We start from the raw sequence: 57,671 nt of genomic DNA, 5'->3' as shown, positions 1-57,671 counted from the left end.
AGCACTAAAACAAATGCCGAAAGTAATTTTAAAAGAGCTCAGATCGCTTTTGAAATTCCTCTTTCCTTAAAAATGGACAAATACAATCATCCAAGACTCTGGTCGGTTTTTGTTAATGGAAGTTATGCCAGAATGGAAAATAAGAATTACGAAATTCAATCTCTTCCAATAGAATTTCAGGCAGGATTTCCTAACGAACTTCTAAATACACAAATTGGGGTTAAGCATTTGCGTTCCATTTCTCCTTCCTGGTCTTTATTGATTCTGGCTTCTGTTGGTGTTTATACCGATATGGTCGAGATTAATAAAGATGATGTCCTGATACAAGGTGGTGTTCTTTTTATTAAACAATTTAATCCTAATCTGGCTTTAGGTATAGGACCGGTTTTAACCAATAGTTTTGGTGTTCCTATGGTACTTCCGGGAATTTATTTTAATTGGGAATCGAAAGGAGCTTTGCATTTCAGGATTGCTTTTCCGGAAGGTGCAGAAGTAGGATATAGAATGTCTGATACTTTCGATTTAAAAGCCGTCGTAGAATTAAGCGGAATGACGGCAGAAACCAAAATTGGAAATAAATCTTCACTATTAGGATATCAGCAAATTATTGCAGGCTTAAGACCTCAACTAAAATTTGGTGAACACTGGACTTTAGAACCCACTGCGGGAACTACTCTGGTTCGCAACTTCTCTACTACAAATAGAAAAATCAAAGATATTTTTAAGGAAAAAGATATTGCAGATCCTAAATTTACAACAACATTTTATGGAGCAATAGCTCTAAAATGGAAATTCTAGCGCTATCTGCTTAATAAGTTTTTATAGACTACCTCTTTCAATAATGCTTCGCGGCGTGTTCTTGAAATAGGTAGTTCTTGTCCTTTTATAAACAATCGTCCGCCGGAAACAGAATCTATATGGGTAATATTGATCAAAAACGATTTATGAATTCTAAAAAAAATCTCTTTGGGTAATGTTTCTTCTAATGAAATCATGGTTTGGTGAATGACGATAACTTTATCCTTAAAATGAAGTTTAGCATAATTCTGCATTCCTTCGATATACAAAATATCTACCCAGGAAATTTTCTGAAATCCTTCTTCCTGACGCACATATAAAAACGGATCTAAATGATTTTGTTTTGGAGACTGCATCATTTCATACCATTGTTTTGCCTTTAATGAAGCCTGATAGAAACGCTGAAATGTAATAGGCTTTAATAAATAATCGACCACTTGTAAACGATATCCGTCTAAAGCATGTTCAGAATAAGCTGTAGTTAAAATAACCAAAGGCGGATTATCCAAAGATTCTAAAAATTCTAATCCGGAGAGATATGGCATATTGATATCCAGAAATAATAAATCAACCTGCTTTTCCTGAATATAAGCGGTCGCTTCTAATGCCGAAGCACAAGTCCCTATAACTTCCAGAAAATCAATTTTAGAAACAAAGTCTACTATTCCGCTTCTTGCTATAGGTTCGTCGTCGATAACGAGGCATTTCATATTCATATTTTTTTGTTTCAGGTTTTCTTTGTTTCAGGTTTAATTTTTATTTTTTTGTTTCCCGCAGATTTTGCAGATTAAGCAGATTTATTCTTTATTCTTTATTCTTTATTCTTTATTCTTTATTCTTTATTCTTTATTCTTGCATCTTTCCTCTTTTACAAAAATCATTTTAAATCTAAAGCTACAGTAACCGTAAAATTAGAATTGGTTTTATTGACATTGAATTGATGTTTTTCAGGATATTGAATCGCTAATCTTTTCTTCACGTTTTCAAGTCCTAATCCCTGGCTTTTAGATGGGATTTTATATTGTTCGGTATACGAATTTTCGATTCTGAAATTTAATTGATGATTTGTTTGCTCGCAGGACAAATGAACATATCCTTTTTCGTTTGGAAGTCGGGAAACATGTTTAAAGGCATTTTCGATCAAAGGAACCAAAAGTAACGGAACGATCTGAAGCTGTCCGTCTTCTATATTCCATTTACTTTTTACTTCAAGTTCATTTCCCCAACGGGTTTCTTCAACAGCAATTAAATCTTTTAGATATTTGATCTCAAGATGCAACGGCACATATTCCTTATTGCATTCATACAATTGATAACGTAAAATATCTGAAAACTGAACCAATAAAACCGAAGCTAATTGAACATTACTCTGCATTAGAATATGAATATGGTTCAGGACATTAAACATCAAATGCGGATTAATCTGATCCTGCAAAATCTTGATTTGAGCTTCAAGATGTACTTGTTGTAACTGCGCATGATTTCTTTCGATGACATTATGTTCCTGATAAAATCGAAGTCCGCAAGCAGTACCGCAAATTAAAATTGCTGATGGAATATTACCGTAAAATCGTGTCCACAAAAAATGAAGAGAATCTACATCTTCTGCTTCAGGATATGCTTTTCTTCTCAAAACCGAATCTGAAAAAACAATATAAATCAATGACAGACAAAATGCCAAAAGCAATACAACAATAACGCTTTGTAAAGCAAACCAGTTCATTTTATTTTGCTTTAGCGCTTTGGGTAGTATAACATCACTTAAAATATGAGCTAAAACGGCAGAACAAAACAAAACTAAAACAGCCTGAATCGTGGCTGCCAAAAAATCGTAATCCTCGATCATCTGCGCCCAGATTGTCATACCTAATAAGCTCCAAAAAAAGACTAAAAATATCCAATGCCTATTTTTATAATTTGTAACCATCTTAATAATTTATAAGAAAATTTATATTCAAAATTAACCCTATATTTTTTAAACAAACAGCAAAGAACCAAAAAGATTCTTTGCTGTGTATAGGATTGCGTGATAAAATGTAGGCTTACAAGAAAAAATAACCAACACCCACATTGAATGAATTGGGTTTTGAACTGAAATTTTTGTTCACATTATTTAATCCGCCCTGATAGGTAAAATCTACAGTAAATTTCCAGACCTCAACTCCTGCCCCAACCTGATATCCAATATTAGATTTATCAAATTTTGTATACGAATCTTTTAATTGATTTAATGATGAAAAGTTTTCATCGAAAACATAAGAATAAACTCCACCAGCAAAAACTCTAACATTTAAAGCGGTAAGATCAACTACTTTATATCCAATAACCAAAGGTACTTCGATACTTCTCCATTTTGCATTTTTCGATCCGGTTCCTGAAGTTTTATCAATTTTAGATGACTTCTCGCTATACAGAATTTCATTTTGAATATAGAATCTTTTAAAATCAAATCGAGCCATTGCACCACCAAAATAACCTACAGCATATTTTGAACTAAAGCCATCTGAAACCGGCAATTCAGAAAAATTAGATCCTCCTTTTATACCAATATGAATAGGAAGCGGGGATTGTGCATTCATTTTAGCAACTAATCCTAATAAGAAAATTGTAGTAAACAATAATAATTTGTTCATGTTCATGATAATAGTTTTTATTAATTTGATGCAAAGGAGCACAAACCTAAAACGCTATTAAAATTAGTTTGATGAACTACATTGTTGTTTTGACCAATGGAACTATTTTATGCTAACCTGTGGATAAAAAATTTAACCGCAAAGAACGCTAAGAATGCGCAAAGTTCACAAAGCTTTGTAAAAACCAGCTTTGCGAACTTTGCGTTTTTATAAAATATTAAAAATAAATTCTTTACATGCTTTGCATTAAAATCAAAACACAAAGCTAAATTTTCTTCAATCTATACTCTTTCCTCTTTATTCTTTCCTCTTTATTCTTACCTCTCTCCTCTCCAAATACTTCTCATCCGTCAAAGTTCTCATAAAAGCAATAAGCTGTTTTTTCTCTATATCAGATAGGTTTAATTTGTCTTCCGGCAAAGTTTGGTTTGGGAGATCGAATCCCAGGCCCAATCCTCCGCCTTCATTATAGAAATCAACAACTTCTTCAAGCGTTTTATAAACTCCATTATGCATGTAAGGCGCTGTAAGTTCAATGTTTCTAATAGTTGGTGTTTTAAATGAATATTTATGAATTGCAGCTTGCGTAATCACAAATTTGCCCAAATCTCCATCAAGTTTTTTATTTTTATTGGGAACACCTAAAATCTCACTTTCAGAGCGGTTAAAATTTGGCGGAACAGTTCCGTTTGTTAAGGGGATAAAATGACAAGTCGCGCATTTAGCTTTTCCGGCAAATAAATTAAAACCGGCTTTTTCATCTGGCGTAAACGTTACTTTATTTTGCATGTATTGATCGAACTTAGAATCGTATTGACTCAAAGAACGAATGTAAGATGCCAAAGCATTTTTAATCTCAAATTCATTTATTTCTCCTTTTGGGAAAGCTTTTTTGAACTCCTTTACGTATTTCTTATTTTTTTTAATTGTCAAAGCTGACTTCTCCAGAGATCCGTGCATTTCGTTTTCATTACGAATAACTGCAATTGCCTGATCTTCGAGATAGCTTACTCTTGAATCTGCAAAAAATACGCGTTGAAAAGCAATATTCGTAAGTGTTGGTGTATTGCGTTGAATCATCAATTTTCCATCTAATGCAACTGCTCTTTCTACACCATCTGTAAAGGCTTTTTCCGCATGATGACAGGAAGCACACGAACGCGTATTGTTTCCTGACAAAACAGGATCATTGAATAACTTTTTGCCCAGAGCAATTTTCTCCGGTGTTGTTTTATAATCCGGAAAACCGGAGAATGCTTCAGCATCAAAAGCAGCGGCATCGAATAAAGTTTGTGCAGTTACTTTCAAACCTCTTTGCTCTTTCATTAACGGAATTCCTAATTCGGATTGTGTTTTAAAAATTCCTTTACTTAACGGATTTAAAATTTCTTTGATAAAATATGCTCTGTCAAAAGCATTAAAATTAGTATTAGTTTTTAAATACTTCTTTCCATTTTCTAAAATTTGAAGTACTTGTTTAGAATTTGAAATTGATTTATTCTCTAAATAAATACTATAATATTTCTGGATAGTTTCTAAAGCTACTGAAGCTTCAGGAAGTGAATTCAAAACCACAGGCGAATCAAATCCGGTGATTCCTAAAGTTATAATTCTGTAAACCTCTAATCGCATGGCATCAAAAACGTGCGCATCGGTCAATTCAGTCGAATTAGAAACTTTTTCTAACCGAATTAAATTGGCTGATAAAATACCCAATTCCTGGAGTAGTTCTTTTTTACTTTTCTTATCATATTTTGGAAAAACCAATTCTTCAATAACCTGAAATCCTTCGGGAGGAACGGTCACTTTATCATTTTCTTCAAACTCCGGTATTGCAGGTCCGTTTATAGACTTAGAAACTTCAGGCAAATAATATTCACTTATCATTTCGACCTTTTTATAGCTTTGATGCGCTTCCAGAAATTGTCTCTGAATTTGAGTTTCGGTAGAATCTACTTGTACCGAATATTTAAGCTTGGCAACTTTTTCAATCAATAAAGTAATATCAGATTGAAACAACTCATTTACTTCCTGATGTTTGCTTTTTTTCTGACAAGCAGCAAATGCCATCAAGAACAACAAACAATATATTTTTTTCATGATCTCATAACAATTAAAAGAAGAATATTCAGAAAAACAGAAACCACTACCTCAAAAGAAATAGTGGAGAACTGTTTTGTAATGACTTAAAAATTTATCTCGCTAAGCCTTTAATGACTACGATTTGACTTGCCTGATTTTCTACAGGACGTTTTGTTCCTCCGTCAACGGCTTTGTATTTTTCAGCTGTCCAGGAATGCGGTTGTATACTTAGCATAAAAGTATCTGGAATACCCAATTGATCAGAAACATCAATTAAGGCACCATATTCCCAAACTCCTTTTTTGTTTGGATCAAGATCTTTTGTAGCTACATTATATTTCGCAGCATCAGGTTGAGTACGACGGTGATCTAATTCTACTACAACTTTCAAATCTTTTGTAGCAATATTGTATTGATAGATGTAAGCATCGTGAGTTTCATCTCCATATCCGTTAGCATCTTCCTGAACATAAACATAGTTTTTAGTTACACAAATATTATCCGGATTCTGAAATTTACCTGCAATTCCTGAACGATTATCACCATCAAGAATAACTTCAAGAGTTCCTTTTAATGGGTCAGCCGCATCAAGATTTAATCTGTAAACTCTACCGTATTTAGTTCTTGAACCATCGGCATTAGTTGTCGTAATATCTTGTCCCGTTACATTAAAATACAATTCGCGATCTGCTTTATCACCACCTTTACGGTAATCTAAATCTTCTACACGACCAAATTTAATCGCTTTCAAAGTATTTACAGCTGCATTAATTTGAGCTCCAGTAAGTGTTGTATGATTATCAATTTTTACAAAAGAAACAGGATACGTTTTACTAACTTCCATATCTTTTTCTCTTTGGTTATCATCGTTTCTTTTTAGCATATACAAAGATCCTCCGGTTAAATCACCCACTGTATTTGATACATACATAAAAACCTGACCACCGTAAGTTCCGGAATCATCATCACCAATAACAACAACTGTTTTTCCTTTGTAAGCTGAAGTACGAAGTGGCAAAGCATTCTCAGCGCTTAAACGACCAAAACCTGCCAATTCTTTAGATACAGAAGCAGTTCCTGCGCTTCCGTAAGGATCTAATGCATGCGTACGCGATTCTTCTCCGGATTCTCCACACGTTAAATAAACCGGTCCAAAACCATGTTCTTCTTGTGTAGCCATAGTTGCACCACACAATCTCCAGGTTCCACCGTTAGAGTTCAACAAATATTCTCCTTTAGTAGGTTTAAAAGTTTTGTCTAGTGTAATTCTCGAAACCGCAAAATTGTCTTCGTTATTTACTAAAAAAGTAAAAGTTCCGTCACTGTTTTTCAATAAACCTGAACCATCAGCTGAACCTCCAAAAATAAATTTAGGACTGTCCGGAAAAACATCATCTGAACTAAAAAGAGAATAAATTTTTAAATTTTCAAAACCTGCTTGTGCCTTCAATAAACTTGGCGTTACAGATTGATCTTTTAACACAACGCTTGTTGGTTCAGTTTCGTCTTTAGAATCGTTATTACAGGATGTAAGTAACGAACCTAAAATAAATAGAGGTAAAATAATTCGTTTCATTTAGCTAAAAATTGGTTTCTATTTTTTTTTACAAAGTAAATACCTACTCTTTAAGTTAAAATGTCTTTGATATTAATAAAAAAACAAGACTTTTACCACAATTGAATTATTTATCTCTAAAAATTAACATTAAATTAGTAATACAAAATACTCATAAACTTACAGTAACATAAAAGCAAAAAAATGAGCCTTATTTCTAAGACTCTTTTTTTAATCGATTTTTAAATTTCGAAGTACAGATAAAACTCCTTACAAAACTTTATGTAGTAAAAATTGTTTTTTGTGTTTTTAGAGAAAATCTATGATATCCTGTTTAATTCTTTTCTAAGGTTTTCTTATAATCTTCAAAATTGGCTTTTATTTTATCGTCTAGTTCCGGCTCTTTAATATCTGTGTATTGTTTCATCTCTTCCCAAATAATTTTGGCGACAATATAACGTGCCATTTCTTTATCATCAGCAGGAACAATATACCATGGTGCATGTTCTGTAGAAGTCTTGTTTATTGCCTCTTCATAATATTCCTGATATTCATCCCAATATTCGCGTTCTTTTAAATCTCCGGGCGAAAATTTCCAATTGTGTTTTCCTTCTTCGAGTCGGCGTAACAAACGTTGGCGTTGTTCTTCTTTACTCAAATGCAGATAAAACTTCATGACAATTGTTCCGTTTTCTGCAATATGACTTTCAAAATTATTAATTTGCTCGATTCTCTTTTTCCAGAATTTTGGCTTAATATCTTCAACAGAATTAATTCCCGGTAAATTCTCTGCCAAAATAAATTCAGGATGTACACGCGTTACCAAAACATTCTCGTAATGTGTACGATTAAAAATTGCAAACTTTCCTTTTTCCGGCAACGCGATATAATGTCTCCACAAATAGTCATGCTCTAATTCAGCCGAATTTGGTGTTTTAAAACTGTGCACCACTACTCCACGCGGATTAAATTCTTTAAAAACTTCCCTGATTAAACTATCCTTTCCCGATGTATCCATTCCCTGAAGGCAAATTAAAACCGAATATTTATTATGTGCATACATCACATCCTGTAAATCGCTGAGTTTTGCTTGTACTTTATCCAGTTTTTCTTCTTTCTCGTCGTCGTCAGCTTTTACTTTTAACAAAGTCGGAATCTTTGATAACTTTATTTTATCTGTAACTTTAAAATCCTTCGGGTCTATCGATTTCATATATCTTTCATTTTTATTACTATAAATATACTAATTTTACGAATTCCGATAACTATCGGAACTGCTATTCATTATAATACTTTTTCATTGCCATCAAGGCTGGGTTTTAGTATTCAAAACAACATTCATGGAAAAATTCACATTAGAAGTATTATTTCAAATCATAGGCATTGGTTCCGCATCAGGATTATTTTATAATAACGATGCTCTTTATATTATTGGCGACAACAGCGGATATCTATACGAATACAACATGCAAAATCAACAATTAAACCAACATGCTTTAATTGATAATCCGTCACAGAATATCCCTAAAAATCTAAAACCAGATTTTGAATCCATAACAAATCACAACGATACACTTTATGTTTTTGGTTCCGGTTCTACTGAAAACCGAAACAAAATGATTGAGTTTGATCTTAAGAATAAAACGATTTTACAAAAAAACAATCTGGTCGATTTATATGGTTTAATGCAAAGTTTTGGCGAAATAAAACCGGAAGATTTTAATCTCGAAGGCGCTATTTTCGATGGAGAAAACTGGTACCTATTCAATCGCGGAAATGGAATCTCAAATAAAAACACCATTTTTACCATTCATGCAAAAAGTCTGGGCGAAGAATTTGCCTTAGTTGCAACAAACTATAAATTACCAAAAATTAAAGGCGTTCGTTCCAGTTTTACCGATGCTGTTTTGGTCGAAGACAAAATCTATTTCCTCTCAACTGCAGAAGATACCAAATCAACTTATGACGACGGGGAAATCTTAGGAAGTTTTATTGGCCGAATCGATCTTAAAACCATGAAAATAGATTTTACGCAAAAAATAACCTCAACTAATAAGTTCGAAGGTTTAACTTTCTATAAAAAAGAGAACAATAAAATCGAGTTTTTGCTTTGTGAAGATAATGATACGGAGTTACTTGAAACTAAGATTTTTAAATTGAGTTTGCCGGTTAAATAACGTTTTAAACACGTTTTATGTCATTACGAGGAACGAAGCAATCACTAAAAAAGCAAATTTGCTAGTCAAAAAAATACTGGATGAGATTACTTCGTTCCTCACAATGACTCCCAAATAGCGTAGAGACGCACAGCAGTGCGTCTCCCGCAAAGAATATCCGCCATAAATACACACCAGACCAAGACGCACTGCTGTGCGTCTCTACAGAAAACCTCTGAACCTTTGCCGCTTTGAACCTTTAAAAAAAAACTTTTTTTAATAACCGTCCCAACCTTTTTATCTTTTCATCTCTCTTTAGTATAAAGACAACAATTGTGATAAACGAAACGCTAATTTCTAACTGCAAAAAAATGAACCGCGATGCTCAGCGTCAGGTTTATGAGCATATGGCTCCAAAATTGTATCGCCTTTGCAAACGATACCTCAAAAAGGAAGAAGAAATAGAAGAAGCTGTGGCTGACGCTTTCTATACCATATTTACAAAACTGGAACAACTTAAGGAAGTTTTAGCTTTTGAGGCGTGGGCACGAAGAATAACGGTTAACCATTGTTTGGCAACTATCAGGAAAAATACCAATTTCAATATGTATCTTGATGATGTCAAATTGCTTTCACAACCTTTTACAGAAGAAATTAATTCATTAGAAGAAGAAGATTTACTCAATTTACTAAACCATATTCCAGACGGCTGTAAAACTGTTTTTAACCTTTTTGTTATTGAAGGTTTTGCACACAAAGAAATAGCCGCGATGCTTAACATTTCTGAAGGCACATCAAAATCACAATTGAATGCCGCTAAAACAAAGCTAAAGGAATTAGTAAATAAATTGTATTACCAAAAAGCAAAATAGTCATGGACAATCAAGATAAAATATTCGATAAATTTAAAGAAGCCGCACATAATGCGGAATCGAAGAGCTTTCCGGGAATGGAGAAAGTCTGGTCTCGCGTAGAAGATAAACTGGATAAAAAAGAAGATAAAAAAACAATTTCGTTATGGAAGAAAATTGCCATCGCAGCTTCTCTTTTATTATTAATATCTCTAAGTTCGCAGTTTATAAAATCAGATCAAAAAACAATTCAAAATCCAAAAGTTGTTGTTAATGAAACCAATAAAGAAGTAATTCAGCAATCTGCAACTGAAAAAGATAATGCAGTTGTTTCAGCAGACTCACCACTTGTACCAAAAGCCGAAGCCGTTAAGATCCTGGAAAAACAAACCCTGCAAAAACAAGCTGTAGCAATACAGGAAGTACAAGGTTCTGTGTCATATGAATCTATATCAAATCAGGCTGATGCTGCACCAGTTGTTGCACCAGTCGTTGCTGCCAATGCACCAATACAATCTGATGATTCTAACGAAGAAGAAAATTCTGTTTTAAAAGACAAAGCAGTTCAAAGTTTAGGATATTCCAGATCTGCAGAGAGAGAATCGGCTAAAATGGCTTATGCTGACAGACCAAATCAAATGGTTAAAAAAAGTGCGCCACTAATTGTTATGAACGGAAATGCAATATCTCATAGCAACGACGAGAAAAGAGATAAAATGATGCAAAATGAACTTTCTAATTTAGAACCTGAAAATGTAGATTCGCTGGTAGTTCTGGATGCCCCGCTATATATTATCGACGGAATCTATTATTCTGAGAATGACTTGTTTGGTAAAAACCCAACAAGTCCTTATGCACCATTGAATAAACAGGAAATTAAAACCATTACAGTTCTTCAGGACTTAGAAGCCACATCAAAATATGGTGAAAAAGGTAAAAAGGGAGTTGTAATAATTACTACTAAAACCGGGAAACCAGCTGCTAAAAACTAGCTAAAAAACAAAATCTTAATTTAAAAATTACTATCATGAAAAACGTAAGACTTATTTCATTAGCCCTTTCTATGCTTATATGTTTCGTATCAATGGCACAGGAAAAAACAATTACCGGAACAGTTACAGACAAGTCAAATCTGGCTCTTCCGGGTGTTACCATTATGGTTCAAAAATCAAAAAAAGCAACACAAACAGATTTTGACGGAAAGTATTCTATTCAGGCACAAACCGGAGATGTTTTGATTTTCAGCTACATTGGTATGAATACTCAAAATGTTACAGTCAAACAATCCAATATAATCAATGTAATATTGCAGGAAAACAGCAATCAATTGCAAGAAGTTGTCGTGGTAGGTTACGGAACATCAGAACAGGAACACAATAGCTATTATCGACCTGTAGAAAAAAGAAGAACATCGAAACCAGCCAGGGAACCGAAAGGCAAAATGGTCAGTTTACCGGTTTCTTCAAACTATGTGCAGGCTGCTCCAAGTCAAAATATGATAATTAGAGGTACTCAATCTATTTCTTCTAAAAATGAACCTTTATATATTGTTGACGGAATTCCGGTGAAGGCAAAACAATTCGCTAAAATTAATCCAAATGATGTTCAGGACGTAAAAGTTTTAAAAGATATTGATGCAACTTCTATTTACGGAAGCAGAGCCTCAAACGGAGTGGTAATTATTGATACAAAAAATGGGATTTATAAAAATCTTACAGAGAATGAACTTAATGAAAAACTGAAAATTGCCAATAATGTTCAGCCTGTAGAACCAAGTCAGGAAGATTATAACACTTTTGTAGAAAATGCTTTCGAAAGCCCTAAAACAGCACCTCTTTCTACATTTTCTATAGATGTAGATAATGCTTCTTATACAAATGTGAGACGTTTTATAAATAACGGACAAGCGGTTCCTAAAGATGCTGTTCGCGTAGAAGAAATGGTAAACTTTTTTAAATATAATTATCCGCAGCCTAAAAATTCAGATCCGTTTTCTATCAATACAGAACTAAGTGATTCACCGTGGAATTCTAAAAACAAAGTCCTTAAAATTGGTTTACAGGGCAAAAACATTCCAACAGAGAATTTACCTGCTTCAAATCTGGTATTTTTAATTGATGTTTCAGGTTCAATGAGTGACATTAATAAATTGCCATTACTGAAACAATCCTTGAGAATTTTGGTAAATGAGTTGAGACAAAAAGACAAAGTAGCGATTGTAGTATATGCCGGTGCTGCAGGTTTGGTTCTTTCTCCAACGGCTGGAGATGAGAAAAAAACAATTACTGATGCTCTTGAAAAATTAAATGCCGGAGGAAGTACAGCCGGAGGAGCAGGAATTGAACTGGCTTATAAAATTGCTACTGAAAATTTTATCAAAAACGGAAATAACAGAGTAATTCTGGCTACTGATGGAGATTTTAATGTAGGAAGTACTTCAAACTCTGATATGGAAAAACTAATTGAAGAGAAAAGAAAAACGGGAGTTTTCCTGACTTGTTTAGGATATGGAATGGGAAATTACAAAGACAGTAAAATGGAAACATTAGCTGATAAAGGAAACGGAAATTATGCTTACATAGATAATATTCAGGAAGCAAACCGTTTTTTAGGAAAAGAGTTTAAAGGTTCTATGTTTGCAATTGCCAAAGATGTAAAAATCCAGATCGAATTTAATCCTAAACAAATTCAGGCATATCGATTAATAGGATATGAAAACAGAAAACTACGTCCTGAAGATTTTAAAAATGATGCAATAGATGCCGGCGAATTAGGAAGTAATCATACCGTTACAGCTTTGTATGAAATTATTCCTGCAGGAGTTAAAAGCAATTATTTAAACGAACAACCGGATGATTTAAAATATACAAAAGTAAAAGAAAGCAGTAATAACTATAATGATGAACTTGCCACTATAAAATTCCGCTATAAAAAACCGGATGGAGATAAAAGTATCGAAATGGTACAGGTAATCGAAAATAAAGCTGTTGTTATAGAAAAAGCTTCTGATGATTTTAAATTTAGCACTGCTGTAGCCTGGTTTGGATTAAAATTAAGAGATTCAAAACTAATTTCGAACAAATCTTCTGAGGATATTTTAAAATTGGCCAGACAAGGACTTTCAAATGATGTTGAAGGCTACAAAGCTGAATTTATTCGCCTGATTGAAGCTGCGAAATTCGATTATTAACGAAGATTTTTTTACATTTGATTTCCTTTTGAAAAATCCTTCAAAAAATATCAGGTAAAAATATTTACAAATTAATCGCAAACTAAATTTAATGAACCCAATACTAAATCAGAATTTGTTTCTTGTAAAAGAACATATCGGAATGTTTAAAGCCGCTAATAACTACGATATTTATAATCCGGAAAGCAATGAAATCATCATGAATTGCAGAGAAAATAATTTGGGCTTTTTTACTAAAATGTTCCGTTTTACAGATTATAAAAGAATGACTCCTTTTGATATTGAAATTACAACAGCTTCCGGCGAAAAAATTATCTCGGTAAAACGCGGAATTGCATGGTTACGTTCGACTGTTGAAGTCTTTGATGAGAAAGATCGTTTAGTGGGAACATTTAAGCAAAAAATATTCTCTATTGGAGGAAAGTTTGAAATCCTGGATAAAAATGAAAAAACTGCAGCAACGCTTCAGGGAAAATGGACTGGTTGGGATTTTAAATTCAGCCATGAAAACAAACAATTGGCCAAGGTAAGTAAAAAATGGGCAGGAATAGGGAAAGAGTTTTTTACAAGTGCTGATAATTATGTACTCCAAATAGAAGAAACTGTTGCACCAGACAGCCCGTTAAGACAATTAATTCTTTCAGCGGTAATGTGTATTGATATGGTTTTGAAAGAATAAATAAGTTGTTAAACTTAGATTAAGAAAATAGCTGAAAGCATCGTTTTAGGAAGCAAAAACTGTATTTTTGTGTAACTAAAATGATGCTTTTTGCATTTCTAAAAAATAAATCATGACAGACTTAAAAAATAAAAATGCCCTAATCACGGGAGCAGGAAAAGGAATTGGAAAAGCGATTGCAATTGCTTTAGCAAAAGAGGGAGTAAACGTAATTTTGGTTTCAAGAACTCAGGCTGATGTCGATCAATTAGCTGCCGAAACTACCGCTTTGGGCGTAAAATCTTTAGCTTTATCTGCTGATGTTTCAGATATTAATTCTATCAATAGCGCTGCAGAAAAAGCTTTAGCTGAATTTAAAACTATAGATATTTTAATTAATAGTGCCGGAATTGCTTCTTTTGGAAAATTCTTAGAGTTAGAACCGGATGCCTGGGAAAGAATCATCCAGGTAAACTTAATGGGAACTTATTATACCACGCGTGCCATTATCCCAAATATGATCGAAAGACAAACTGGTGATATTATCAATATTTCGTCTACGGCTGGATTAAACGGAAATGCTCTAACAAGTGCTTACAGTGCATCAAAATTTGCTGTTCTTGGACTTACAGATTCTTTGATGCAGGAAATGAGAAAACACAATATTCGCGTTACTGCTTTAACACCAAGTACCGTAGCAACAGATATGGCAAAAGATTTAAACCTTACTGACGGTAATCCTGATAAAGTAATGCAATCTGAAGATATTGCCGAATTAATAATTGCACAGCTAAAATTAAGCCGTCGCGTTTTTATAAAAAACAGCAGTATTTGGTCTACAAATCCTTAAAATAAAATTCCAATATTTTTATCCCGAAGCTTCGGGACCAATCTCAAACAAACTTTTTCAAAGCTTAAAACTTTGACAAAGTTCATAACAGCCTTAAAAACTAATCACATGGAACAATATTTAAGACAATTAATTGCAATAGAATTTACAGATAAAAAAGAACTTTTTACCGGTTTCCTTATTGATTATTCTGACGACTGGATTTTGCTGCGAAATAATCCCGAAGATTTTATATTGGATGGTTTTGTAATTCTGAAAAATAAAAATATCGAAGCTGTACACAGAGATCAGGATCTTGAATTTACTGAAAAAGTAATTCGCTTGAAAGGCTTAAAAACAAATGCAGAAGATATTATTCCAATTAGAGATTTAAGCTCGATCCTGACGTATGTAAATAACAAATACGGTATTTTTCAGATTTCTAAGAAATCAGCAAAATCAGCTTATTTAGGAAAACTAATTGAATTAAACGACGAAGAATTAACGATTGATTTCTTAGATATAAAAGGTCAGTTTGGAGGAGAATTGAGTTTTAATCCACAAAAAATAAGAGTTATTGAATTTGATACGGATTATATTAATTCTTTGAAATTAGTGATTCCTGAAGATCCGAAGTAAATATTTTGAAACAATTACGTTTATAACCTTTGTCAAAGTTTTGAACTTTGACAAAGGTATAAAACCAGAAAGCCCTTTTTTAATAAAAAGGGCTTTCTGGTTTTATATTGTTAGTGTGGTTGCTTCGTTCCTCGCAATGACAAACTAAGCGATCAATCTTTGCAGAGTTACTTGCGAAGATTTCTCGTTCCTCGAAATGACAAACTAGACGGAAATATTATTATCAAAATGTTTGCCCTAGCCCCGATAGAAGTGGAAATCCTTTTGTGGCGATCCCGAGGCTTCGGGAGCCACAAAAGATTGAAACGTCCCGAGGCTTCGGGAGCGGGATTAGCTCCTGAAAAAAAATATATTTAAGCCTCAGCCAATTTATTTATAAACTCTAAACGAACGCTTCCGTCTTCGTCGATTTTTGTTAGATTAATTTCTTGTAATGTATTTACTAATTCAGGATTCCAGGGTGTTTTTACTTTTACGTAATTTTCTGTAAAACCGTGAATGTATCCTTCTTTATTTTCACTTTCGAATAAAACTGTTTTGTTAGATCCTATTTGACTTTCGTAAAAAGCACGACGTTTTTTAACCGATAATCCGCGTAACATTTTGCTTCGTTTTGCCCTAACATTTGCAGGAACAACTCCAGCCATATTTGCAGCTTCTGTATTATCTCTTTCAGAATAGGTGAATACGTGTAAATATGAAATATCCATTTCATTCAGGAAATGGTAGGTTTCTAAAAAATGCTCATCGGTTTCACCGGGAAAACCAACAATAACATCAACACCAATACAAGCATGCGGCATTACTTCACGAATTTTATTTACGCGTTCTGTATATACTTCACGTAAGTAACGGCGTTTCATTAATTTTAAAATATCATTACTGCCTGACTGTAACGGAATATGAAAATGAGGAACAAAAGTTCTGCTTTTAGAAACAAATTCGATTGTTTCATTTTTCAATAAATTAGGTTCGATTGATGAAATTCTCAAACGCTCAATTCCGTCTACTTTGTCCAATGCCTGAACCAAATCAAGAAAAGTATGTTCGTGTTTTTTATTTCCAAATTCCCCTTTTCCGTAATCACCAATATTTACTCCTGTTAAAACAATTTCCTTAATATTTTGAGATGAAATTTCTTTGGCATTTTGTAAAACATTCTCTAATGCATCACTTCTCGAAATTCCTCTTGCTAACGGAATGGTGCAATACGTACATTTATAATCACAACCATCCTGAACTTTCAGGAAAGCACGGGTACGATCTCCAATAGAATAACTTCCAACATAGAAATCAGCTTCAGAAATTTCACAGGAATGAACTTCACCCATATCATTTTTGCTCAAATCATGAATATAATCAGTGATTTTAAACTTCTCAGTTGCTCCCAGAACCAAATCAACACCATCAACAGCGGCTAATTCCTCCGGTTTTAATTGCGCATAACATCCTACTGCAGCGACAAAAGCTTTGTCATTAAGTTTCATTGCTTTTTTTACAACCTGCTTAAATTGCTTATCGGCATTATCTGTAACTGAACAGGTATTAATGACATAAATGTCTGCTATTTCTTCAAAGTCAACACGATCAAAGCCTTCATCGTTAAAGTTTCTGGCGATTGTAGAAGTTTCTGAAAAATTCAATTTGCAACCAAGCGTATAAAAAGCAACTTTTTTTCTATTTTCCATGGGAATAAACTACGTTTTAAGTAGTAAGATATTATATTTACATCTCTTTTGAAGAGTTTGCAAATTTACATACAATATTCTTTAAAATAAAATCAATAATATACTATATATCAATATTTTGAGACAAAGTTATATTTCAATACATCATAAAAACAATAAAACAAACGAAATAAGCGCTGAATAAAATTTATGCATTAAAAATAAATTTATGTTTTCGATAAGAATAAAATGACAAAATCATCGATTAAGTGCAAATAATATCGATTAAATACATTTTTAAGCGTATTAAATTGAAATTTTCTTACATTTAACTTTGTTTAAATTATTTTTTAGAAGTAATTTCACTTTATCAAAAAGCAGTTAAATAAAATTATATTATTTAAACAATAATTAAGTCATAACAATTTTGATTTTCCATCGTTATGTTGTTGTTTTGTTATTATAAAAAATGGGAATGCCGAAAACCAGAAAGAGTAGGCAACAATTAAAAATTAAAACTCCATATGAAAGCATTTTTACCCACAATCTGCTTGATGTTCTTAACCATTTTTAGCTCTCAGGCGCAAACTGCTGCTCCAGCTCCTGCGAATCCATTTCCATCTATTAGTACATTGACAAACTGGGCGAGTTTAAACTCTCAATCACAGTTTGATATTGCAATTCGTGCGGTTGGATTTAAATTTGAAGTAAAAGAACCAGGTGAAGGCTCAACTGCTTACACTTATATTCGTAAAGTAACCGTAAATGAAGTAAACTATACTGATAGGATTGTTTATAGAATTACCAGTAACAATTCAGCAAGTATTATTTCATTAGTAACTGCTTCTACTGATTTGGTAAGCCTATACACGCCTCAATTAGCAACTTTTAAAAATAACAATTGTAAAACTGAAATGTCGAAAGATAAAAACACGACTTGCAGCTGTTACGAAAGTGCAAATTTTGCAATCGATCTTTGCGACGAGCGTGTTAAATTGACAATGGGTGACGGAAATAAATATTTTGTTTCTGTAGCTAAAAAATAATATTTAATATTTTTTATAAAGTATTAAAAACTACGAGCTGTTTTCCAAATCTTTGCAGATCTTAAATAATAAGGCTACAAAGATTTGGAACGCATTTCTTAGGAGTTTTTATATGTTTGGATTTTTTAATTCATACCAAACTTCTAATTCTTCTTCGTATTCAAAAGAATTTATGTAACGCAAACCCAGCTTTTCAAGAATTCTTCTGGAATTTTCATTTCCTGCATCTGCATAAGCGTAAACCGCATCTATTTTCATTATGTTAAAAGCATAGTCTATAAAAGCTTTTCCAGCTTCAGTAGCATATCCTTTTCCCCAATGTTTTTCGATGAAACGATATCCAATTTCATAAAAATCTTTATGATTATTGATTTCATTGGTAATGAATTTTATACCGGACCAACCCAAAAACTCATTCGTTTCTTTTAGAATTACAGCCCAGCGGCCAATTCCTAAATCTTTGTATTGCTTCTGAATATTTTTTATTTGACCCAGACTTTCCTGAATACCTTTTACGGGTTTATTTCCCAGAAAAAGATGCACATTAGGATTAGAATCCAATTCGAACATTCCGTCAACATCTGACAAAAGTAATTCCCGTAAAATAAGGCGATCAGTTTCTATTGGTTCTTTCATCCCAAATAAGTTTAATTCAAAATATAACGTTGCACAACCTCTGCAACTCCATCATCATTATTTGAAGCTACAATTATATTTGCTCTGTCACGCAATTCAGGCGTTACATTATCAACCCAAACTCCAAGTCCCGCATATTCGATCATTGTGAGGTCATTTCCTGCATTGCCTACAGCAATAATTTCACTTTGATGAATATTTAGCTTTTCAGCCAATATTTTAATACTTGCTGCTTTATCAATACCGTTTTGAGCTGCCTCTAAGAAAAAAGGCTTAGACATTGCAATACTCAAATGAGGCATTGCTGCTTTTAAATCCTTCTCTACTTCTTTTAAATAAGAAGGCTCTGCCAATAAAATACATTTTACGGCAGGTTTAGTAACTGCTGCTTTAAAATCAGACACTTTATTGTGTGGCAATCCGGTGATTTCTTTTTCGATTTCTATATACTCAGAATCTGTTTCGCTTATAATTTCACCATCAAGATAAGTAATAATATGCGTTTTCATTTTTATACTATAATCGTATAAATCATGAATTTGTTCCGGTGTTAAACATTGTTCAAATAAAACAAGATCATCTTTTACTGTACTGATTACAGCACCGTTAAACGAAATAATATAAGAATCATTTAAATCTAATTGTAAGTCTTTTGCATAAGCTATCATTGCAGATGTTGGTCTTCCTGAAGCCAGGACTACATAAACTCCTTTTGCCTGAGCTTCAAGAAGTACTTTTTTGTTAAGCGCTGAAATTTTATGATCGTCTGTCAACAAGGTATCATCCATGTCGAGCACTAGCATTTTATATTGCATATTTTTTGAGTTTTCAGTCGCAGTCACAATTTACAGTGCTATAACTGTTTACTGTAACTGAATACTGAGACTATTTACTTTCTTTAGATACTCATTCTGAATTCTTCAATAACCGGATTTGCCTTTGCAAAATCTGTTTCCTGAATGAATACTTCAACTGCTAAATCAGATTGTCCAAAACCTCCCAAACGAGCTGATTGAATATTATCTTTTTTTACTGTTTCTACTCCGGCTTGCTCTAATCTTTCCTGCAAGGCAAGCGCTAAAACTTCACTTCCTGAATACACTTTCATTAATCCCATTATATTCTGTTTTTGTAATTATTTTAATTCTTTATTGTAATATTATTTGCAGCTGTTTTTGGAAATCATTATTTTCATTCATTCCAATATGTTCCTGATCGTTTAATGGGTAAAAATGCCCATTACTTTTTAAAAGGTGGCTTAACCTAACCGAATTTTCATAAGGTATCAATTGATCCTGCATTCCATGAAAAATATAAATTGGCACTTTAATCTTTGGTAAATATTCATATGTTTCGAGACTAAACTTCTTCAAAAAATCAGGAAAAAACCGAACTTTACTACTCGATAATTCTGTAAAACTATAATACGGTGATTGTAAAATTAAAGCCTTCGGATTATTTTGTGACGCCAAAATAGTTGCGAGCCCGGAACCAATTGAATAACCGGTGATAATAATTTTATTTTCGGGATATCTTTTAGCTAATGTTTTATACGCTATCGAAACGTCCTTATTTAATTGATCTTCATTCTCTATTTCTCCTTCGCTTTTACCAAAACTTCTATAATCCAAAATAAAAATATCATATCCTAAATTGGTATAGATTTTAGCAATTTTTCCCCAAGTTTCTAACGTTCCTGCATTGCCATGAAGATAGAAAATCAAACCTTTAGAGTTTTCTGCCTTGAATAACAATCCATTTAATTTTACACCATCAAAAGACTTGATGTTTAATTCTTCAAATTTATGCTGATAATCAAACTGATAATCTTTTGGTAATCTGGCACTCTGAAAAACCATTCCAACCTGATTGAAATACACATAGAAAACAATAACTACATAAATAACAGCAAAAAATGCAAGAAGCACAATTGTCAAAAATTTAAGCGTTTTCAGCATTTCCATAGATTACTTTGTTAGTTTTCAGTCGCAGTCTCAGTTTTCAGACTGTGACTGCGACTGCGACTGAAAACTGCGACTTTATTCCTCTTCCTGAATATCGTCTTCTTCTTCATCAAGTTCTTCTTCACCTTCTTCATCCATATCAAACAAATAAGGCTCTAACATCATTTTATCAGCCAAAATTTCGATACGTTCAGTTAATTGTTCAGCAAAAATAATACGTTGCGTTTTTGTAATACTGTTCGAAATACGCATGATTTTAGTTTCGTGACGTAATTTCAACATAGGATCTGCATCGTCGATGATAAACATTTTTAAGCGGTTTACATTATATCCTGCAGTTGTAAACATATCACTAAGTTTATTTGGCGTACCAATTAAAACATCTATTCCGGTAGAAATATAATTTTTATCATAATCTGTATCGCCTTTGTCGTGAACACCATAAACTTCAAGATTAGAATATTTTCCGTATTTCTCAAAAAGTTCAACCATCTCCAATACTTTTGCTTTATCCTCTACAAAAATCAAAGCACGAGGCGATTCTTCTGTATGACCTGCCAACTGCTGAATTACATTTATTACAATTGTAGTCGATTTTCCACTTCCGGCTGGAGAAAGGATAATACAATCAGCACCGCTTTTTATAGTCGAAAAAGTTTCCTGCTGTAAAACATTCGCTTCCGTTAAACCATTTTCGATTAAAGCGTCTTGTAATTTTTCGTTTATTTTTTTTAGTTTCATTTTTTTATGCTTTAGGCTTTAAGCTTTAGGCTATAAGCTAAAATATTATTATTTTTTAAAAGCCTAAAGCTTATAGCTTAAAGCCTATTGCGCGAAGCAACTTATTTGCTTGCAAACATTTTTACATCGGTTTCAGAAATTTCATTACCTCCCAAAATAATCAATCTTTCGACTACATTTCGAAGTTCACGAATATTTCCTGTCCAATCATATTCCTGTAATAATTTTATGGCTTGCGCCGAAAATACTTTAACCACATTTCCTTGTTCTGAAGCAATTTTTGCTGCAAAATGTCTTATCAAAGCCGGAATATCGTCACGTCTTTCGTTTAATGGCGGAACTTTTATTAAAATCACTGCCAAACGATGGTATAAATCTTCACGGAAACGACCTTCGGCAATTTCGGTTTTTAAATCTTTATTTGTTGCAGCCACAACACGCACATCGACTTTTATATCTTTTTCAGCACCAACCCTTGTTATCATGCTTTCCTGCAAGGCACGCAATACCTTGGCTTGTGCAGAAAGACTCATATCTCCAATTTCATCTAAGAAAATAGTTCCTTTATCAGCAGCTTCAAACTTTCCTGCACGATCTTTTACTGCTGATGTGAACGCTCCTTTTACATGGCCAAACAATTCACTTTCGATCAATTCACTTGGTATTGCAGCACAGTTTACTTCAATCAAAGGATAATTTGCACGCTCGCTTTTTTCATGTAATTGATGCGCCACTAATTCTTTTCCGGTTCCGTTTGGTCCCGTAATCAAAACTCTGGCTTCAGTTTGAGCTACTTTATCAATCATAACTTTAATATGATTAATAGCTTCGCTCTCCCCTATCATTTCGTAATTTTTGCTTACTTTTTTCTTTAGGATTTTATTCTCAACCACAAGTTGCTTTTTATCTAAAGCATTACGTACAGTATTTAATAAACGGTTTAAGTCCGGTGGTTTTGAGATATAATCAAAGGCTCCCAAACGCATGGTATGAATCGCCGTTTCCATATCGCCATGTCCTGAAATCATAACCATCGGAATTTCAGGTTTTATTTTTTTAGCTTCTTCAAGAACCTCAACACCGTCCATTTTTGGCATTTTGATATCACACAAAACCAAATCATAGTCGTTGTTTTTTATTTTTTCAAGCCCCGCAACTCCATCTTCTGCTTCTTCTACCTGATAGGTATCATTCTCTTCTGATAAGATTTTCACCAAAACTCTTCTGATCGATGCTTCGTCTTCTATAATTAGTATTTTACTCATTTCTTTTCTAAGGTTCAAAGTTGCAAAGGTACAAAGTTACAAAGTTTAGAATCTTTGTCACTTTGCACCTTTTAACCTATATTATTATATTCTTTTTAAGGCTCTTATCTAATTCGTAAAGCATTATTCAAAAGCTGCATAAGTTCTGATCTTCAAAAGCCTTTGAAACTTTGTACCTCTGAATCTTTGTAACTATAAAAGCTAATATTTAAGCCATCTATACAATTCTTTCCAGGTTGGTTTTTTGCCGTACATTAAAATACCTATTCGGTAAATTTTGGCAGCGAACCAGACAACAAGAAAAAACGTAGCAAACAATAATGATACCGAAATCGCAATTTGCCACCAAGGCACTCCAAACGGAAGTCTCATTAACATTACAATTGGCGAGGTTAACGGAATCATCGAAAAAATAACAGCTATTGTTCCGTGAGGATCATTGACTACAGTAAAAAATCCGATGTAAACGCTTAAAATAAGTGGCATCAAAATAGGCAAAAGAAACTGTTGAGAATCGGTTTGATTGTCAACCGCAGCTCCAATTGCGGCATAAAATGAACTATATAAAAAGTAACCTCCTACGAAATAAATTACAAATCCAATTAAGATACTTGCGATTGGCAAATTCCATAATTCGCTAATGTACATTTGGGCACTTCCGGACATTTCATTTTGTGCCGACTGCATTAATTCAGGTGAAATCCTGGCTGTTGGACCAACATTTACACCAAAAAATGCCGAAGCAGCAAACATTAATCCTAAACCAATAATCGCCCAAATCATAAATTGTAACAATCCTGCAAGAGATGTCCCGATGATTTTACCAATCATCAACTGAAACGGTTTTACAGATGAAATAATGATTTCTATAATACGATTTGTTTTTTCTTCGATCACGCTTCGCATTACCATATTGCCATAAATGATAATAAACATCATAATCAAATAGCCAAATGCACCTCCAATCCCAATTTTTATTTCATTTAATCCTTTTAGGCTTTCTTCGCCGGAAGCTTTTATCAAATGCATATTAACCGCTGATTGTGCTTTTTGAATGGCCAACGTATTGAGTTTTGCTGTTTCCAGATTTATCTTTGTAATTTTCTCGGCAATAACATCCTGTGTTTTTTCGATAAAAGAAATACTTGGACTATTATTCGAAATAAACTCAATTTTACTTTCTAACTCTTTTAAGTTATTTGTTTTTGGAATGATAATTAAACCATCAAAATTTTCATTTGTAATACTGTCTTTTAATGCTTTTACATCAATTTCAGACAAATTCAAATATTTAAAAGCTGCTTCTTTTTTATTTTGCTTTACAAAATCATTAGCAAATAAACCTGTTTCGTCATGAATGGCAATTCGCTTGGTTTCTGCTTTCATCGAACTCAAATAACCAATAAATCCTGCTATTGCAACAAACAATAGTGGACTTAAAAAAGTCATGACAACAAAAGATTTATTGCGAACTTTTGCAATAAACTCTCTTTTTATAATTAATGAAATTATGCTCATTTATTTTTAGATTTTTAGACTTTCTTAGACTTCTTAGATTATATTTTTTGACTCTTAAATTCAGTCTAAAATCTAAGTAGTATAAAGATCTATTCGGTTACAGTTTGAATAAAAATATCGTTTACACTAGGTATCTTCTCTACAAAATGAGTTACTTGCCCACGTTGCGTTAGAATATTCAGTAATTCATTTGGAGTTGAATTTCCAATTTGAATATCTAATTTTAAATCATCATTTAAGGATTTAAAATTTGCCGGCGAAACCGTAAATTTTTGTGTGATATCATACATTAAACCTTCAACATTACTGGTCAGAATTCCAACCTCAAAACTATTGGTTCTAAACTGACGTTTTACATCGCTCAGTTTTCCTTCTATCAATTTATTCGATTTATGAATTAAAGCAATATGATCACAAAGTTCTTCGACACTTTCCATTCTGTGTGTCGAAAATATAATTGTTGCTCCCTGTTCTTTCAATGCTAAAATTTCATCTTTAATGACATTCGCATTTACAGGATCAAATCCGGAAAAGGGTTCGTCAAAAATCAACAATTTTGGTTTGTGCAATACACAAACGACAAACTGAATTTTTTGCGCCATTCCTTTAGAAAGTTCCTGTATTTTTTTGTTCCACCAACCTTGAATTCCTAAACGGTCAAACCAATATTCTAACTGAATTTTTGCTTCGGCTTTAGAAAGTCCTTTCATTTGCGCCAGATACAAACATTGCTCTCCTACTTTCATAGAAGTATATAATCCTCTCTCTTCAGGAAGATAGCCAATAGTCTGCACATGTTTAGGCTGCAATTTTTCACCATCCAGAATTATTTCGCCACTATCCGGCAAAGTAATTTGATTTATGATTCGTATAAGAGAAGTTTTTCCAGCTCCATTTGGACCTAATAACCCGTAAATACTACCTTTTGGCACATTTAATGAAACTTCGTTAAGCGCTACATAATCACCGTATTGTTTTACGACTTTATGTACTTCGAGTAAGTTGCTCATGCTATATTTTAGATTTTCTGCTTCATTTTGATCATTATGATCATGAGGGTGTAAAAGTAAATAATTCGAAGCGAATCTTGGTATAATTACGCAAAAAACCCATTCTAAATTTACATTAGAATGGGTTTTGAATTTATTTGTACTTTTTTATAAAAAGGCTAAGCTTATGAAAACATATCTTTTACTTTCTCAAAAAATGATTTTTCTGATTTTTCAGGGCTTGGAACAAAATGTTCATCGTTTAGAGCATTTTCAAAAAATTGTTTTTGCTCTTTATTAAGTGTCTTTGGAGTCCAAACATTTACATGAACCAGTAAATCTCCGCTTCCGTAACCATTTATACTTGGAATACCTTTTCCTTTTAATCTTAAGATTTTTCCGGATTGAATTCCTTCTTCCAATTTAATACGAACCTTTCCGTTGATTGCTTCAATATCTTTAGAAACTCCTAAGACTGCTTCAGGGAAACTAATGTATAAATCATAATGAATGTTTTCACCTTCACGTTTCAGGAATTCGTGCTCTAATTCTTCGATAGCTACAATTAAATCACCAGGAATACTATTTCCCGGAGCATCATTTCCTTTATTAGAAACTTTTAATTGCATACCATCAACAACTCCAGCAGGAATTTTGATTGATACTGTTTCATCTTCCTGAATCATTCCTTGTGAATCTGCTTCAGAAGGTCTTTTATCTAAAATTTGACCAGAACCACCACAAGTAGGACAAGTAGATGCAGATTGCATTCTTCCTAAAATAGTGTTAGTTACACGCATTACTTGTCCCTGACCATTACAGGTCGAACATGTTTTGTATGTAACACCTTTAGCCTGAACTTTACGTTTTACTTTAACTTTTTTCTCAACACCATTTGCAATTTCCTCCAAAGTCAATTTTACTTTAATTCGAAGATTACTTCCTTTAGCACGACGAGGACCTCCGCCACCGCCTCCGCCGAAACCGCCAAATCCACCACCAAAAATATCACCAAACTGGCTGAAAATGTCATCCATATTCATACCACCATGGCCACCGCCGCCAAAACCTCCGGAACCATCAAAAGCCTGGTGTCCGTATTGATCGTATTTAGCTTTTTTGTTAGGATCGCTTAGAACTTCATAAGCTTCTGCCGCTAATTTAAAGTTTTCTTCTGCCTCTTTGTCGCCTGGATTTTTATCCGGGTGATATTTCAATGCACTTTTTCGATATGCTTTTTTAATTTCGGCAGCATCAGCATTTTTTGAAATGCCTAGTATTTCGTAAAAATCTTTTTTCATAATTTAGGTTAAATTCCATCCCGATATAATCAGGATAAATTCCAAAATCCAATTCTTAAAAAATTGATATTCAGAATCTAATTTACATTTTTAGTTTCCGATAACCACTTTAGGGAAACGAATAATTTTGTCTCCTAATTTGTATCCTTTTTCAATAACATCAACAATTTTCCCTTTTAATTTATCAGACGGAGCTGGAATTTGGGTAATTGCCTCAGCAAAATCAGCATTAAAAGCATCACCTGCTCTTACTTCAACTTGCTCTAAGCCTTTAGATACTAAAGTACTTTTTAGTTTTTCATGAATCAACTCTACTCCTTTTTTCAAGTTTTCATCGTCAGATTTATTGATTTCTACAGTCGCTCTGTCAAAATCATCCAAAACAGGAAGCATTGCTAACAAAACTTCTTGGTTTGCTGTTTTAAACAAATCGATACGCTCTTTTGAAGTTCTTTTTTTGTAATTTTCAAATTCAGCAAATAATCTCAAAAACTTATCTTTTTCTTTTGCCAAGTCTTGAGCCAATTGCTCTTCAACACTTAATTCTTCAACAATTAATTGTTCACCGTTGGCGTTGTTCTCTAACGTTACATCATCTAATTCCTGATCGAACTCTGTATTTTCCGTAGTCATATTACTTTTATTTTTAAAAATATTTTTAAACTTCATTTTTTATTCTTTCTGTTGGATTGCAAAAGTACTGCCAAATGTTTTAAAATGTCAAATTGTCACTTTATTACAAATGAGCCTTTTAAAATGCAAATTTAGTCCCGTAAAATTTAATACAATTTTAAGACTATTACGTTTTAGTTGTAGTATATTTGAGATCCAAATTAGAAAATTATAGTATTATCTATCAAAATTGAATTTAAGGGTTGGCCTCGGCTTCATAAATAATTATTAATTCAAGTTTACCTTATATTAAAAAAAGCTTCGCCTATTTCAGACGAAGCTTTTTTTTATGCTTTTACCTTAACTTCTCAAAAGCTTCTGATAAATAAGTAACAACTATTGTTATTTGATTTATTTTATTGCACGGGCGGAGGGATTCGAACCCCCATCAACGGTTTTGGAGACCGCTATTCTACCCTTGAACTACGCCCGTAACTTAAGGCCGCAAATTAAATGCTTTTTTTTCTTTCCCACCAACTATTTCGCGCAAATTTAAAAAAGATTTAAGCAGATAAACACTAGAATTCATTAACACAATCACTTTCAGAACTTTGTGAATTTTACGTTTTTTTAATCAAAACAAAATCTTTGCGAAATAACCGCAAAGGTTGCTAAGATTTTTAAAAGTATGGCTTATAAAAAGACAAAGTTCGCAAAGCTTTGTATTGATCTGGCTTTGCGAACTTTGTGTTTTCTATGCGTGGAGTAAATTAAATCTTAGCGCACTTTGCGGTTAAACTCTTATGTCAATAAAGCAGCTTTCAACCCTTCAAAATCAACCGAAATCTGCTCTCCTGAAACCAGATTTTTAAGCGAATATGAATTGGATGCAATTTCCTGATCGCCTGCAATTACCGCAAAAGGAATCAAACGTTTATCTGCATATTGAAACTGCTTCCCAACTTTTACATTATCAGGATACAATTCAACTTTTATATTTTCTTTTCTCAATTTTTGGATTGCTTGTGAAGCATATAAAGCCTCAGCATCTCCGTAATTAATAAACAATGCTTTTGACGTTGCTGCAACTGTTTCCGGAAACAATTGTAATTCTTCCAGCACTAAATAAATTCGGTCTAAACCGAAAGAAATTCCAACTCCACTCATATTTTTCAAACCAAAAATACCTGTTAAGTCATCGTATCTTCCGCCTCCTCCAATAGAACCCATTGAAACGGTTTTTGGAGCCGCAACTTCAAAAATAGCTCCTGTATAATAATTTAATCCACGTGCGAGTGTTACATCAAGATCTAGAGTTGCAGTTGCCAAACCTAAAGTTGCCACATTGTCACAAATAAATTTCAGTTCCTCTACTCCTTTCATTCCTTCTTCAGATTCTGCTAATAAATCTGAAAGTTGGCTGATTTTATCTGAAAATGTTCCTGAGAAACTAAAAAGTGGCTGAACTTTAATCAAAGCCTCTTCGGCAATACCTTTTTCGATCATTTCTTTTTTCACACCATCCTCGCCAATTTTATCCAGCTTATCAAGAGCCACTGTAAAATCGATCAATTTATCAGATGCTCCAATTACTTCAGCAATTCCGGATAATATTTTTCTGTTATTGATTTTAATGGTTACGCCTTCTAAACCTAAAGACGTAAAAACCGTATCATACAATTGTACCAATTCTACTTCCTGCCATAAAGATTTTGAACCTACAACATCAGCATCACATTGATAAAACTCTCTGTAACGCCCTCTTTGCGGTCTGTCAGCTCTCCAAACCGGTTGAATCTGATATCTTTTAAAAGGAAATTCAATTTCGTTTTGGTGTTGTACCACATATCTGGCAAACGGAACGGTTAAATCGTAACGTAACGCTTTCTCAGAAATCTTTCCGGTAAATTTATTCAGTTCAATTCTTTGATCTAGGTTTATTGTTTCAGCAGAATTTGTTTGCAATGCTTCTATAGATTCCGGTAATTCTATTTTATTTTTATTAAAGAAAAAATTCCCTGAATTCAATATTTTAAAAATCAAACGATCTCCTTCTTCTCCATATTTCCCCATTAAGGTATCTGAATTCTCAAATGACGGTGTTTCGATAGGTTGAAAACCAAATTTCTCGAAATTGTTTTTTATAGCCTGAATAATATATTGACGTTTTGACACCTCTGCAGGCGAAAAATCTCTTGTTCCTTGTGGTATGCTTGGTTTTGAAGCCATCTTTCTGATTTTAGATTTTAGATTTTAGATTTTAGATTATTTATAATCTTACCTCATAAACTCTTTTACATTAATTATATTGGGATTTTAGATTTACTATTAATCACAAATCGACTGCAAATATCTTATTTTTTAAAATAAATAATGCCAGTTCGAAAACAAACTTGTAACAAAAAACGTATTTTCGTGACAAATTGGTCATGATGCTAAAATTATTTAAAGAAAATATCCGAATTGCTTTTGGTTCTATCAAAACACAATTATTGCGAACCATTCTTACTGTATTAATTATCGCTATCGGAATTACGGCTTTGGTTGGAATCCTGACTGTTGTGACAGCACTTGAAAACACAATTTCGACCAATTTTGCTTCTATGGGAGCAAATACTTTCAACATTAACCAATACGAAAACAATCTAAAAAACCGCGGAAGTAACGAGCGTGAAATCGTGAACCCAATTATTTCTTACCCTGAAGCGGTTGCTTTTAAAAACAAATACAAATATCCTTTTACAGAAACTTCACTGTCTTTTACCGCAACAAAAACTGCAGAAGTAAAATATATAGATAAAAAAACAGATCCGGAAATAAGCATTCTGGGCGTTGATGAGCATTTTATCACAAACTCAGGTCTAGAAATAAGTTCCGGCCGTAGCTTTAATCAATTTGATATTGAAAACAATACTTATTCCTGCGTTGTAGGATCAGATTTCGAAAAAGGCTTATTAAAAGATGTGAATCCAATTGATAAAATAATTTCAATTCGCGGTGCTCGTTTTAAAGTTATTGGAGTTTTAAAAGAGAAAGGATCAACGTTTGGAAATAGTCAGGATTTGCGTGTTTTGATTCCAATTCAGGTTGCGAGATCACTATTTACGGCTCCAAATATCAATTATACTTTAAGTGTAATGGTTGCTAAAAAAGAACTTCTTGATGAGGCGATTGATAACGCTACAAGTACGATGCGAAGAGTACGAAAACTAAGTCCTGTTCGCGATAATAATTTCGGAATTGGCCGTAGTGATGATTTGATAAACCGTATTCTGGGTATTACAAAATACTTAGGCTGGGCGTCCTGGATTATCAGTGTTATTACCATTTTAGGATCTTCGATCGCCTTAATGAATATTATGATCGTTTCTGTTACAGAACGCACACGCGAAATAGGAGTTCGAAAAGCTTTAGGAGCAAAAAAGATCACAATCGCTGTTCAGTTTTTTATCGAAACTTTACTAATTGGACAAATTGGAGGTTTGATTGGTATTATAATTGGAATTCTTTTGGGTTTTGCTATCGCAACCGCAATGAGTTTTGTTTTTGTAGTTCCCTGGGTAGCCATTTTTGCTGCTTTTGCAACCAGCTTTACCGTTGCTATTGTTTCAGGTTTATATCCTGCGATCAAGGCTTCTCAATTAGACCCAATTGAAGCTTTGCGTTATGAGTAATCTATGCCATTAAAATCTTAAAACTCATTATTAACCCATAGAAACTTTACAGGAAATCATTCTGTCATTATCATAAATATCTTTTCTTAATTCGATATTTGTAAAATTCATATTTTCCAGCAATTCTCTCATTTCATCACCCAAATACTGATTGATTTCAAAATACAACTGCCCATTTTTTAAAAGATTATTCTGAGCCAGTTCGGCTATTTTTCGATAAAAAACCAAGGCGTCATTATCTTCTACAAAAAGTGCCAGATGCGGTTCATAATCCAGCACATTCTTTTTGATTTCCTGTTTTTCTAAATTACGGACATATGGAGGGTTTGAGACAATAATATCAAAATCATATTTTAAAACATCAAGTTCTAAAATATTTTTGAACATAAATGTCACGTCTACATTATTGTTTATTGCATTCTTTTTTGCTGTTTCTAATGCTTTTTTCGAAACATCAATAGCATACACTTCGGCATTTTGAATGTTTTTTGCCAAAGAAATTGCAATACATCCGCTTCCGGTACCGATGTCCAAAATTTTAATTTTTTTAGAAGTATCAATCTTAGAATTTTCTTTGATAATCCATTCTACTAATTCCTCCGTTTCCAGTCTTGGAATCAGAACATTTTCGTTGACTTCAAAATCTAAACCATAAAAATTAGTTTTCCCTAATAAATACTGGATTGGAACTTCTTTTTTTAATTGATTCAAAAATGAATCCCAGACAACAAAATCACTTTCTGAAAAAGTTAATTCATGATTTAATGCTAAATCAATTTGACGTAATTTATGTTTGTCTTCTAAAATCAAATAGAAAAAACTTTCCGCTTCGTACGCATCGTAAAAAGGTGATAATTCTTTAATAAAGTGAGTACGATATTGTTTGATTTTCATTTTTTTTTATATCTGTTATTATAAAAAGATTTGCTTAGCAATCAAATTGCACTGCTATTTCTGAAACTTTTTTCACCGTGTCTTCGTTTTTGACTTTAGAGGAAAGAAACAAAATCACACGCTCTTCTTCATAATTTCTGTTTGCGCCAAAAACAAAATCCAATTTTCCGTCTCCGTCCATATCACCGGCAAAAAGCAATTCTACAAATGTATCCTGAAATGAATCTTCTGCAAGAAGCAATTTTTCGGTACTATTTCCTATGGTTAAATAAAGCTTATAATTTGCTACGTTTTTAAAAACTTCTTCTCCACTTTCATCAGGATCTACTTTGAACTGAGAAAGAACTTTTCCTTCAGCTCTAAAAACATAATTCACATTATTAAACGTGTAAGATACTTTTTCTTTAGGCCAGACTTTTCGCTTATTAATTTTTAAGGATTTAACACTTCCTGTTTTCAGTTCCGGAAAATCCATAAAAACAACCACTTTATTTTTAGGTGAAATCGACACTAAAGAATCCCCAGTGCATTCATCAAAATCTTTTTCTGTTTTAAAATTAGCTTTCCCTAAATAATATGTTCCGTTTTCTTCATATAATTCAATCCACTTTTCAGTTAAGGAAGTTGCCGGATTTTTAGCATCATAAGTTCGATAACTTCTTGGCAATAGAATATCAAATTCTTTTTTAAACTCTTCATTTGATACCACTTCATCTTCTTTTAGAGAATCTTTAGCGATAGTTTTATTAATAATACTGCTGTTTTTTTCTACTTTTTTCCCCTGAGAACCATTACAAGAAAATAAAACCGAAACTAAAATAATTACAAAAACATTTTTTTTCATAAGCTTATAAATCTTTCAACATCCACACAGGGCAAGAACTATGCCCGGTAGATCCCATTGGAGCATCTAAATATTCAAATCCTGATTTTTTATATAATTTTTGCGCGGCGTGCATAAACGGCATTGTTTCGATATAACATTTTTCGAAACCAAAAGTTTTTGCCTGGTCCAAACATTTTTCCATCATTTTTGTACCAATACCCAAACCGCGTGTTTCAGGTAAAAAGTACATTTTTTGTAATTCACATATATTAGAATCTCCATTTTCTAACGGCGCAATCCCTGCACAACCTACAATCTCTCCTTCATTTTCTACTACATAATAAACAGATTGCGGCTTATTATATTCCTCAAACATTAAATCTAAGTAAGGATCCTCGTAAGCTGTACCAACTTTAGGTATTTCCATTTCATCAAAAACCGATCTTATTAATTGAGCAACTGCCTGATTGTCTTCTTTTTTGATCGATCTGATAATCCAATTTTTCATATTTCTTTATTCGTATTATCTATATACAAAAGTAAAAATAGTTTTTTGATAGTTTCTTAACTATTGCGATAACTATTGAACTAAACAAAAATAACTACTTTTGCACTGTGAATATACATGAAAAATACATAAAACGTTGCATTAAATTAGCACAAAATGGGTTTGGAACTACATATCCTAACCCAATGGTTGGAAGCGTAGTTGTTTATGAAGATCAAATCATTGGCGAAGGCTGGCATAGAAAAGCCGGAGAGCCACATGCCGAAGTTAATGCCATACAATCTGTAAAAGATAAATCGTTATTAAAGAAAGCTACTATTTATGTGAGCTTAGAACCTTGTAGCCATTTTGGAAAAACACCTCCGTGCTGCGATTTAATTATAGAACATAAAATTCCTAATGTAGTTGTTGGAACTGTAGATCCTAATGAAAAAGTAGCTGGAAACGGTATTAAAAAATTAATTGCTGCCGGCGCTAATGTTGTTGTTGGTGTTCTTGAAAATGAATGTAACGAACTAAACAAACGTTTTTTTACCTTTCATCAAAAAAAGAGACCTTATATAATATTGAAATGGGCCGAAAGTGAGGATGGCTTTTTATCTCCTGAAAAAGAAATTAATCAAGATCGAAAACCTTTCTGGATTACGAATCAATATTCAAGACAACTGGTTCATAAATGGCGCAGTGAAGAACAAGCCATTCTTGTAGGAACCCAAACTGTTATTGAAGACAATCCGAAATTAAATACCAGAGATTGGTCAGGAAATAATCCTGTAAGAGTTGTTTTAGATCAAAATAATCGCATCTTAAAAGATAGCTTTATATTTGATGGCAGTATAAAAACTATTGTATTTACCAAATCTGAAACAAACGACTCAACAGAAAACACTAACTTTGAAATAATTGATTTTAATCAGGATATAATACCACAGATTTTGGCTGTTTTATATCAATATCAAATTCAATCTATTATTATTGAAGGCGGATTGCAGACATTACAATCTTTTATAGATGAAAATATCTGGGATGAAGCCCGAATTTTTATCGGAAAAAGTATTTTCAGAAAAGGCACAAAAGCTCCCATTATCCAAAAGAAAAACTTAACTAAAACTTTCTTAGCGGGCGACGAATTATTAAACATTAGAAATCATGATTGATACTATAATTTTTGACTTTGGAGATATATTTATCAATTTAGACAAACAGGCAACCATTTCAGGATTGCAGAAATTAGGCATGACAGAATGGAATGCTGAATTAGATCGTTTGAATCTTTTGTTTGAAACGGGAGATATATCTTATGATGATTTCCTGGCGGGTTTTCAAAAAGAACTTCCAAACGCCTCAATAGAACAAATCCTGGAAGCATGGAATGCCGTTTTAGCAGATTTCCCATTATATCGTTTAGAGTTTTTGCAAATGCTTTCTAAAAAATACCGTTTGTTCTTATTAAGCAATACGGATGCTATACATATTGAGACTTTCGAAAATAAAAGCGGAATTTCTTTTTACAGTGACTTCTATCAATGTTTTGAGAAAGTTTATTTTTCGTTTGAAATTGGAATGAGAAAACCAAATGCAGAAGTTTTCCAGTATCTGATTAAAAAACACGAATTATCTCCCAAACGTACATTATTTATAGATGACAAAAAAGAAAACACAGATTCTGCTGCTGCCTTAGGTTTTCATGTTTGGAATTTACAAGTAGGTCAGGAAGATGTTGTAGATTTATTCAATAAAAAAATACTATAGCCAAGGATCTTTTCCGTCACGGATTAAAAGATTTTTTTTACGCAGATTTAAAAAGATTCGAGCAGATTTAATTTTAATTATAATCTGCGAGCATCAGCTTAAATCTTTTTAAATCTGCGTGAAAAATTTGTGCTAATTTGTGAAATTAGTAGCAAAAAAATTTAAACATAATTTACAAATCAACTTTTGGAATACAACGATACCTATAAAACCATAGCATTAGAATCTGAAGAAGTGCTTTTTAAAGAAAAAGGCAGTAAGTTTTTTGGCTATGCTTTTCCTATAGAAAATGAAGATGAAGTAAAACCGATCATCGAAAACTTAAAAAAGCAACATCCGCATGCCGTTCATTATTGTTATGCTTATCAATTAGGGACAGCTCCAAAAATCTCCTATCGCGCTAATGATGATGGCGAACCAAGTAATACTGCTGGAGCACCAATTTACGGACAAATACAATCTTTTGGTCTCACTAACGTTCTTGTAGTTGTGGTTCGAATTTTTGGAGGAGTAAAATTAGGTGTCGGCGGATTAATTGCCGCTTATAAAACTACAGCACAAATGACTCTTGAAGTTTGCGAGATCATTGAAAAAACCATCGATGTTCATTTCTTAATTTCTTTTGATTACAAAAACATGAATAAAGTAATGCGTGTTATTAAGGAAAAAAAACTGGAAATTACGTCTCAGGAAATGGAAATTGATGAAGATTCAGGGTTACCAATTGGAAAAATAACGACAAAAACGCGCAAAAAAAATGCCGAATCTGTATTCGACATTTTTGATTTAATGTTCGAAATCGACATTAAAATTATCTAAATTGATACAAAAAACCATCTCATTTTAACAATTAGACAAGCGTTTTAAACAATTCTAAAATATAATCCGGAGGGGCAGTTGGGCGACCTGTTTTTAACGAAATAAATACTAAAATAAACACAGCAGTTGTTAATAACTCATTCGCTTCATTATAAATCTCGCAGTCAAATTCGATCTTGACAGACGACTGACTTTTGAAAGCAGTATGAATCGTAAGAAGCTCATCGTAGCGTGCCGATTTTTTGTAATTTATTTGCATGGAGACGATCGGCAATCCAATTCCGCTTTCCTCCATACTTTTATACGAAATCCCTTTATTTCTAAGCCATTCCACACGTCCTATCTCAAAATAAGGGATATAATTTCCGTGATAAACGACTCCCATTTGGTCTGTTTCTGAGTAACGAACACGCACTTGCGTTTGATGATTTTTCATTATTTATATATTAAAAAAAATTAGCTTCCAAAAGTTCACTTACAACATTTTTTTATAAAATTAGACTCCAAAATATTTTTTTTTACAGAAATTTGTTCACATATTTGTTATCCCGAAATACGGAATAAAATTGCTCCTTTTTTATTAGGAGAATCTTTATCAATAATAAAAAATTTATCTGAATCTATGACTAAAACTGCTCAATCGGTATGGGAAAACTGTTTGTCCTTTATAAAAGACAATATTCAAGATCAAGCCTACAAAACTTGGTTTGAACCAATCAAATCAGTTGAGCTAACCGACAACGCGTTATATATTCAAGTACCAAGTAAATTCTTCTACGAATGGCTGGAAGAACATTACGTTAAATTATTAAAAGTTGCACTTACCAAAGAACTAGGAAAAAACGCAAAGTTACTCTATAAAATTAAAATGGAGAACACTTATGGCAATAAACAACCGTTTACCGAACAGTTGCCAAGTGCCAACAGAGTGCCAATGAAACCGCAAGAGGTTGATGCTCCGTTTAAAAACTTAAATCCTGAACTTAAAAATCCATTTGTAATTCCCGGAATTAGAAATCTTAAAATTGAATCGCAATTAAATGCGAATTACAGTTTTGACAATTTCTTAGAAGGAGATTCAAATCGTTTAGCCCGTTCTGCAGGTATGGCCGTTGCCAACAAACCCGGAGGAACATCCTTTAATCCTTTATTGATTTTTGGTGGAGTTGGTTTAGGAAAAACACACTTAGCACACGCTATTGGTGTTGAAGTAAAAGATAAATATCCTGAAAAAACGGTTTTATATATTTCTGCCGAAATTTTCACACAACAATATATTGATTCGGTTAAAAAAAATAATCGTAATGATTTCATTCACTTTTACCAGTTAATCGACGTTTTGATTATTGATGATGTTCAGTTTTTATCTGGAAAATCAGGAACTCAAGATGTATTTTTTCACATTTTTAACTACTTGCACCAAAACGGAAAACAAGTAATTTTAACATCTGACAAAGCTCCTGTTGATATGCAGGATATTGAACAGCGTTTATTATCACGTTTTAAATGGGGATTATCTGCTGAGTTACATCAGCCGGATTACGAAACCAGAATTTCGATCCTTAAAAACATCTTGTATCGTGATGGTGTTGAAATGCCGGAAGACATTATTGAATATGTTGCCCGTAATATCAAAAGCAATGTTAGAGAACTTGAAGGCGCCATTATTTCACTTATCGCACAATCTTCTTTCAACAAAAAAGAAGTCACGATTGAATTAGCTAAAAGCGTTGTAGAGAAATTTGTTAAAAATGTAAAGAGAGAAATCTCTATTGATTATATTCAAAAAATTGTGTCAGATTATTTTCAGTTGGACATTGAAACTCTTCAATCTAAAACTAGAAAAAGACACGTGGTACAGGCGAGACAATTGGCAATGTTTTTTGCTAAGAAATTCACAAAAGCTTCTTTGGCAAACATTGGTTCACAGATTGGGGATCGCGATCACGCTACCGTTTTACATGCTTGTAAAACTGTTGATAATTTAGTTTCTACAGACAAACAATTCAAAAAATTTGTCGAAGACATCAACAAAAAATTAACGCTATAAACGCATCATGCCAGTAAAAATCTTAATGGTTTGTTTGGGAAATATTTGTAGATCACCTTTAGCCGAAGGTATTTTAACATCAAAATTACCTAATACCTTTATGGTTGATTCTGCAGGAACCGGATCTTGGCACTTAGGTCACTCACCGGATAAAAGATCTATTGCTGTTGCCAAAAAAAACGGACTATGTATAGATACGCAAAGAAGCAGACAATTTAAAGCTGCTGATTTAGACGAATTTGATTACATCTATGTAATGGATAATTCTAATTACAGAGATGTAATTAATCTTGCAAAAACTCCTGAACACACAAACAAAGTTCAACTTATTCTAAATGAACTTTTTCCGGATGAAAATGTAGATGTTCCGGATCCTTACTTTGGTATTCCTAATGGTTTTGATACTGTATATCAAATGCTGGACGAAGTAACGGATATAATCGCAAAAAAGCTTATCGAAAAACATTCATAGCTTTTTATTTTTTTTTTAAACACATAAAAAACCGCACATGAAACTTCCAGGAAAACTATATTTAATTCCAACTACAATGGGCGAAAGCGATCCTATGGACGTTTTACCACAAACAGTAAAAAGAAGTATCGATTTTATAGATCACTATATTGTTGAAAACGAAAAAACAGCCAGAAAATCTATCAAAGCGGTTTCCCCGGAAAAAAAACAATCAGAACTTATACTTTTTACCCTTAACAAACGTACAGAACAAAGCGAACATCTAGACTTTATAAAACCATTATTAGAAGGAAAAAATGTAGGCTTAATGAGTGAAGCCGGATGTCCCGGAGTTGCTGATCCAGGCGCCGTAATTGTAAAATTGGCGCACGAAAAAGGAATTCAGGTTGTACCATTAGTTGGTCCTTCATCTATTTTACTAGCTATGATGGCTTCCGGAATGAACGGACAAAGTTTTACATTTAATGGTTACTTACCTATTGATAAAGACGAAAAAAAATCAGCTTTAAAACATTTTGAGAAATTATCGCAGGATAAAAATCAATCTCAGATTTTTATAGAAACACCTTATAGAAACAACAAACTGGTTGAAGATATTTTGCAAATTGTAAATCCTTCTACTCATCTTTGTATTGCTACAGACATTACTTTACCAACAGAATTTATTAAAACGATGCGTATTGCTGATTGGAAGAAACTAAAAGTTGATTTGCATAATCGACCTACAATTTTTATTATACATAAAATGTAATCGTAAAAATTATCTTATATTGTACTCACAAGTTTTTTTAATCAAACTTTTTCATGAGTAAACTTCCGAATATAACCACCAGTATTTTTACGGTAATGTCTAAAATGGCAACCGAATATAATGCAATTAATCTTTCGCAGGGATTTCCTAATTTTCCCGTAGACGAAAGACTTACTGACATTGTTGCAAGATTATCCAAAGAAAATGTGCATCAATATACACCAATGGCAGGTTTTCCGCCGTTGATGAATCAAATTGCAAAATTAATTCAACGTTCCTACAACAGAACAATTAATCCTGATTCAGAACTTTTAGTTACAGCCGGAGCTACTCAGGGAATTTTTACTTCTATTTTATCTTTAGTAAAAACAGGAGACGAAGTTGTTATTCTGGACCCAAGTTATGATTCGTATGAATCTCCTGTTCTTCTTTGCAATGCAAAACCAGTTAGGGTTGCTTTAAATGATGATTACACTCCAAATTGGGAAACGATTGAAAAAGCGTGTTCATCAAAAACCAAGATGATTATCATCAATAATCCGCATAATCCAACAGGAAAAATTTTGACGTCAGCCGATTTTCTTCAATTAGAAAAATTACTTTCAAAATATCCTGAAATTATTGTTTTGTCTGATGAAGTATATGAATACATCACTTTTGAAGAAAAACATATTTCGGCTCATACCAAAGATTTCCTTTTAAATCGTTGTATAATGGTTTCTTCTTTTGGAAAATCATTTCATATTACAGGTTGGAAAATTGGTTATACTATCGCTCCGGAACATTTAATGAAAGAAATTAAAAAAGTACATCAGTTTCTGGTTTTCAGTGTTAATAGTATTTCTCAAGCTGCTATAAGCGAATATTTAGATGTTGTAGATGTCAATCTTTTAGGGAAATTCTATCAGGAAAAACGAGATTATTTTCAGAAACTACTTCAAAATAGTCGTTTTGAATTAAAACCCTGCGAGGGAACTTATTTTCAGGTTGCCTCTTATGCTAACATTTCAAACGTTGATGATGTTACTTTTTGCAAAAAATTAATTACTGATCACAGTGTTGCCGCTATTCCAATTTCTACTTTTTATTCAGATCATAAAGATCAAAAATTAATCCGTTTTTGCTTTGCCAAAGATGATTTTACATTAGAATCAGCCGCAAAAAAATTGTGTGATATATAAAGTTTATTAAAATTTTATAACATTATTATGCGTGCATCCTATTTATTTAATTAATATTGTAATAAAAAGATAAAAAATATGAGCTATACAGATAAGATGTTAAGAGATGACGCTTTAAAAGGTAAAGTCATAGTAGTAACAGGCGGCGGAAGCGGTTTAGGAAAAGCAATGACTAAATATTTCTTAGAATTAGGCGCTCAGGTAGCGATTACTTCAAGAGATTTAGACAAGCTAAAAAATACTGCCACAGAACTTGAAACCGAAACCGGAGGTAAATGTTTACCGCTTCAATGTGACGTTCGTCATTATGAAGAAGTAGAAAACATGCTTCAGGAAGTTTTAAAAACTTTTGGCAAAGTAGATGTTCTTTTGAACAATGCAGCCGGAAATTTCATTTCTCCAACAGAACGTTTATCTGCAAATGCATTTGATACTGTTATAGATATCGTATTAAAAGGTTCTAAAAACTGTACGCTGGCTTTTGGAAAACACTGGATCGATACCAAACAAACATCGGCTACTATATTAAATATCGTAACCACTTATGCCTGGACAGGATCAGCTTATGTAGTACCAAGTGCGACTGCAAAAGCAGGAGTTCTTGCCATGACACGCAGTTTAGCGGTAGAATGGGCAAAATATGGAATTCGTTCTAATGCGATCGCTCCGGGACCATTCCCTACAAAAGGCGCCTGGGACAGATTATTACCAGGAGATCTTGCTGAAAAATTTGATATGGCGAAAAAAGTCCCATTAAAACGTGTAGGTGATCATCAGGAATTGGCCAATTTAGCTGCTTATTTAGTTTCTGATTTTTCAGCTTATGTAAATGGTGACGTTATCACAATCGATGGTGGCGAATGGTTAAAAGGTGCAGGACAATTTAATTTACTTGAAGCGATTCCTGAAGAACTTTGGGATCAGCTTGAAATGATGATAAAAGCAAAAAAGAATAAATAATTTTACGTGCTTACTAAATTCAGAATATTTTATTATTAAAACTATACTGATTGCACTAAATCCCGAAGGTTCTACTTTCGGGATTTTTTTTATGTTTTTCACCATATAAGTAATATAAGTTCAATGAAGTAATAAATTGTTTAAATATCTGTTTGCTTAAATTTACTTCTTTCACTTATATGGTTTAAATTCATAATATATTTAGACAATCCACTTAAATTATTATTTTTGCCAAACAAATATCAAACAAAAAATATATGCTCATTATTGGACTTGCAGGAGGAACAGGAAGTGGAAAAACGACAGTAGTACACCAAATCATGAACGAATTACCAGACACTGAAGTAGGCGTAATTTCTCAGGATTCGTATTATAAACAAACCGATAATTTATCGTTTGACGAAAGAGCATTAATTAATTTCGATCATCCGCGTGCCATTGATTTTGAATTATTGGTTAAACATCTAAAAGCATTAAAAGCCGGAGAAACAATCGATCAGCCTGTATATTCTTTCATACAACATAACAGAACTGACGATACTGTATCAACACATCCTAGAAAAGTTATGATTGTTGAAGGGATTTTAATTTTGACTAATCCGGAATTACGTGATCTTTGCGACATCAAAGTATTCGTTCACGCAGATTCTGACGAAAGATTAATTCGTCGTTTAAAACGTGATATTTCAGAACGCGGACGTGATATTGACGAGGTTTTAACCCGTTACCAAAACACTTTAAAACCTATGCACGAGCAATTTATCGAGCCGTCAAAAGCATTTGCCGATATTATAATTCCAAACGACAAATACAATACCGTAGCAATTGATGTTGTTCGTGCCGTAATTAATCAACGAATTTCATAATTTTTATCGTAAATTTATTGCATAATCCCGATAGCTATCGCGGGACCCGCTTTCGCCTTTATCTTTTTATCCGCCGCGGCGGATAAAAAGGATACCGGCTCCATCGGGGCTAGAACACCAATCGAATTTATAAGAAGTAATCTGTTAAAGAGAAAATGAAACTAAAAAATCCATATAAAGACAAACGCTGGTTCAAATTACTGAGCAATAAATACGTTTGGGTTTTACTCTTTTTCGTAGTCTGGATGTTGTTTTTAGACAATTATTCTTATTTTGATCATCGTTTTCTTGACGGCCAGATTAACGAATTACAAGACAATAAAAAATATTATCAGGAAGAAATAAAAAAAGATCAGGAACAGATCAAGCAACTTAAAAATCCTGAACAAATAGAAAAATATGCCCGTGAAAAGTATTTCATGAAAAAAGACAGCGAAGATATTTATATCATTCAATTTGAAGGAGATACAATTCAAGACACAAAAGAATAATCAGAAAAAGTACACAAACCCAATGGCTACTACCCTATTCGACGATTTTAATCCGATTTCATCCAAACAATGGAAACAAAAAATTCAGTTTGAATTAGACGGAGCTGATTATAACCAAACCGTAATCTGGAATTCTCCGGAAGACATTCAGGTAAAACCTTTTTATCATATCGACGAATTTTCTAAAGCTGCTTCGGTTAAAACCCAGGCATCTAATTTTAAAATTTGTCAGAACATCTTTGTATACGATATCGAAAAATCGATTCAAAGAGCTATAAACACTATCGAAAGAGGTGCCGAAAGTTTGCGTTTTACCATCGAAAACGAAAAAATAGATATTCAAAAATTACTAGAAACTCTTCCTTTAGAAAACAGAACCGTTTACTTTAATTTGAATTTTATTTCAATCGATTTCGTAAAAATATTAGACACTATTTCGATTCAGAAAAAGGCTGTTTTTTATTGCAATATAGACCCAATTGGTCATTTTGCAAGAGAAGGAAACTGGTTTACAACATCTGATAAAAGTAATTTCGAAACGATCGAAAAAATATCAAAAGCAACCACCAATCTTTCCTTAATAAGCATCGATTCAGGTTTGTATCAAAATGCAGGCGCTAACCTTACCCAACAAATTGCGTATAGTTTAGCACATGCAAACGAATATTTAAATCGCTTACCAAGTATTACACAACCATTTGTTTTTCAAATAGCAGTAGGAACCAATTATTTTTTTGAAATTGCAAAACTTCGCGCTTTGCGAATGCTTTTCAAATTAATTGCTTCAGAATATAATCCTGATCTAGAATGTCATTTTTTGGTTACGCCAACCAAACGCAATAAAACAATTTACGACTACAACGTAAATATGCTTCGCACAACCACCGAATGTATGTCGGCAATTTTGGGCGGTGCTGATGCTGTCGCCAATTTACCTTATGATTCTTTGTACCATAAAGACAATGAATTTGGTGATCGAATTGCCCGCAATCAATTATTAGTTCTAAAACATGAAAGCTATTTTGATAAAGTAAACAATCCAGCCGATGGAAGTTATTATATCGAAAGTTTAACCATGCAATTGGCAGAGAAAAGTTTGGCTTTATTCAAAGATATTGAAGCAAACGGAGGTTTTCTTAAACTTTTGAACGACGGAACTATCAAAAAGAAAATTCAGGAAAGTGCCGCGAAAGAACAGGAATTATTCGATTCTAAAAAAGAAGTTTTATTAGGAACGAATAAATACCCTAACAAAGACGACAAAATGAAACACGATCTCGAATTGTTTCCTTTTGTAAAAATAAAACCAAGAAAAACATTAATTACGCCCATAATCGAAAAAAGATTAGCCGAAAAGTTGGAACAAGAACGATTAGAACTTGAATAATATAGATTTCAAATCCTTATATTTGAATATAAACCAAAATAATTATGGAAGCAATCAGACAAATACTATCAGTAAAAAATCATTCTGTAACCGTTATTTTACCTGATGATTTTATAGCAGATGAAGTTGAAGTAATTATTTTACCTGTACAAAATAAGGAATATAAAATTCCTCAATGGCAAATTGATGAAGTTAGAGAAAGAACAGAAAAGTATTTAAAAAATCCACAAAGTGTTACAGACATTGATGATTTTTTAAAAGAAATTGAAGATGATCTATAAAATAGTTATTGTTGACAAAGCTATAGTAGACTATAAAAAATCTTTACTTTGGTATAAAGCCATACACCCAAAATTAGCCATTAGATTTAATGATTCATTTAAAAGAAGTATAGCAATTATAAAAACTAACCCATTACTATTTCAAATAAGATATGACAACATACGAATCGTATTTTTAAAAACTTTCCCATACGCAATACATTACTCTATTTATGAAAATAGCGTAGTTATTAAATCCATTTTTCACACATCAAGAGATAGTGAATTGAATATATTCTAAACAACATTTTTTTACAATTGAGAAAAGACCTTAAACATATAAAGTTAGATGCTAAAAGTGAGAAGTTAAATACTGATTCTAAAGATCAACATTTAAAATCTGAGAACTTTTTTACTGCAGAAGGAATCGAACTCAAAGAGACTTATTCTAAAAAAGATATCGAAGACTTAGAGTTTCTTGATTTCGGAGCAGGTTTTGCGCCTAATTTACGCGGACCATACGCTACGATGTATGTAAGACGCCCGTGGACGATTCGCCAGTATGCAGGATTTTCTACCGCAGAAGAAAGCAATGCTTTTTACAGAAGAAATCTTGCCGCAGGACAAAAAGGACTTTCTATTGCTTTTGACTTGCCTACGCATCGCGGTTACGATTCAGATCACGAAAGAGTAGTTGGCGATGTTGGCAAAGCGGGTGTTGCTATCGATTCTGTAGAAGACATGAAAGTTTTGTTTGATCAGATTCCTTTAGACGAAATGTCAGTTTCGATGACGATGAACGGAGCTGTCCTGCCTATTATGGCCTTTTATATCGTTGCAGCCGAAGAACAAGGCGTAGCAATCGAGAAATTATCAGGAACGATCCAGAATGACATTCTAAAAGAATTCATGGTTCGTAACACTTATATCTATCCGCCAACGCCTTCGATGAAAATCATTGCAGATATTTTTGAATTTACGAGCAAGAAAATGCCCAAATTCAATTCGATCTCTATTTCCGGATATCATATGCAGGAAGCCGGTGCAACAGCCGATATTGAATTGGCTTACACACTTGCCGATGGTTTAGAATATATTCGAACCGGACTTTCTACCGGAATGACAATTGATGAGTTCGCTCCTCGCCTTTCTTTCTTTTGGGCCATTGGCATGAATCACTTTATGGAGATTGCTAAAATGCGTGCAGGTCGCATGATCTGGGCAAAATTAGTACAGCAATTTAATCCTAAAAGTGATAAATCGTTAGCTTTAAGAACACATTGTCAAACCAGCGGGTGGAGCTTAACAGAACAAGATCCTTTTAATAATGTAGCACGAACTTGTATCGAAGCTACAGCGGCAGCTTTTGGAGGAACGCAATCTTTGCATACCAATGCCTTAGACGAAGCCATTGCATTACCAACTGACTTTTCGGCCAGGATTGCCCGCAATACACAGATATTTTTACAGGAAGAAACTAAAATTACCAAAACCGTTGATCCTTGGGGAGGAAGTTATTATGTTGAAAGCCTGACAAATGAAATCCTGAAAAGCACTTGGAAACTTATTGAGGAAGTAGAAGAATTAGGCGGAATGACAAAAGCCATTGAAGCCGGAATTCCGAAATTAAGAATTGAAGAAGCAGCTGCCAGAAAGCAAGCAAGAATCGACAGCGGACAAGATATTATTGTAGGCGTAAACCAATATCGTTTAGAAAAAGAAGATCCTTTGCACATTTTGGATGTTGACAATCAAATGGTTCGCAAACAACAAGTAGAAAGACTTGAAGAAATAAAAGCAACAAGAGATACTGACAAAGTAAATCAATCACTCGAAAAATTAATACTTTGCGCCAAAACCGGACAAGGAAACTTACTGGAAATTGCGATAGAAGCCGCTCGATACAGAGCAACATTAGGCGAAATTAGCGACGCTCTCGAAAGTATTTTTGGCAGATTCAAAGCGCAAATTAAATCCTTTAGCGGTGTGTATAGTGCAGCAATAAAAAACGACGAAAATTTTGAAAAGGCAAAACAATTAGCAGATGCCTTTGCCAAACAAGAAGGTAGACGTCCTAGAATTATGATTGCCAAAATGGGACAGGACGGACATGATCGTGGCGCAAAAGTTGTCGCTACAGGTTATGCCGATGTAGGTTTTGATGTAGATATAGGTCCACTTTTTCAAACTCCTGCCGAAGCTGCCAAACAAGCGGTTGAAAATGACGTACACATTCTTGGTGTTTCATCATTGGCCGCTGGTCATAAAACCTTAGTTCCTCAGGTTATCGAAGAACTAAAAAAACACGGACGTGAAGATATAATGGTTATTGTAGGTGGAGTAATTCCGGCACAAGACTATCAATTTTTATTTGATGCCGGAGCCATTGCCGTTTTTGGGCCAGGAACTAAAATCAGCGAAGCGGCCATTAAAATCTTAGAAATCTTAATTGACTAAAAAGCATAAAAAATCCCGAATTATTCGGGATTTTTTATGCTTAAACTTACTCTAAATTTGATCCTGTATTGTAGCATCACTATCTGCTTCGATACGAGAAAGATCATAACCTGCAAAAGCTTTCATATAACTTTTTAATGAAGTTCCGTAAGCATCTCTAAAATGCCTGTTTCCCCTATTTTTAAAAAAGTTTTTTACAGAACCTGCTCCTCCAAGATGTGCGGCAGCTAAAATTCCTGATTCGGTAATTGCAACACCATTGATAATCTTTCCTTCATACTTTTCGATTTCATTACGTAAAATCCATTTGTTTTTGGATAGTAATGCAAGGAATGCTTTTTCTTGTAATGCAGGGTCTTTTAAAAAGGCTTTGTCATTTTGGACACCTACAGCTCTTAAGGCTTTAGAACCAAATTGGTATTTACCCATATAACCTAAAGAATTTACCAATCGGTATTTTCCTTGAGATTCTTTAAAGGCAACTGCCTCTTTAAAACTTATAAGGCGTTTTTCTGTAAATAGAACATTTACCTTTTTTACTTCAGGATAATCATCCTCTTCTTGCGATGGAAACAAGTATTCAGAGCCATCTGTTTTTTCTATTAGAAACCACGGTTTGGTTTCCATATTAAAGGGTTTAAAACCCAAACTTAAAAATGTAATAATAACGATCAAACTCGCATAAAAATACCACTTCTTTATCATAAATTGTTTTTCTTCAAATCGCTGTCACCCCTTTGAAATTTCTACGGTGCAAAGATAACAAATACAAAACAATCCTGTTAATCAGACAGTTAGTGGTTTTTAAAAATATAAAGATTGGCTCTAATCCCTTTATTGATGCAGATTACGGCCAAAAAACCAATACATAGATTTCGCTTTAAAACGACCAAATTATAAATCTAAAAAATGCAATTTTTATCAATTTTTTATCAAATTAGTTAAAATAGCAAGATTAAACTTACTGAATGTTTCGAATTTTTAAACATAATTTATGTCGAAAAAATTTGTTTTTTTCATTAAGTTTGTGTAAACTAAAATATAATTCTTGGTAAATTTATTTTTTTGAGAATCAGCAAATAGAAAAAAATCGACTCCCATTTTTTTAAAATTATACTTTTAAAATCTGAAGCCGAAACGAAAAAATCTTCAATTAATAAAACTTTTTTATTTTTCATAAAAGACTTTATTTTCAGACAAAAAAATACCTAACTAAACTGAATAAAAAAACCGAAGCATTTCGCCTCGGTTCTATTCTATTTTTTTATAAATAATCAAAAAACTATCTTGTCACTCCCTGACTAGCGATCCAATCTGAATATTTCTTAGCATTAATAGTATGTTGTTCATATGTAGAAGCAAATTCGTGGTATCCAAAACGATCTATGCTGGCACAGAAATAAATATAATCGTTCTTTTCAGGATTTAAAACCGCATCAACTGCTGTGATATCAGGCATAGCAATTGGTCCTGGAGGAAGTCCGATATTTACATATGTATTGTATGGCGATTTCATAACTAAATCATTATAAAAAACCCTCTTAATTACCTGATCAAAATTATTATCTCTTAATTTTAAGGCATAAATAACAGTTGGATCGGCTTGTAAAGGCATTTCTAAACGTAAACGGTTTAAATAAACACCTGCAATACGTGGTCTTTCATCTTTTTTAACGGACTCTTTGTGAACAATCGAAGCTAAAATTGTAGCCTGTACCGGAGTCAAGCCTTGTTTCTTTGCTTTTTCGATTCTTTCAGGAGTCCAGAAATTATGATATTCTTTGATCATTTTATCACGAAATTTCTCTGCAGAAGTATTCCAGTAAATCTCATATGTATTTGGGATAAACATTGCAAAAACATTCTCTTCGTTAAATCCATTTTCTTTTAGAAAAGCAGGATCTTTTATAGCTTTCACTAACGATAAGCTATCTGCTTCGATTTCAGAACCTATTCTACCGGCAAAATTTTCTAAGCGTTCCTGATTATTAAAAGCTAATTTTACAGGAATATTTGCTCGCATAGCACGAACCAAATCGATATTATTCATGTCTTTTTTAAGTAAAAAACGACCTGATTTTACATTTTCAGGATAGCTTCTTTTATTTGCTACCATCTCAAAATTGTCAAAATTCTTGATATAAGGGGTCAATATTTTCTTTACATCTGCATAATTAGCATCAGTTGGAACATAGACATATAGTTCTTTTTCCTCGAATTTAGTATTGGCACTGAATATTTTACTAATTAAAATAAATCCGTAAATCATTAATACTGAAATTACGGCTACAGCAGTTATCGTGATGATTTTTTTTAAGCTCAAAGTATAAAGTTTAAATTTGTTTGTTAATTAATTGAAAAATTGCTTCGTCTTGATAGTGGTTATTTAGCAAAATCCAATCTTTTTTGATTCCTATCTTCTCAAAGCCAAATTTAGTAAAAAGTGCTATACTTGCTACATTTCCTACAGCAATATTTGCATATAATTGATGTAAATTTAAATTATGGAAAGAATACTTAATTAAAAGTTCTAATGCTTCAGAACCAATTTTTTGATTTCTATTTTCCCCTTTCTGAATAACAATTCCAACACCTGCCCGATTATTTTTAGGATCGAATTCGAATAAATCAATCAAACCAATTGCCGGAAAATCCTGATCCTGACAAATTGCCAAACGCAATTGTTTAGCCTCGTAAATATCCTGTTGTGCATTTTCAAGATACTGACGAACCAAAAATCTACTGTAAGGTGTTTGTGTATTACTGACTTCCCAAATGTTTTCATCATTTTCCATTGCATACACAAACTCTAAATCATTAGGTTCTAATGCACGCAGATAAATATTTTCTCCTTTGAGTGTAATCATTGTTGATTATAGAATTTGTCTTCGACTTCGCTCAGACTGACATTACTTATTAAATTTCTATTGTTCCTTTAAAGACAAATTTTGCAGGTCCGGTCAGAAAAACATTTGTAAAATGATCTCCAAGTTTATCAAACGAAACGACTAATTTTCCGCCTTCAACATTCAGATTAATCGAAGTTTTATCTGTTTCACCAATAGCATTCATTGCAATTGCAACTGCTGTTGCCCCTGTACCACAAGCGAGAGTTTCATCTTCAACACCTCTTTCGTAAGTACGAAGTGAAAAAGTACTATCATCAACTTTTTTCACAAAATTAACATTACTCCCTTTTTCTCCATATAATTCACCATAACGAATTGCTGATCCATTCTCTTTTACATTATAATGTTCTAAATCTTCAACAATCTGAACATGATGTGGAGAACCTGTATTTAAAAAAGTATAAGTGTCTTTTTTTTGTACTTCATCAACATCAATCATTTGCAATGAAATAATCGCATCATCTCCTACAGAAGCATGATGCAAACCATCTGTTGCAATAAATGTAGTTTTGTTTTGAATAACTCCTAATTGATTAGCAAATGCTACTAAACAGCGACCTCCGTTTCCACACATTGAACTCTGATTTCCATCTGAATTATAATACACCATTTTAAAATCAGTTTCGGCATCATTTTCTAATAAAATAAGTCCGTCTGCTCCTATTCCGAAACGTCTGTCACACAGTCGTTCAATCAATTTAATGTCATCTTTTGGAAAGAAATGGGAACGGTTGTCAATCATTACAAAATCGTTTCCGGTACCTTGATATTTATAAAATTCTATTTGCATTTTTCGTTGATTAATAATACAAAAGTACAAACAAATAATTAATGAAATGTTAATCAATGTTAAAGAGAGTTAAACCATTTTATTCGTTAATTTTTTGAATTATTTTTACGTAAAATAACTTAAACATAAATTATAATCATGAAAAGACTTTCAACCTTATTTTTGGTTTCACTTCTTAGTGGTGCTACTACTCTTGGTGCTTACAAGTTATTATTTGAAAGCAACAATTCTTTTTTTGGAAGACAAAATTCTGTTGTTACTCTTGCCCCAAATTCATTCGGAAAGAATGTAGCATTATCTGCAGAAACAGTCGATTTTACAGCTGCAGCAGATAAAACAATCCATACTGTTGTTCACGTAAAAAATGTGTCACGAAGAACAGTTAGTAATCCTATGATGGAATTTTTCTATGGTTACGGCGGCCAGCAGCAACAAGAACAAGTTGGCACAGGATCTGGTGTTATTATTTCAGAAGATGGATATATAGTCACAAACAATCACGTAATTAAAGATGCAACCGAAATCGAAATTACATTAAATAATAAAAAGTCATATAAAGCAAAATTAATTGGTACCGATTCTAAAATGGATATTGCATTACTAAAAATTGATGCTAATGAAAAATTACCATATACTGCTTTTGCTAATTCTGATTCTGTAAAAATTGGTGAATGGGTTTTGGCAGTTGGAAATCCGTATAACCTGACTTCGACTGTAACTGCCGGAATTGTTTCGGCGAAAGCCAGAAATCTGGATACGAACGGAATCCAGTCTTTTATTCAGACCGATGCTGCTGTCAATCCAGGAAATAGCGGTGGTGCATTAGTAAATACAAGAGGTGAATTAATTGGTATTAATACTATGATATCATCCATGACAGGATCTTATGTTGGATATTCATTTGCTGTTCCTTCTAATATCGCTCGAAAAATTATTGAAGATATCATGGAATTTGGAAATGTACAAAGAGGAATTCTTGGTGTTGAAGGTGGGGAATTGAACAGTACAGCCTCAAAAGAATTAGGAATTACTGAAACGCAAGGTTTTTACATTAGTAAAGTGTCTAAAAATTCAGGAGCAGAAAAAGCCGGTCTTGGTAAAGGTGATATTATTATAAAACTTGACGATCAAAATATTGCAACTTATGCTGATCTTTCAGGTTATATCAACACAAAAAGACCAAATGATGTTGTTAAAGTAACATATGTGAAAGACGGCAAAACCAAAACGGTTCCGGTAACTTTAAGTAAAAATGAATTTTACAGTACAGAATTTAAAGGAATTGAATTAGAGAATATAGATGCTGCTGATAAAAAGAAATTCAGAATTGATTATGGTGTAAAAATCAGAAACATTAATAATGAAAATTTAATGCAATATCAAAATGAGCTGCAAGGCAATATTATCTTAAGTATAGATAATGTAAAAGCAACAAATATCGAGACGGTTTCTAAACTTTTAAACAAAAAAGATGAAGGTCAAAGCGTGCGTCTTGAAATGATTAATAAAAATGGAGAAATTCTTAGAATTATTATCTAAAAAAATAGTCTCAGTATTCAGTCTTAGTTTACAGTCACAGTATTCAGTTTTCGAAACTGCAAACTGAGACTGCGACTGAAAACTTAAATAAAAAGCCATCTTAACGAATTAAGGTGGCTTTTTATTTATCAAAAATAAATCACAAAATAGTTTACGAAATCGATTGAAATAGATACTTTTGCGCAAAATTTAAAAATATTTGTGTATTTATTTTTTCAATTTAATCAATTATGAGTAAAAAATCTTTGTACCAAAAAGAGGTATCATTACAAGTCGACCGAAGAAGAGCTGGGGTCGAATTAATTAAAATCATAAGCGATTTATGGTATGACAAATCCATCGAAATGGTTTTATTCAAGAATCAGTTATTGGATAAAAATGTCAGCGATATTATCAATTTGCATCAATATGCAGGTGAATTTGTGGGCAAGCCTATCACTATCTTTGATTCCGTTGAAATCGCAAAAGTTGTGTTATCATTAGATCTTCCTCCGGCAAAATTAGATCTTGGAAAATTGACTTACGAATATGGTTTGGAGGATGAAAAATATCCAGATGCCAGATATTTTGTAATCGATAAATTGAAAAAGGCAAAATCATCAGAAGAAATTCAACCAAAAGATGTTGTTCTTTACGGTTTTGGAAGAATTGGTCGATTATTAGCCAGGGAATTAATGTCTAAAACCGGAAAAGGAAACCAGTTGCGCCTGAGAGCAATTGTGACCCGAGATAAAAATGATGCGTCTACATTAGAGAAAAGAGCTTCTCTTTTGCGATATGATTCTATTCACGGGGATTTTCAAGGATCTGTAATCGCCGATCCCAAAAATAATGCATTAATCATAAATGGCACTACTGTACATATTATTACTGCAAATTCTCCGGAAGAAATTGATTACACATTATACGGAATCAATGATGCGTTAGTAATTGATAATACGGGGGCTTTTACATCAGAGGAAGCTTTGAAGAGACATTTGACATCTCAAGGTGTTAGTAAAGTTTTATTGACAGCACCAGGAAAAGGAATACCTAACATTGTTCACGGTGTAAATCATAATGAATATAATCCCGATCAAATAGATATTTTTTCGGCAGCATCTTGCACTACAAATGCGATAACACCGGTCTTAAAAGTTATTGAAGATACTTTAGGAGTTGTAAAAGGGCACTTAGAAACTATTCATGCCTATACAAATGATCAGAATTTAGTTGATAATATGCATAAAAAATACCGTCGCGGAAGAGCTGCGGCTTTAAATATGGTCATTACAGAAACAGGTGCCGGAAGTGCCGTAGAAAAAGCATTACCATCATTAGAAGGAAAATTAACTTCGAATGCAATTAGAGTTCCAGTTCCAAATGGCTCATTAGTAGTTTTGAATTTAGAAGTTAAAAAAGCTACTTCTATTTCCGCGATCAATAAAATCATGAAAAAATATGCTCTTGAAGGTGAATTAGTTGAGCAGATTAAATATTCTTTAAATAACGAATTAGTTTCATCTGATATTGTAGGAACATCTGCACCCTCAATTTACGATAGCAACGCTACGATTGTATCTAAAGATGGTAAAAATATTGTACTTTATATTTGGTACGATAATGAATATGGTTATAGCCACCAAGTAATTCGATTAGCAAAATATATTGCCAAAGTAAGACGTTTCACTTACTATTAATATAAAACCAAAACCGCTATTTTTAAAACCATCAAGATTTACTTGGTGGTTTTTTATTAAAAAAATAACCGATTAAAAGCTACTATCAATTCCTTAAAAACTATATAGGCAAAACAGTTGTACTCTTTACTTCTGAAATAACAAAAACGGTATTTATAAGCGATACTTCCGGTAATACAGATAATTTTTTTTGATGAAACTGATGGTAACTTTCCATATCCGGAATGATAATTTTTAACATATAGTCAAAGTTTCCAGATACATAATTACATTCAACGACTTCAGGTAAATTCAAAATCGACTGATTAAATCCTTCCGATGTGTCATATGTTTGTTTTGTTAATGTAACCTGACAATAAACCGTAAGATTGTTACCTAACTTTTTCTTGTTCAAAATTGATACATATTTTTCAATAACACCTTCTTTTTCAAGGCGTTTCACACGATCATGAACAGGAGTCAAAGACAAATTTATTTTGTTTGCAATGTCTTTTAAAGTATAATGAGCATTTTCCTGTAGAAGTCGTAAGATTTTTTTGTCAATTTCATCTAAAGCCATAGCGAAAACGTTTTCTATAATTAATAAAATTTAGTCATTTTTTCTTTTCGAGTAAGTTAAGTTGCTCAAAAAAAGAATATTTTTCTGTAAAAGTATTAAATAAAATAATATTTTCTTATTTATCATGACTTAATCCATAATATATTCTCTATCTGTAGTTTTGTAAAACAATTTCAATAAAAACAAAAAAATATAACAAATGATAATAGGTGTTCCAAAAGAAATAAAAAATAATGAAAACCGAGTAGCATTAACTCCTGCAGGTGTTTCTGAAATGAAAAAACATGGACATACAGTTTATGTTCAGGCAACTGCCGGATTAGGAAGTGGTTTTAATGATCAAGAATATACAGATGCTGGCGCAGTAGTTTTAGCAACTATCGAAGAAGTATATGCTATCGCTGAAATGATCATTAAAGTAAAAGAACCAATTGCATCTGAATATCCTTTAATCAAAAAAGATCAATTATTATTTACTTACTTCCATTTTGCTTCATCAGAACCGCTAACTCATGCTATGCTTGAAAAAGGTGCTGTATGTTTAGCTTACGAAACAGTAGAGAAAACAGATCGTAGTTTACCATTATTAGTTCCAATGTCTGAAGTTGCAGGTCGTATGGCTATTCAACAAGGAGCTAAATATCTAGAAAAACCATTAAAAGGAAGAGGAATTCTTTTAGGTGGTGTTCCAGGTGTACCTCCTGCTAAAGTTTTAGTTTTAGGTGGAGGAATCGTTGGAACTCAAGCTGCAAAAATGGCTGCTGGTTTAGGAGCTCAGGTAACAATTATGGATTTAAGTTTACCACGTTTACGTCAATTAGATGACATCATGCCAGCAAACGTAAATACAGAAATGTCTAACCATTATAACATTACAAGAGCAATCAAAGATGCTGACTTAATTGTTGGTGCAGTTTTAATTCCAGGAGCAAAAGCACCTCACTTAATTACTCGTGATATGCTTAAATTAATGCGTCCGGGAACTGTAGTTGTTGACGTTGCGGTTGATCAGGGAGGTTGTATCGAAACTTGTACTCCTACAACACACGAAAATCCAACTTTTATTATTGATGATATTGTTCACTATTGTGTAGCAAATATGCCAGGAGCAGTTCCTTATACATCAACTTTAGCTTTGACTAATGCTACTTTACCTTACGCAGTACAATTAGCAAATAAAGGATGGGAAAAAGCTTGTAATGAAAATGAAGAATTGAAAAAAGGATTAAACATTGCAAATGGAAAAATCCTTTATAAAGGAGTTGCAGAAGCTTGGAATTTACCTTTCAATGAAGAGTTAGTGTTAGCAAACGCATAGTGTTAACATTAAAATAAGTGCTTACTAAATCACTATAAAAAGGCTTTTCTTAATTGAAAAGTCTTTTTTTTGACATAAAAAAACCTGTCATGTTTTATGACAGGTTTTAATTTATATAGAAATAAGAAAATTATTTTTCATCTAAAACTTCTTGCAACACTTTAGCCTCGGTCCCATTTGGAAAAGTAACTTTAATTTTTTGAGCTATTGTTGGAGCAATTTCAGTAATAGCCTTTTTATCATAAGACTCACCTTTTTTGATATGCCATCCGTAAAAAATTGCCGGCACATGAGTATCGTAACTATATGGTGTTCCATGAGAAGTTCCTGTAGTTGAATATTCGATATCTCCTGGTTTATCAATGATTACCAAATCACCATTTTGAGTTACATCGTACCCTTTCGCAACAAAATTTAAATAATAATCATTTCCTGCATTAGCTAAAATTTCTTCCTCGGTATACACCTTTTTAACTTGTGGCTGTGAAATCAAAAATTCCTTAAAAGCTTGTTTGACTTTCACCAACTCTAATCCTTTATCTTTAATAATTTGCTTATTAAAGAAAATATTGAAATTTGAATAATTTAAAATTAAATCAACACCAAAAGTTTTTGTAGAGAAATCCTGTAAACTCTTTTTAACATCTTTTGAAGGATAATTATCTACATTATATTTTCTATCTTTTAAATAAATTACATTTTCAGCACCAGCATGATCCGCCGTCAGAAAAAGCAAATAATTATCTTTCCCTACTGTTTTATCCAAATAATTCAAAAAATCAGCAATAGTCTGATCTAATCTTAAATAAGTATCCTGAAGTTCCATAGAACGCGGTCCAAGAAGATGCCCAACATAATCCGTTGAAGAGAAACTTACAGTTAAAAAATCCGTAATATTATCTTTTCCTAATTCTTCTTTCTCAATAGCTTTCATAGCAAATTCAGCCAAAAGATCATTCCCATAAGGAGTTGCTCTTAAAACTCCTGCATCATTCTTTTCATACATTTTTTTCAAATCATAAGGAAAAACTGGTGCAGCGCTACCGTATAATTTGCCTTCATATGGATTGTTATCTGGCAAACTTTCATTATAAGTCGAAATAGGTTTATATAAATCCCAACCTTTATTAATATAAGGCATATAATGTTTCTCATTGTTGAATTGAGTAACCCATTCCGGTAATTTTTCACCATAAAAAGTACTCGAAATAAAAGAACCGGTTTTACTATACCAAAATGCCCAGTTTGCAAAATGACCTGCTGGTAAAATTGCACCACGATCTTTAAGACTCATTCCAATAACTTTTCCTTCGAAATTCGTCGCCATTCTAACTTCATCTGTAATTGTAGTACTCTGAAGGTTTTTTGGAGACATGGCACCTTCTTCTGCCGTACCATCTCCCACTGTTTTTACTCCAGCATCATCTGTACAATACATTTCTTTACCAAGAGTCCTACTGAACCACTCATTACCCACAATTCCATGTGTTGCTGGTGTTGTACCTGTATAAATTGACGCATGTCCCGGAGCCGTATAAGTTGGCATATAATTATAATGCATATTCTGAAAAGTATATCCATTATTCATTAATCTCTTAAAACCGTTTGGCGAAAAATCATCTGAAAACCGGTATAAATATTCCATTTTCATTTGATCCACTACAATACCTACTACCAACTTCGGGCGCTGTTGAGCACTTAAATTTGAGATAACAAACAATGTCAACAATACAATACTTTTTTTCATATTTAAATTATAATATTTAATACAAAAATACAGATTCACATTTAGATAGGCTAATACACTATAATTTAAAACCTAAAAATGATTGTAATTTAACAGAAACTTTTACAGAAAATTATTCAACAATTATTTTGAGCGTTTCCCTTTGGGTTGGGCCGTCCGCTAAATCTTTTGCGAAAGCGTTTTGGGTGAGGATTTGCCGGAAATACAGAATATCGCAAAAGGTTCCATCTCTAACGCAATTTCAAGTAAATTAGGGATTTCTTTGCGTCAGAAACTATGTTTTGTAAACATCCGGATTCTTTACGGGCATTTAAATCCAAATTTTGCCTGCTTTTTTTGGTTCAATCCCGAAGCTCTATAAACCAAAAAATCCCCATCATTTACCTGATGGGGATTTTTTTTTAAAGAAGTGCGGGAGTTCCGCATAATTCCGTTTTTTTATAAAACAAAAAACCCTGATTCTTTTGAATCAGGGTTTTTAAAAAGAAAGGCGACGACATACTCTCCTACATAACTGCAGTACCATCTGCGCAGGCGGGCTTAACTACTCTGTTCGGGATGGGAAGTGGTGAGCCCCGCCGCAATAACCACCTTACGGTCGTTAGTTGCTTTAGGCAACTTTTTAATTGTTAATTCTTAATTATAACTTGTG

General features: G+C 33.0%; 54 protein-coding genes, 1 tRNA gene and 1 rRNA gene (1 of these 56 running past the window's edge). 26 read left to right on the top strand and 30 right to left on the bottom strand.

Features of this window, described 5'->3' with window-relative positions:
* Positions 1–798 carry the 3' portion of a DUF6268 family outer membrane beta-barrel protein gene (locus BXU01_RS22480; RefSeq protein ID WP_083695848.1) on the top strand. The gene continues 138 nt to the left of window position 1, outside the view, so 798 of the gene's 936 nt are visible here — the last part of the coding sequence; its start codon lies beyond the left edge, outside the window; it ends in the stop codon at positions 796–798.
* 2 nt (positions 799–800) lie between these two features.
* Here BXU01_RS22480 and BXU01_RS22475 read toward each other — a convergent pair whose 3' ends face one another.
* From BXU01_RS22475 to BXU01_RS22445, 6 genes are all read right to left on the bottom strand, one after another.
* Entirely contained in the window at positions 801–1,514 is a 714-nt protein-coding gene (locus BXU01_RS22475; RefSeq protein ID WP_083695846.1) for a LytTR family DNA-binding domain-containing protein, read from the bottom strand.
* Between the two features lie 161 nt (positions 1,515–1,675).
* Entirely contained in the window at positions 1,676–2,662 is a 987-nt protein-coding gene (locus BXU01_RS22465) for a sensor histidine kinase (protein WP_255373828.1), read from the bottom strand.
* Positions 2,663–2,840: 178 nt separating this feature from the next.
* Positions 2,841–3,437 carry a porin family protein gene (locus tag BXU01_RS22460; protein WP_255373827.1) on the bottom strand — a complete coding sequence of 199 codons (597 nt, stop codon included), beginning with the start codon at positions 3,435–3,437 and terminating at the stop codon, positions 2,841–2,843.
* 291 nt (positions 3,438–3,728) lie between these two features.
* A complete protein-coding gene (locus BXU01_RS22455; RefSeq protein ID WP_083695838.1) occupies positions 3,729–5,531 on the bottom strand; it encodes a cytochrome-c peroxidase in 1,803 nt (600 codons plus the stop codon).
* A gap of 94 nt (positions 5,532–5,625) precedes the next feature.
* Positions 5,626–7,089: a hypothetical protein gene (locus BXU01_RS22450; RefSeq protein WP_123774157.1), complete on the bottom strand. Its 1,464-nt coding sequence runs from the start codon at positions 7,087–7,089 to the stop codon at positions 5,626–5,628.
* A gap of 313 nt (positions 7,090–7,402) precedes the next feature.
* Positions 7,403–8,281 carry a PPK2 family polyphosphate kinase gene (locus BXU01_RS22445; protein WP_055095476.1) on the bottom strand — a complete coding sequence of 293 codons (879 nt, stop codon included), beginning with the start codon at positions 8,279–8,281 and terminating at the stop codon, positions 7,403–7,405.
* Between the two features lie 127 nt (positions 8,282–8,408).
* On the opposite strand from BXU01_RS22445, the gene BXU01_RS22440 reads away from it, so the two are divergent.
* The 7 genes from BXU01_RS22440 to BXU01_RS22410 all read left to right on the top strand — a co-directional run bounded on the left by BXU01_RS22440 (position 8,409) and on the right by BXU01_RS22410 (position 15,391).
* The gene (locus BXU01_RS22440; RefSeq protein WP_083695835.1) at positions 8,409–9,245 is read left to right on the top strand and encodes a hypothetical protein; all 837 of its coding nucleotides are present in this window, start codon (positions 8,409–8,411) and stop codon (positions 9,243–9,245) included.
* 350 nt (positions 9,246–9,595) lie between these two features.
* Positions 9,596–10,096, top strand: coding sequence for an RNA polymerase sigma factor (locus BXU01_RS22435; protein WP_369819607.1), 501 nt, complete (start codon positions 9,596–9,598; stop codon positions 10,094–10,096).
* Positions 10,097–10,098: 2 nt separating this feature from the next.
* Positions 10,099–11,067 (top strand): hypothetical protein, encoded by a 969-nt coding sequence (locus tag BXU01_RS22430; RefSeq protein ID WP_083695832.1) that lies wholly within the window; start codon positions 10,099–10,101, stop codon positions 11,065–11,067.
* A 35-nt stretch (positions 11,068–11,102) separates the two neighbouring features.
* Positions 11,103–13,265 (top strand): VWA domain-containing protein, encoded by a 2,163-nt coding sequence (locus BXU01_RS22425; protein WP_083695829.1) that lies wholly within the window; start codon positions 11,103–11,105, stop codon positions 13,263–13,265.
* 91 nt (positions 13,266–13,356) lie between these two features.
* Positions 13,357–13,944: a phospholipid scramblase-related protein gene (locus tag BXU01_RS22420; protein ID WP_083695826.1), complete on the top strand. Its 588-nt coding sequence runs from the start codon at positions 13,357–13,359 to the stop codon at positions 13,942–13,944.
* Between the two features lie 112 nt (positions 13,945–14,056).
* Positions 14,057–14,773, top strand: coding sequence for a 3-ketoacyl-ACP reductase (locus BXU01_RS22415; RefSeq protein ID WP_083695824.1), 717 nt, complete (start codon positions 14,057–14,059; stop codon positions 14,771–14,773).
* Between the two features lie 108 nt (positions 14,774–14,881).
* Positions 14,882–15,391: a hypothetical protein gene (locus BXU01_RS22410; RefSeq protein WP_083695822.1), complete on the top strand. Its 510-nt coding sequence runs from the start codon at positions 14,882–14,884 to the stop codon at positions 15,389–15,391.
* A gap of 353 nt (positions 15,392–15,744) precedes the next feature.
* Here the strand turns inward: BXU01_RS22410 and mtaB are convergent, their stop codons facing one another.
* Complete coding sequence (gene mtaB, locus BXU01_RS22400; RefSeq protein ID WP_083695816.1) at positions 15,745–17,079, bottom strand: tRNA (N(6)-L-threonylcarbamoyladenosine(37)-C(2))-methylthiotransferase MtaB; 1,335 nt, start codon at positions 17,077–17,079, stop codon at positions 15,745–15,747.
* 503 nt (positions 17,080–17,582) lie between these two features.
* Here mtaB and BXU01_RS22395 point away from each other — a divergent pair.
* Positions 17,583–18,104 carry a hypothetical protein gene (locus BXU01_RS22395; protein ID WP_083695813.1) on the top strand — a complete coding sequence of 174 codons (522 nt, stop codon included), beginning with the start codon at positions 17,583–17,585 and terminating at the stop codon, positions 18,102–18,104.
* Between the two features lie 108 nt (positions 18,105–18,212).
* Here BXU01_RS22395 and BXU01_RS22390 read toward each other — a convergent pair whose 3' ends face one another.
* The 12 genes from BXU01_RS22390 to hisS all read right to left on the bottom strand — a co-directional run bounded on the left by BXU01_RS22390 (position 18,213) and on the right by hisS (position 29,359).
* Positions 18,213–18,740, bottom strand: coding sequence for a GNAT family N-acetyltransferase (locus tag BXU01_RS22390; protein WP_083695811.1), 528 nt, complete (start codon positions 18,738–18,740; stop codon positions 18,213–18,215).
* An 11-nt stretch (positions 18,741–18,751) separates the two neighbouring features.
* Entirely contained in the window at positions 18,752–19,543 is a 792-nt protein-coding gene (locus BXU01_RS22385; protein WP_255373826.1) for a Cof-type HAD-IIB family hydrolase, read from the bottom strand.
* A gap of 95 nt (positions 19,544–19,638) precedes the next feature.
* On the bottom strand, positions 19,639–19,857 hold the full coding sequence (locus BXU01_RS22380; RefSeq protein ID WP_056247511.1) for a putative signal transducing protein: 219 nt from the start codon (positions 19,855–19,857) through the stop codon (positions 19,639–19,641).
* 31 nt (positions 19,858–19,888) lie between these two features.
* Positions 19,889–20,704, bottom strand: coding sequence for an alpha/beta hydrolase (locus tag BXU01_RS22375; protein WP_083695805.1), 816 nt, complete (start codon positions 20,702–20,704; stop codon positions 19,889–19,891).
* A 75-nt stretch (positions 20,705–20,779) separates the two neighbouring features.
* Positions 20,780–21,445 carry a DEAD/DEAH box helicase gene (locus BXU01_RS22370; RefSeq protein ID WP_083695803.1) on the bottom strand — a complete coding sequence of 222 codons (666 nt, stop codon included), beginning with the start codon at positions 21,443–21,445 and terminating at the stop codon, positions 20,780–20,782.
* A gap of 101 nt (positions 21,446–21,546) precedes the next feature.
* The gene (locus BXU01_RS22365) at positions 21,547–22,710 is read right to left on the bottom strand and encodes a sigma-54 dependent transcriptional regulator (RefSeq protein WP_083695800.1); all 1,164 of its coding nucleotides are present in this window, start codon (positions 22,708–22,710) and stop codon (positions 21,547–21,549) included.
* A gap of 201 nt (positions 22,711–22,911) precedes the next feature.
* Positions 22,912–24,228 (bottom strand): ABC transporter permease, encoded by a 1,317-nt coding sequence (locus tag BXU01_RS22360; protein ID WP_083695798.1) that lies wholly within the window; start codon positions 24,226–24,228, stop codon positions 22,912–22,914.
* Between the two features lie 89 nt (positions 24,229–24,317).
* Positions 24,318–25,238, bottom strand: coding sequence for an ABC transporter ATP-binding protein (locus tag BXU01_RS22355; RefSeq protein ID WP_083695796.1), 921 nt, complete (start codon positions 25,236–25,238; stop codon positions 24,318–24,320).
* Positions 25,239–25,402: 164 nt separating this feature from the next.
* Positions 25,403–26,518, bottom strand: coding sequence for a molecular chaperone DnaJ (gene dnaJ / locus BXU01_RS22350; RefSeq protein WP_055095456.1), 1,116 nt, complete (start codon positions 26,516–26,518; stop codon positions 25,403–25,405).
* A 90-nt stretch (positions 26,519–26,608) separates the two neighbouring features.
* Positions 26,609–27,187, bottom strand: coding sequence for a nucleotide exchange factor GrpE (locus tag BXU01_RS22345; RefSeq protein WP_083695793.1), 579 nt, complete (start codon positions 27,185–27,187; stop codon positions 26,609–26,611).
* Positions 27,188–27,552: 365 nt separating this feature from the next.
* Positions 27,553–27,623 (bottom strand) — tRNA-Trp (locus BXU01_RS22340).
* 308 nt (positions 27,624–27,931) lie between these two features.
* Positions 27,932–29,359: a histidine--tRNA ligase gene (gene hisS, locus BXU01_RS22335; RefSeq protein ID WP_083695791.1), complete on the bottom strand. Its 1,428-nt coding sequence runs from the start codon at positions 29,357–29,359 to the stop codon at positions 27,932–27,934.
* Positions 29,360–29,559: 200 nt separating this feature from the next.
* On the opposite strand from hisS, the gene BXU01_RS22330 reads away from it, so the two are divergent.
* Positions 29,560–30,804 carry an ABC transporter permease gene (locus BXU01_RS22330; protein ID WP_083695789.1) on the top strand — a complete coding sequence of 415 codons (1,245 nt, stop codon included), beginning with the start codon at positions 29,560–29,562 and terminating at the stop codon, positions 30,802–30,804.
* A 30-nt stretch (positions 30,805–30,834) separates the two neighbouring features.
* On the opposite strand, the gene prmC is transcribed toward BXU01_RS22330, so the two are convergent.
* The 3 genes from prmC to BXU01_RS22315 are packed head-to-tail and all read right to left on the bottom strand — an operon-like array spanning position 30,835 to position 33,032.
* Entirely contained in the window at positions 30,835–31,698 is an 864-nt protein-coding gene (gene prmC, locus BXU01_RS22325) for a peptide chain release factor N(5)-glutamine methyltransferase (protein ID WP_083695787.1), read from the bottom strand.
* A 34-nt stretch (positions 31,699–31,732) separates the two neighbouring features.
* Positions 31,733–32,542 carry a hypothetical protein gene (locus BXU01_RS22320; RefSeq protein WP_083695785.1) on the bottom strand — a complete coding sequence of 270 codons (810 nt, stop codon included), beginning with the start codon at positions 32,540–32,542 and terminating at the stop codon, positions 31,733–31,735.
* 4 nt (positions 32,543–32,546) lie between these two features.
* Complete coding sequence (locus BXU01_RS22315; RefSeq protein ID WP_083695783.1) at positions 32,547–33,032, bottom strand: GNAT family N-acetyltransferase; 486 nt, start codon at positions 33,030–33,032, stop codon at positions 32,547–32,549.
* Between the two features lie 107 nt (positions 33,033–33,139).
* Here BXU01_RS22315 and ribD point away from each other — a divergent pair, with 107 nt between their 5' ends.
* From ribD to BXU01_RS22300, 3 genes are all read left to right on the top strand, one after another.
* Positions 33,140–34,189, top strand: a complete 1,050-nt coding sequence (gene ribD, locus BXU01_RS22310) for a bifunctional diaminohydroxyphosphoribosylaminopyrimidine deaminase/5-amino-6-(5-phosphoribosylamino)uracil reductase RibD (RefSeq protein WP_083695780.1) — start codon at positions 33,140–33,142, stop codon at positions 34,187–34,189.
* Positions 34,182–34,784, top strand: a complete 603-nt coding sequence (locus BXU01_RS22305; RefSeq protein WP_083695777.1) for an HAD family phosphatase — start codon at positions 34,182–34,184, stop codon at positions 34,782–34,784. The genes ribD and BXU01_RS22305 overlap by 8 nt, the downstream gene beginning before the upstream one ends.
* A 186-nt stretch (positions 34,785–34,970) precedes the next feature.
* Positions 34,971–35,603: a YigZ family protein gene (locus tag BXU01_RS22300; RefSeq protein ID WP_083695775.1), complete on the top strand. Its 633-nt coding sequence runs from the start codon at positions 34,971–34,973 to the stop codon at positions 35,601–35,603.
* A gap of 31 nt (positions 35,604–35,634) precedes the next feature.
* On the opposite strand, the gene BXU01_RS22295 is transcribed toward BXU01_RS22300, so the two are convergent.
* A complete protein-coding gene (locus tag BXU01_RS22295) occupies positions 35,635–36,039 on the bottom strand; it encodes a thioesterase family protein (RefSeq protein WP_055095446.1) in 405 nt (134 codons plus the stop codon).
* Between the two features lie 186 nt (positions 36,040–36,225).
* Here BXU01_RS22295 and dnaA point away from each other — a divergent pair, with 186 nt between their 5' ends.
* The 10 genes from dnaA (at position 36,226) to scpA (ending at position 46,478) form a co-directional block, all read left to right on the top strand.
* Positions 36,226–37,653: a chromosomal replication initiator protein DnaA gene (dnaA, locus tag BXU01_RS22290; RefSeq protein WP_041517015.1), complete on the top strand. Its 1,428-nt coding sequence runs from the start codon at positions 36,226–36,228 to the stop codon at positions 37,651–37,653.
* Positions 37,654–37,660: 7 nt separating this feature from the next.
* Complete coding sequence (locus tag BXU01_RS22285) at positions 37,661–38,125, top strand: low molecular weight protein-tyrosine-phosphatase (protein ID WP_083695773.1); 465 nt, start codon at positions 37,661–37,663, stop codon at positions 38,123–38,125.
* A gap of 37 nt (positions 38,126–38,162) precedes the next feature.
* Positions 38,163–38,876: an SAM-dependent methyltransferase gene (locus BXU01_RS22280; protein WP_083695771.1), complete on the top strand. Its 714-nt coding sequence runs from the start codon at positions 38,163–38,165 to the stop codon at positions 38,874–38,876.
* Positions 38,877–38,929: 53 nt separating this feature from the next.
* A complete protein-coding gene (locus BXU01_RS22275; protein WP_083695769.1) occupies positions 38,930–40,057 on the top strand; it encodes a methionine aminotransferase in 1,128 nt (375 codons plus the stop codon).
* A gap of 78 nt (positions 40,058–40,135) precedes the next feature.
* Positions 40,136–41,017 (top strand): SDR family oxidoreductase, encoded by an 882-nt coding sequence (locus BXU01_RS22270; protein WP_056247549.1) that lies wholly within the window; start codon positions 40,136–40,138, stop codon positions 41,015–41,017.
* A gap of 257 nt (positions 41,018–41,274) precedes the next feature.
* A complete protein-coding gene (gene udk / locus BXU01_RS22265; RefSeq protein WP_083695767.1) occupies positions 41,275–41,883 on the top strand; it encodes a uridine kinase in 609 nt (202 codons plus the stop codon).
* 155 nt (positions 41,884–42,038) lie between these two features.
* Positions 42,039–42,374 (top strand): septum formation initiator family protein, encoded by a 336-nt coding sequence (locus BXU01_RS22260; RefSeq protein WP_083695765.1) that lies wholly within the window; start codon positions 42,039–42,041, stop codon positions 42,372–42,374.
* A 22-nt stretch (positions 42,375–42,396) separates the two neighbouring features.
* The gene (locus BXU01_RS22255; RefSeq protein WP_083695763.1) at positions 42,397–43,761 is read left to right on the top strand and encodes a methylmalonyl-CoA mutase subunit beta; all 1,365 of its coding nucleotides are present in this window, start codon (positions 42,397–42,399) and stop codon (positions 43,759–43,761) included.
* 44 nt (positions 43,762–43,805) lie between these two features.
* Positions 43,806–44,042: a hypothetical protein gene (locus BXU01_RS22250; RefSeq protein WP_083695761.1), complete on the top strand. Its 237-nt coding sequence runs from the start codon at positions 43,806–43,808 to the stop codon at positions 44,040–44,042.
* Between the two features lie 297 nt (positions 44,043–44,339).
* Positions 44,340–46,478: a methylmalonyl-CoA mutase gene (gene scpA, locus BXU01_RS22240; protein WP_083695756.1), complete on the top strand. Its 2,139-nt coding sequence runs from the start codon at positions 44,340–44,342 to the stop codon at positions 46,476–46,478.
* 51 nt (positions 46,479–46,529) lie between these two features.
* Here scpA and BXU01_RS22235 read toward each other — a convergent pair whose 3' ends face one another.
* From BXU01_RS22235 to dapF, 4 genes are all read right to left on the bottom strand, one after another.
* Entirely contained in the window at positions 46,530–47,183 is a 654-nt protein-coding gene (locus tag BXU01_RS22235; RefSeq protein ID WP_083695754.1) for a peptidoglycan-binding protein LysM, read from the bottom strand.
* Positions 47,184–47,760: 577 nt separating this feature from the next.
* Positions 47,761–48,801 (bottom strand): endolytic transglycosylase MltG, encoded by a 1,041-nt coding sequence (mltG, locus tag BXU01_RS22230; protein ID WP_083695751.1) that lies wholly within the window; start codon positions 48,799–48,801, stop codon positions 47,761–47,763.
* Positions 48,802–48,811: 10 nt separating this feature from the next.
* On the bottom strand, positions 48,812–49,345 hold the full coding sequence (locus BXU01_RS22225; RefSeq protein WP_083695749.1) for a GNAT family N-acetyltransferase: 534 nt from the start codon (positions 49,343–49,345) through the stop codon (positions 48,812–48,814).
* A 49-nt stretch (positions 49,346–49,394) separates the two neighbouring features.
* Entirely contained in the window at positions 49,395–50,177 is a 783-nt protein-coding gene (gene dapF, locus BXU01_RS22220) for a diaminopimelate epimerase (RefSeq protein WP_083695747.1), read from the bottom strand.
* Positions 50,178–50,315: 138 nt separating this feature from the next.
* Between dapF and BXU01_RS22215 the strand changes: the two genes are divergently transcribed.
* The gene (locus BXU01_RS22215) at positions 50,316–51,716 is read left to right on the top strand and encodes a trypsin-like peptidase domain-containing protein (protein ID WP_083695745.1); all 1,401 of its coding nucleotides are present in this window, start codon (positions 50,316–50,318) and stop codon (positions 51,714–51,716) included.
* A 230-nt stretch (positions 51,717–51,946) separates the two neighbouring features.
* Entirely contained in the window at positions 51,947–53,395 is a 1,449-nt protein-coding gene (locus BXU01_RS22210; protein WP_083695743.1) for a glyceraldehyde-3-phosphate dehydrogenase, read from the top strand.
* Positions 53,396–53,495: 100 nt separating this feature from the next.
* Here BXU01_RS22210 and BXU01_RS22205 read toward each other — a convergent pair whose 3' ends face one another.
* Entirely contained in the window at positions 53,496–53,954 is a 459-nt protein-coding gene (locus BXU01_RS22205; RefSeq protein WP_055095431.1) for an Lrp/AsnC family transcriptional regulator, read from the bottom strand.
* Positions 53,955–54,153: 199 nt separating this feature from the next.
* Here BXU01_RS22205 and ald point away from each other — a divergent pair, with 199 nt between their 5' ends.
* A complete protein-coding gene (ald, locus tag BXU01_RS22200; protein WP_083695741.1) occupies positions 54,154–55,272 on the top strand; it encodes an alanine dehydrogenase in 1,119 nt (372 codons plus the stop codon).
* A gap of 130 nt (positions 55,273–55,402) precedes the next feature.
* Here ald and pafA read toward each other — a convergent pair whose 3' ends face one another.
* Both pafA and rrf read right to left on the bottom strand, forming a co-directional pair.
* Positions 55,403–57,019, bottom strand: coding sequence for an alkaline phosphatase PafA (pafA, locus tag BXU01_RS22195; protein WP_083695739.1), 1,617 nt, complete (start codon positions 57,017–57,019; stop codon positions 55,403–55,405).
* Between the two features lie 485 nt (positions 57,020–57,504).
* Positions 57,505–57,614 (bottom strand): 5S ribosomal RNA (rrf, locus tag BXU01_RS22190).
* Positions 57,615–57,671 lie beyond the last annotated feature (57 nt).

Origin of the sequence: [Flexibacter] sp. ATCC 35103, assembly GCF_001975985.1 — a bacterium.
Lineage (GTDB): Bacteria > Bacteroidota > Bacteroidia > Flavobacteriales > Flavobacteriaceae > Flavobacterium.
This window is presented reverse-complemented; position numbering and strand designations above follow the sequence as displayed.

Excerpts from the sequence above, each read along its gene's own strand:
- BXU01_RS22475 (WP_083695846.1), bottom strand. The coding sequence starts at position 1,514 with ATGAATATGAAATGCCTCGTTATCGACGACGAACCTATAGCAAGAAGC.
- BXU01_RS22465 (WP_255373828.1), bottom strand. The coding sequence starts at position 2,662 with ATGACAATCTGGGCGCAGATGATCGAGGATTACGATTTTTTGGCAGCC.
- BXU01_RS22460 (WP_255373827.1), bottom strand. The coding sequence starts at position 3,437 with ATGAACATGAACAAATTATTATTGTTTACTACAATTTTCTTATTAGGA.
- BXU01_RS22455 (WP_083695838.1), bottom strand. The coding sequence starts at position 5,531 with ATGAAAAAAATATATTGTTTGTTGTTCTTGATGGCATTTGCTGCTTGT.
- BXU01_RS22450 (WP_123774157.1), bottom strand. The coding sequence starts at position 7,089 with ATGAAACGAATTATTTTACCTCTATTTATTTTAGGTTCGTTACTTACA.
- BXU01_RS22445 (WP_055095476.1), bottom strand. The coding sequence starts at position 8,281 with ATGAAATCGATAGACCCGAAGGATTTTAAAGTTACAGATAAAATAAAG.
- BXU01_RS22440 (WP_083695835.1), top strand. The coding sequence starts at position 8,409 with ATGGAAAAATTCACATTAGAAGTATTATTTCAAATCATAGGCATTGGT.
- BXU01_RS22435 (WP_369819607.1), top strand. The coding sequence starts at position 9,596 with ATGAACCGCGATGCTCAGCGTCAGGTTTATGAGCATATGGCTCCAAAA.
- BXU01_RS22430 (WP_083695832.1), top strand. The coding sequence starts at position 10,099 with ATGGACAATCAAGATAAAATATTCGATAAATTTAAAGAAGCCGCACAT.
- BXU01_RS22425 (WP_083695829.1), top strand. The coding sequence starts at position 11,103 with ATGAAAAACGTAAGACTTATTTCATTAGCCCTTTCTATGCTTATATGT.
- BXU01_RS22420 (WP_083695826.1), top strand. The coding sequence starts at position 13,357 with ATGAACCCAATACTAAATCAGAATTTGTTTCTTGTAAAAGAACATATC.
- BXU01_RS22415 (WP_083695824.1), top strand. The coding sequence starts at position 14,057 with ATGACAGACTTAAAAAATAAAAATGCCCTAATCACGGGAGCAGGAAAA.
- BXU01_RS22410 (WP_083695822.1), top strand. The coding sequence starts at position 14,882 with ATGGAACAATATTTAAGACAATTAATTGCAATAGAATTTACAGATAAA.
- mtaB (WP_083695816.1), bottom strand. The coding sequence starts at position 17,079 with ATGGAAAATAGAAAAAAAGTTGCTTTTTATACGCTTGGTTGCAAATTG.
- BXU01_RS22395 (WP_083695813.1), top strand. The coding sequence starts at position 17,583 with ATGAAAGCATTTTTACCCACAATCTGCTTGATGTTCTTAACCATTTTT.
- BXU01_RS22390 (WP_083695811.1), bottom strand. The coding sequence starts at position 18,740 with ATGAAAGAACCAATAGAAACTGATCGCCTTATTTTACGGGAATTACTT.
- BXU01_RS22385 (WP_255373826.1), bottom strand. The coding sequence starts at position 19,543 with ATGCTAGTGCTCGACATGGATGATACCTTGTTGACAGACGATCATAAA.
- BXU01_RS22380 (WP_056247511.1), bottom strand. The coding sequence starts at position 19,857 with ATGGGATTAATGAAAGTGTATTCAGGAAGTGAAGTTTTAGCGCTTGCC.
- BXU01_RS22375 (WP_083695805.1), bottom strand. The coding sequence starts at position 20,704 with ATGGAAATGCTGAAAACGCTTAAATTTTTGACAATTGTGCTTCTTGCA.
- BXU01_RS22370 (WP_083695803.1), bottom strand. The coding sequence starts at position 21,445 with ATGAAACTAAAAAAAATAAACGAAAAATTACAAGACGCTTTAATCGAA.
- BXU01_RS22365 (WP_083695800.1), bottom strand. The coding sequence starts at position 22,710 with ATGAGTAAAATACTAATTATAGAAGACGAAGCATCGATCAGAAGAGTT.
- BXU01_RS22360 (WP_083695798.1), bottom strand. The coding sequence starts at position 24,228 with ATGAGCATAATTTCATTAATTATAAAAAGAGAGTTTATTGCAAAAGTT.
- BXU01_RS22355 (WP_083695796.1), bottom strand. The coding sequence starts at position 25,238 with ATGAGCAACTTACTCGAAGTACATAAAGTCGTAAAACAATACGGTGAT.
- dnaJ (WP_055095456.1), bottom strand. The coding sequence starts at position 26,518 with ATGAAAAAAGATTTTTACGAAATACTAGGCATTTCAAAAAATGCTGAT.
- BXU01_RS22345 (WP_083695793.1), bottom strand. The coding sequence starts at position 27,187 with ATGAAGTTTAAAAATATTTTTAAAAATAAAAGTAATATGACTACGGAA.
- hisS (WP_083695791.1), bottom strand. The coding sequence starts at position 29,359 with ATGGCTTCAAAACCAAGCATACCACAAGGAACAAGAGATTTTTCGCCT.
- BXU01_RS22330 (WP_083695789.1), top strand. The coding sequence starts at position 29,560 with ATGATGCTAAAATTATTTAAAGAAAATATCCGAATTGCTTTTGGTTCT.
- prmC (WP_083695787.1), bottom strand. The coding sequence starts at position 31,698 with ATGAAAATCAAACAATATCGTACTCACTTTATTAAAGAATTATCACCT.
- BXU01_RS22320 (WP_083695785.1), bottom strand. The coding sequence starts at position 32,542 with ATGAAAAAAAATGTTTTTGTAATTATTTTAGTTTCGGTTTTATTTTCT.
- BXU01_RS22315 (WP_083695783.1), bottom strand. The coding sequence starts at position 33,032 with ATGAAAAATTGGATTATCAGATCGATCAAAAAAGAAGACAATCAGGCA.
- BXU01_RS22305 (WP_083695777.1), top strand. The coding sequence starts at position 34,182 with ATGATTGATACTATAATTTTTGACTTTGGAGATATATTTATCAATTTA.
- BXU01_RS22295 (WP_055095446.1), bottom strand. The coding sequence starts at position 36,039 with ATGAAAAATCATCAAACGCAAGTGCGTGTTCGTTACTCAGAAACAGAC.
- dnaA (WP_041517015.1), top strand. The coding sequence starts at position 36,226 with ATGACTAAAACTGCTCAATCGGTATGGGAAAACTGTTTGTCCTTTATA.
- BXU01_RS22285 (WP_083695773.1), top strand. The coding sequence starts at position 37,661 with ATGCCAGTAAAAATCTTAATGGTTTGTTTGGGAAATATTTGTAGATCA.
- BXU01_RS22280 (WP_083695771.1), top strand. The coding sequence starts at position 38,163 with ATGAAACTTCCAGGAAAACTATATTTAATTCCAACTACAATGGGCGAA.
- BXU01_RS22275 (WP_083695769.1), top strand. The coding sequence starts at position 38,930 with ATGAGTAAACTTCCGAATATAACCACCAGTATTTTTACGGTAATGTCT.
- BXU01_RS22270 (WP_056247549.1), top strand. The coding sequence starts at position 40,136 with ATGAGCTATACAGATAAGATGTTAAGAGATGACGCTTTAAAAGGTAAA.
- udk (WP_083695767.1), top strand. The coding sequence starts at position 41,275 with ATGCTCATTATTGGACTTGCAGGAGGAACAGGAAGTGGAAAAACGACA.
- BXU01_RS22260 (WP_083695765.1), top strand. The coding sequence starts at position 42,039 with ATGAAACTAAAAAATCCATATAAAGACAAACGCTGGTTCAAATTACTG.
- BXU01_RS22255 (WP_083695763.1), top strand. The coding sequence starts at position 42,397 with ATGGCTACTACCCTATTCGACGATTTTAATCCGATTTCATCCAAACAA.
- BXU01_RS22250 (WP_083695761.1), top strand. The coding sequence starts at position 43,806 with ATGGAAGCAATCAGACAAATACTATCAGTAAAAAATCATTCTGTAACC.
- BXU01_RS22235 (WP_083695754.1), bottom strand. The coding sequence starts at position 47,183 with ATGATAAAGAAGTGGTATTTTTATGCGAGTTTGATCGTTATTATTACA.
- BXU01_RS22225 (WP_083695749.1), bottom strand. The coding sequence starts at position 49,345 with ATGATTACACTCAAAGGAGAAAATATTTATCTGCGTGCATTAGAACCT.
- dapF (WP_083695747.1), bottom strand. The coding sequence starts at position 50,177 with ATGCAAATAGAATTTTATAAATATCAAGGTACCGGAAACGATTTTGTA.
- BXU01_RS22215 (WP_083695745.1), top strand. The coding sequence starts at position 50,316 with ATGAAAAGACTTTCAACCTTATTTTTGGTTTCACTTCTTAGTGGTGCT.
- BXU01_RS22210 (WP_083695743.1), top strand. The coding sequence starts at position 51,947 with ATGAGTAAAAAATCTTTGTACCAAAAAGAGGTATCATTACAAGTCGAC.
- BXU01_RS22205 (WP_055095431.1), bottom strand. The coding sequence starts at position 53,954 with ATGGCTTTAGATGAAATTGACAAAAAAATCTTACGACTTCTACAGGAA.
- ald (WP_083695741.1), top strand. The coding sequence starts at position 54,154 with ATGATAATAGGTGTTCCAAAAGAAATAAAAAATAATGAAAACCGAGTA.
- pafA (WP_083695739.1), bottom strand. The coding sequence starts at position 57,019 with ATGAAAAAAAGTATTGTATTGTTGACATTGTTTGTTATCTCAAATTTA.